Annotated in this window: 49 protein-coding genes (2 of these 49 cut by a window edge); 14 read left to right on the top strand and 35 right to left on the bottom strand. The window is 53.3% G+C overall.

Going from position 1 to position 57,671, the window contains the following annotated elements; all coding sequences use genetic code 11:
* Both FHI25_RS01770 and FHI25_RS01765 read left to right on the top strand, forming a co-directional pair.
* Nucleotides 1-2,476: the 3' portion of an amino acid adenylation domain-containing protein gene (locus FHI25_RS01770; RefSeq protein ID WP_210514465.1), read on the top strand. 134 nt of this gene lie to the left of the window's left edge; the window shows 2,476 of its 2,610 coding nt (coding positions 135-2,610); the start codon falls outside the window, past its left edge; the stop codon is at nucleotides 2,474-2,476.
* Nucleotides 2,477-2,489: 13 nt separating this feature from the next.
* On the top strand, nucleotides 2,490-3,800 hold the full coding sequence (locus FHI25_RS01765; RefSeq protein ID WP_210514462.1) for a SidA/IucD/PvdA family monooxygenase: 1,311 nt from the start codon (nucleotides 2,490-2,492) through the stop codon (nucleotides 3,798-3,800).
* Nucleotides 3,801-3,862: 62 nt separating this feature from the next.
* Here the strand turns inward: FHI25_RS01765 and FHI25_RS01760 are convergent, their stop codons facing one another.
* From FHI25_RS01760 to FHI25_RS01725, 8 genes are all read right to left on the bottom strand, one after another.
* Nucleotides 3,863-4,426 carry a sigma-70 family RNA polymerase sigma factor gene (locus tag FHI25_RS01760; RefSeq protein ID WP_210514459.1) on the bottom strand — a complete coding sequence of 188 codons (564 nt, stop codon included), beginning with the start codon at nucleotides 4,424-4,426 and terminating at the stop codon, nucleotides 3,863-3,865.
* Nucleotides 4,427-4,654: 228 nt separating this feature from the next.
* A complete protein-coding gene (fhuF, locus tag FHI25_RS01755; protein WP_210514456.1) occupies nucleotides 4,655-5,440 on the bottom strand; it encodes a siderophore-iron reductase FhuF in 786 nt (261 codons plus the stop codon).
* Nucleotides 5,437-7,446 (bottom strand): Fe(3+)-hydroxamate ABC transporter permease FhuB, encoded by a 2,010-nt coding sequence (gene fhuB, locus FHI25_RS01750; RefSeq protein WP_197145705.1) that lies wholly within the window; start codon nucleotides 7,444-7,446, stop codon nucleotides 5,437-5,439. The genes fhuF and fhuB overlap by 4 nt, the downstream gene beginning before the upstream one ends.
* Entirely contained in the window at nucleotides 7,443-8,384 is a 942-nt protein-coding gene (locus tag FHI25_RS01745; protein ID WP_210514453.1) for an ABC transporter substrate-binding protein, read from the bottom strand. Before FHI25_RS01745 ends, fhuB begins: the two co-directional genes overlap by 4 nt.
* 14 nt (nucleotides 8,385-8,398) lie before the next feature.
* Nucleotides 8,399-9,130 carry an ABC transporter ATP-binding protein gene (locus FHI25_RS01740; protein WP_349237946.1) on the bottom strand — a complete coding sequence of 244 codons (732 nt, stop codon included), beginning with the start codon at nucleotides 9,128-9,130 and terminating at the stop codon, nucleotides 8,399-8,401.
* A 162-nt stretch (nucleotides 9,131-9,292) separates the two neighbouring features.
* A complete protein-coding gene (locus FHI25_RS01735) occupies nucleotides 9,293-11,752 on the bottom strand; it encodes a TonB-dependent siderophore receptor (protein ID WP_210514446.1) in 2,460 nt (819 codons plus the stop codon).
* A gap of 178 nt (nucleotides 11,753-11,930) precedes the next feature.
* Nucleotides 11,931-12,962: a FecR domain-containing protein gene (locus FHI25_RS20790; RefSeq protein WP_210514442.1), complete on the bottom strand. Its 1,032-nt coding sequence runs from the start codon at nucleotides 12,960-12,962 to the stop codon at nucleotides 11,931-11,933.
* A gap of 78 nt (nucleotides 12,963-13,040) precedes the next feature.
* Nucleotides 13,041-13,613, bottom strand: a complete 573-nt coding sequence (locus FHI25_RS01725; RefSeq protein WP_246878858.1) for an RNA polymerase sigma factor — start codon at nucleotides 13,611-13,613, stop codon at nucleotides 13,041-13,043.
* A gap of 171 nt (nucleotides 13,614-13,784) precedes the next feature.
* Here FHI25_RS01725 and FHI25_RS01720 point away from each other — a divergent pair, with 171 nt between their 5' ends.
* Entirely contained in the window at nucleotides 13,785-14,531 is a 747-nt protein-coding gene (locus tag FHI25_RS01720; protein ID WP_210514436.1) for a hypothetical protein, read from the top strand.
* 216 nt (nucleotides 14,532-14,747) lie between these two features.
* Here the strand turns inward: FHI25_RS01720 and FHI25_RS01715 are convergent, their stop codons facing one another.
* Nucleotides 14,748-15,398, bottom strand: a complete 651-nt coding sequence (locus tag FHI25_RS01715; protein WP_210514434.1) for a GntR family transcriptional regulator — start codon at nucleotides 15,396-15,398, stop codon at nucleotides 14,748-14,750.
* Between the two features lie 121 nt (nucleotides 15,399-15,519).
* Here FHI25_RS01715 and tcuA point away from each other — a divergent pair, with 121 nt between their 5' ends.
* Together tcuA and tcuB are read left to right on the top strand one after the other, a co-directional pair.
* The gene (gene tcuA, locus FHI25_RS01710; RefSeq protein ID WP_210514432.1) at nucleotides 15,520-16,908 is read left to right on the top strand and encodes an FAD-dependent tricarballylate dehydrogenase TcuA; all 1,389 of its coding nucleotides are present in this window, start codon (nucleotides 15,520-15,522) and stop codon (nucleotides 16,906-16,908) included.
* Nucleotides 16,892-18,022, top strand: a complete 1,131-nt coding sequence (tcuB, locus tag FHI25_RS01705) for a tricarballylate utilization 4Fe-4S protein TcuB (protein WP_210514430.1) — start codon at nucleotides 16,892-16,894, stop codon at nucleotides 18,020-18,022. Before tcuA ends, tcuB begins: the two co-directional genes overlap by 17 nt.
* A gap of 77 nt (nucleotides 18,023-18,099) precedes the next feature.
* Here tcuB and FHI25_RS01700 read toward each other — a convergent pair whose 3' ends face one another.
* Together FHI25_RS01700 and FHI25_RS01695 are read right to left on the bottom strand one after the other, a co-directional pair.
* The gene (locus FHI25_RS01700; RefSeq protein WP_210514428.1) at nucleotides 18,100-19,509 is read right to left on the bottom strand and encodes a sensor histidine kinase; all 1,410 of its coding nucleotides are present in this window, start codon (nucleotides 19,507-19,509) and stop codon (nucleotides 18,100-18,102) included.
* Nucleotides 19,506-20,357: a response regulator transcription factor gene (locus FHI25_RS01695; protein WP_232308386.1), complete on the bottom strand. Its 852-nt coding sequence runs from the start codon at nucleotides 20,355-20,357 to the stop codon at nucleotides 19,506-19,508. The genes FHI25_RS01700 and FHI25_RS01695 overlap by 4 nt, the downstream gene beginning before the upstream one ends.
* Before the next feature lie 53 nt (nucleotides 20,358-20,410).
* Here FHI25_RS01695 and FHI25_RS01690 point away from each other — a divergent pair, with 53 nt between their 5' ends.
* The 4 genes from FHI25_RS01690 to FHI25_RS01675 all read left to right on the top strand — a co-directional run bounded on the left by FHI25_RS01690 (nucleotide 20,411) and on the right by FHI25_RS01675 (nucleotide 25,793).
* Nucleotides 20,411-21,511, top strand: coding sequence for a tripartite tricarboxylate transporter substrate-binding protein (locus FHI25_RS01690; RefSeq protein ID WP_063088751.1), 1,101 nt, complete (start codon nucleotides 20,411-20,413; stop codon nucleotides 21,509-21,511).
* Between the two features lie 123 nt (nucleotides 21,512-21,634).
* The gene (locus FHI25_RS01685) at nucleotides 21,635-23,614 is read left to right on the top strand and encodes a tripartite tricarboxylate transporter permease (protein ID WP_210514426.1); all 1,980 of its coding nucleotides are present in this window, start codon (nucleotides 21,635-21,637) and stop codon (nucleotides 23,612-23,614) included.
* 5 nt (nucleotides 23,615-23,619) lie between these two features.
* Nucleotides 23,620-24,738, top strand: coding sequence for a 4-oxalomesaconate tautomerase (locus tag FHI25_RS01680; protein ID WP_246878857.1), 1,119 nt, complete (start codon nucleotides 23,620-23,622; stop codon nucleotides 24,736-24,738).
* Nucleotides 24,738-25,793 (top strand): isocitrate/isopropylmalate family dehydrogenase, encoded by a 1,056-nt coding sequence (locus tag FHI25_RS01675; RefSeq protein ID WP_210514424.1) that lies wholly within the window; start codon nucleotides 24,738-24,740, stop codon nucleotides 25,791-25,793. Before FHI25_RS01680 ends, FHI25_RS01675 begins: the two co-directional genes overlap by 1 nt.
* A 350-nt stretch (nucleotides 25,794-26,143) precedes the next feature.
* On the opposite strand, the gene FHI25_RS01670 is transcribed toward FHI25_RS01675, so the two are convergent.
* The 9 genes from FHI25_RS01670 to FHI25_RS01630 form a co-directional block, all read right to left on the bottom strand.
* Nucleotides 26,144-26,662, bottom strand: a complete 519-nt coding sequence (locus FHI25_RS01670) for a DUF2478 domain-containing protein (protein ID WP_210514422.1) — start codon at nucleotides 26,660-26,662, stop codon at nucleotides 26,144-26,146.
* 45 nt (nucleotides 26,663-26,707) lie between these two features.
* A complete protein-coding gene (locus FHI25_RS01665; protein WP_210514420.1) occupies nucleotides 26,708-27,331 on the bottom strand; it encodes a carbonic anhydrase in 624 nt (207 codons plus the stop codon).
* Between the two features lie 46 nt (nucleotides 27,332-27,377).
* Entirely contained in the window at nucleotides 27,378-28,196 is an 819-nt protein-coding gene (locus FHI25_RS01660; protein ID WP_210514418.1) for a peptidylprolyl isomerase, read from the bottom strand.
* A gap of 57 nt (nucleotides 28,197-28,253) precedes the next feature.
* Nucleotides 28,254-28,949, bottom strand: a complete 696-nt coding sequence (narI, locus tag FHI25_RS01655; RefSeq protein ID WP_210514416.1) for a respiratory nitrate reductase subunit gamma — start codon at nucleotides 28,947-28,949, stop codon at nucleotides 28,254-28,256.
* 11 nt (nucleotides 28,950-28,960) lie between these two features.
* A complete protein-coding gene (gene narJ / locus FHI25_RS01650) occupies nucleotides 28,961-29,665 on the bottom strand; it encodes a nitrate reductase molybdenum cofactor assembly chaperone (protein ID WP_064779675.1) in 705 nt (234 codons plus the stop codon).
* Nucleotides 29,665-31,188 (bottom strand): nitrate reductase subunit beta, encoded by a 1,524-nt coding sequence (gene narH / locus FHI25_RS01645; RefSeq protein WP_210514414.1) that lies wholly within the window; start codon nucleotides 31,186-31,188, stop codon nucleotides 29,665-29,667. The genes narJ and narH overlap by 1 nt, the downstream gene beginning before the upstream one ends.
* Entirely contained in the window at nucleotides 31,185-34,925 is a 3,741-nt protein-coding gene (locus tag FHI25_RS01640; RefSeq protein WP_210514412.1) for a nitrate reductase subunit alpha, read from the bottom strand. Before FHI25_RS01640 ends, narH begins: the two co-directional genes overlap by 4 nt.
* A gap of 68 nt (nucleotides 34,926-34,993) precedes the next feature.
* A complete protein-coding gene (locus FHI25_RS01635; RefSeq protein WP_246878856.1) occupies nucleotides 34,994-36,388 on the bottom strand; it encodes a NarK family nitrate/nitrite MFS transporter in 1,395 nt (464 codons plus the stop codon).
* A 61-nt stretch (nucleotides 36,389-36,449) separates the two neighbouring features.
* Nucleotides 36,450-37,814 (bottom strand): nitrate/nitrite transporter, encoded by a 1,365-nt coding sequence (locus FHI25_RS01630; RefSeq protein WP_063088761.1) that lies wholly within the window; start codon nucleotides 37,812-37,814, stop codon nucleotides 36,450-36,452.
* Between the two features lie 257 nt (nucleotides 37,815-38,071).
* Here FHI25_RS01630 and FHI25_RS01625 point away from each other — a divergent pair, with 257 nt between their 5' ends.
* Both FHI25_RS01625 and FHI25_RS01620 read left to right on the top strand, forming a co-directional pair.
* Nucleotides 38,072-38,770, top strand: coding sequence for a helix-turn-helix domain-containing protein (locus tag FHI25_RS01625; protein WP_120224407.1), 699 nt, complete (start codon nucleotides 38,072-38,074; stop codon nucleotides 38,768-38,770).
* Nucleotides 38,771-38,781: 11 nt separating this feature from the next.
* A complete protein-coding gene (locus FHI25_RS01620) occupies nucleotides 38,782-39,087 on the top strand; it encodes a carboxymuconolactone decarboxylase family protein (RefSeq protein WP_210514408.1) in 306 nt (101 codons plus the stop codon).
* Between the two features lie 191 nt (nucleotides 39,088-39,278).
* Here the strand turns inward: FHI25_RS01620 and FHI25_RS01615 are convergent, their stop codons facing one another.
* From FHI25_RS01615 to FHI25_RS01605, 3 genes are read right to left on the bottom strand one after another with little or no spacing between them, the layout of a single operon-like run.
* Nucleotides 39,279-40,196 carry a U32 family peptidase gene (locus tag FHI25_RS01615; protein WP_210514406.1) on the bottom strand — a complete coding sequence of 306 codons (918 nt, stop codon included), beginning with the start codon at nucleotides 40,194-40,196 and terminating at the stop codon, nucleotides 39,279-39,281.
* Complete coding sequence (locus FHI25_RS01610) at nucleotides 40,193-41,170, bottom strand: peptidase U32 family protein (RefSeq protein ID WP_210514404.1); 978 nt, start codon at nucleotides 41,168-41,170, stop codon at nucleotides 40,193-40,195. Before FHI25_RS01610 ends, FHI25_RS01615 begins: the two co-directional genes overlap by 4 nt.
* A 24-nt stretch (nucleotides 41,171-41,194) precedes the next feature.
* Nucleotides 41,195-41,905 (bottom strand): SCP2 sterol-binding domain-containing protein, encoded by a 711-nt coding sequence (locus FHI25_RS01605; protein WP_210514402.1) that lies wholly within the window; start codon nucleotides 41,903-41,905, stop codon nucleotides 41,195-41,197.
* Between the two features lie 225 nt (nucleotides 41,906-42,130).
* Between FHI25_RS01605 and FHI25_RS01600 the strand changes: the two genes are divergently transcribed.
* The 3 genes from FHI25_RS01600 to FHI25_RS01590 all read left to right on the top strand — a co-directional run bounded on the left by FHI25_RS01600 (nucleotide 42,131) and on the right by FHI25_RS01590 (nucleotide 44,486).
* Nucleotides 42,131-42,871: a DUF542 domain-containing protein gene (locus FHI25_RS01600; protein WP_210514399.1), complete on the top strand. Its 741-nt coding sequence runs from the start codon at nucleotides 42,131-42,133 to the stop codon at nucleotides 42,869-42,871.
* Nucleotides 42,872-43,075: 204 nt separating this feature from the next.
* A complete protein-coding gene (locus FHI25_RS01595; protein ID WP_210514397.1) occupies nucleotides 43,076-43,813 on the top strand; it encodes a Crp/Fnr family transcriptional regulator in 738 nt (245 codons plus the stop codon).
* Entirely contained in the window at nucleotides 43,791-44,486 is a 696-nt protein-coding gene (locus FHI25_RS01590; protein ID WP_210514395.1) for a Crp/Fnr family transcriptional regulator, read from the top strand. The genes FHI25_RS01595 and FHI25_RS01590 overlap by 23 nt, the downstream gene beginning before the upstream one ends.
* A 54-nt stretch (nucleotides 44,487-44,540) precedes the next feature.
* On the opposite strand, the gene FHI25_RS01585 is transcribed toward FHI25_RS01590, so the two are convergent.
* The 12 genes from FHI25_RS01585 to FHI25_RS01530 form a co-directional block, all read right to left on the bottom strand.
* Nucleotides 44,541-45,350, bottom strand: a complete 810-nt coding sequence (locus FHI25_RS01585) for an FAD:protein FMN transferase (protein ID WP_282597574.1) — start codon at nucleotides 45,348-45,350, stop codon at nucleotides 44,541-44,543.
* Between the two features lie 125 nt (nucleotides 45,351-45,475).
* Nucleotides 45,476-46,069 (bottom strand): nitrous oxide reductase accessory protein NosL, encoded by a 594-nt coding sequence (locus tag FHI25_RS01580; RefSeq protein WP_210514391.1) that lies wholly within the window; start codon nucleotides 46,067-46,069, stop codon nucleotides 45,476-45,478.
* Nucleotides 46,066-46,887, bottom strand: coding sequence for an ABC transporter permease subunit (locus tag FHI25_RS01575; protein ID WP_210514389.1), 822 nt, complete (start codon nucleotides 46,885-46,887; stop codon nucleotides 46,066-46,068). Before FHI25_RS01575 ends, FHI25_RS01580 begins: the two co-directional genes overlap by 4 nt.
* Nucleotides 46,884-47,774 (bottom strand): ABC transporter ATP-binding protein, encoded by an 891-nt coding sequence (locus FHI25_RS01570; RefSeq protein WP_210514387.1) that lies wholly within the window; start codon nucleotides 47,772-47,774, stop codon nucleotides 46,884-46,886. The genes FHI25_RS01575 and FHI25_RS01570 overlap by 4 nt, the downstream gene beginning before the upstream one ends.
* Nucleotides 47,746-49,083 carry a nitrous oxide reductase family maturation protein NosD gene (locus tag FHI25_RS01565; RefSeq protein WP_210514385.1) on the bottom strand — a complete coding sequence of 446 codons (1,338 nt, stop codon included), beginning with the start codon at nucleotides 49,081-49,083 and terminating at the stop codon, nucleotides 47,746-47,748. Before FHI25_RS01565 ends, FHI25_RS01570 begins: the two co-directional genes overlap by 29 nt.
* A gap of 6 nt (nucleotides 49,084-49,089) precedes the next feature.
* On the bottom strand, nucleotides 49,090-51,039 hold the full coding sequence (gene nosZ / locus FHI25_RS01560) for a TAT-dependent nitrous-oxide reductase (protein WP_246878854.1): 1,950 nt from the start codon (nucleotides 51,037-51,039) through the stop codon (nucleotides 49,090-49,092).
* The gene (locus FHI25_RS01555) at nucleotides 51,036-53,243 is read right to left on the bottom strand and encodes a NosR/NirI family protein (RefSeq protein ID WP_210514383.1); all 2,208 of its coding nucleotides are present in this window, start codon (nucleotides 53,241-53,243) and stop codon (nucleotides 51,036-51,038) included. The genes nosZ and FHI25_RS01555 overlap by 4 nt, the downstream gene beginning before the upstream one ends.
* A 64-nt stretch (nucleotides 53,244-53,307) precedes the next feature.
* Entirely contained in the window at nucleotides 53,308-53,688 is a 381-nt protein-coding gene (locus FHI25_RS01550) for a hypothetical protein (RefSeq protein WP_210514381.1), read from the bottom strand.
* A 426-nt stretch (nucleotides 53,689-54,114) separates the two neighbouring features.
* Nucleotides 54,115-55,566 carry a xylulokinase gene (gene xylB, locus FHI25_RS01545; protein ID WP_210514379.1) on the bottom strand — a complete coding sequence of 484 codons (1,452 nt, stop codon included), beginning with the start codon at nucleotides 55,564-55,566 and terminating at the stop codon, nucleotides 54,115-54,117.
* Nucleotides 55,567-55,633: 67 nt separating this feature from the next.
* The gene (locus FHI25_RS01540; protein WP_210514377.1) at nucleotides 55,634-56,323 is read right to left on the bottom strand and encodes an HAD family phosphatase; all 690 of its coding nucleotides are present in this window, start codon (nucleotides 56,321-56,323) and stop codon (nucleotides 55,634-55,636) included.
* Between the two features lie 9 nt (nucleotides 56,324-56,332).
* Nucleotides 56,333-57,394 (bottom strand): sn-glycerol-3-phosphate ABC transporter ATP-binding protein UgpC, encoded by a 1,062-nt coding sequence (gene ugpC / locus FHI25_RS01535; protein WP_210514374.1) that lies wholly within the window; start codon nucleotides 57,392-57,394, stop codon nucleotides 56,333-56,335.
* A gap of 11 nt (nucleotides 57,395-57,405) precedes the next feature.
* Nucleotides 57,406-57,671, bottom strand: partial view of an NAD(P)-dependent alcohol dehydrogenase gene (locus FHI25_RS01530; protein WP_210514372.1) — the 3' end only. 787 nt of this gene lie beyond the right edge of the window; the window shows 266 of its 1,053 coding nt (coding positions 788-1,053); its start codon lies beyond the right edge, outside the window; its stop codon occupies nucleotides 57,406-57,408.

Raw genomic sequence — 57,671 nt, 5'->3', positions numbered from 1 at the left:
GATTGCCAATGGGGTCGAGCGTGGTGACGTTGTTGTTGTTGCGCTTCCGAAATCTGCGATGGCGATTGCAGCCATTCTTGGTGTCTGGAAAGCTGGTGGGGCTTTTGTTCCCGTGGACCCGCAGCACCCCGAGACCAGAAATCAGCACGTATTGACTGATTGTTATGCACGTTACGCTGTTACCACCGGCAGGGATTTGACGGTTCTTGGTCAGCAGGAGCTTGAGGTTGTTCTTGTCGATGAGCTCGACACGTCGGAAGCCGACTTCCTCGCCGTCGCCCCGCTTGCCGATCAGCTTGCCTATATTATCTACACGTCCGGTTCGACTGGTAAACCTAAAGGGGTCATGGTGGATCAAGGCCCGTTGATTGACCATTTGAATGCTACCGGGCCAATCTATCTGATGGATGAAGATTCGCGAGAATTACCGTTTCTTCCATTTTCATCTGATGGTGGTCATGAACGCTGGATCGTGCCGTTGATGGCAGGTGGCAGTATTTTATTGCCTGACCAATTACTCTGGACGCCGGAAGACACAGTTAACGCCATTCGCAAACATGGCGTGACCCATGCTTCATTTCCGACCAGCTATGTACATGAGTTGGCAGGGTGGCTTCGCGAGAAGGGCCAGACTCTTGATCTGATACTTTGTTCCTTTGGCGGTGAGGCAATGCCAAAGGAAACTTTCAACCGGATCGCGCGGGCCATCAATTCTCGTTATCTGATCAACGGTTATGGTCCGACGGAAACCGTGATGACACCCATGTTGTGGCGTGTCGCTCAGGACCGGCTTTGTGAGACCGTTACAGCCCCGATCGGAAGACCGGTCGGAGATCGTTGGGCCTATATCCTTGATGCGGATGGCAACGCGGTCGCACCCGGCGAAATCGGTGAGATACATCTTGGCGGCTATTGTGTTGCCCGTGGATATAACAACTTGCCTGAAAAGACCGCCGATCTGTTCATTCACGATAATTTTGCGCTGAATGATCATGCACGAATGTATCGCACCGGTGATTTGGGCCGATTCCTTCCGGATGGCATGATCCAGTTTGCTGGACGGGTCGATGATCAGGTTAAAATTCGTGGGCACCGTATCGAGCCGGCAGAAATTGAAACAGTTTTGCGTGGGTTTGATGATGTTGCCAACTGTGTCGTCGTCGCAGCTGAAGTTGCCTCACGGTTGGAACTGATTGCCTATGTCGTACCGCGTTCCGGAGCATCGGTTGATACCCGTTCAGTTCGTGTGCGGTTGCAGGACCTGCTGCCAAGCGCAATGGTGCCTAGCTACATCATTGAAATGACGATGTTGCCACTTAATGCCAATCACAAGGTCGATAAATCACAGTTGCCGCTACCGCGTCGCGAGGGGGCCATAATCAAGCCAGCTAATGACGACGAGGCCGCTCTGTTGATCATTTGGAAATCCGCACTGGGTCTCGATGAAGTCGGAGTGACCGATAATTTCTTCGAGATCGGCGGGAATTCGATAACAGCCCTGCGTGTACTGGCAAAAGTTCGCGATCAGTTTCCTGAACGCAATGCGGAAATTACGGATCTTTTCAACTTTCCGACCATCCGAAGCTTGTTGTTGGCGCTGTCTGAACCCGAATGCAAGCCGGGGGCGGATATCGTGCATTTGCAGCAAGGCAAGCCCGATCAGCCTGTGCTTTATTGCTTTCCGGGGCTGCTTGTCAGCACGCGCGAATATATGAAGCTGGTGAAAAGTCTGGGCGAGGATCAATCCGCCGTGGGCTTCATGTGCCACTCGCTTACAGAAAATCAGGAACTTGATGTTTCGGTCACCGATATCAGTTCGCGATATGCAGAGCTGGTTTATCGGGAAGCGAAGGGACGTACCTGCGCCTTTCTGGGCTGGTCCTGGGGTGGTTTGCTTGCATACGAAGCTGCGCGAATGCTGGGGAATGACATCGATTTGCGAGTTGTCGGAATGGTTGATGTCTGTGACATGGACGACGATTTTGATCTGAACGCACGGCCAAAATTCCAGCCGGGGCAGTGGGCCGAGATTGAAGCACGCATTCGGGTCTGGCTGCAGAAAACCAAGATGCGTGAAGAATGGGAACGCCTTTTGGCGCTGATGGATGACCTTGCTTATGCGCAGTTTGTCCATTTTGTGGGAAAAAGCGAATTCGGGCTGCCCACAGACGGGCCGGGGATCGGTACGCGCGAACATACGTTCTGGGTGCTAATCGACAATGCCCTTGTTTTCCGCCGTCATGAACTTCTGCCCTATGACGTGCCGATTGCTTCATGGCTTGCAGGCGATACGGTCAGTCGAAAACTTGATCTGATTGATTGGCAGTCACTTTCACGCCTTGCCGAGGCCCCTGAGCATATTCCAGGAACGGATCATTTGACGATCATCGGTGATCCGGCATTCCACACGCGGTTTGGCAAACGTTTGACGAACGCTTTCGAACAACCAGCCGATATGAAATTTTCAAGCAAATAGAAGGACTTGAACGATGGATAAATTGGATCTTGTCGGGATTGGAATTGGTCCTTTCAATCTTAGTCTTGCTGCGCAGCTGGACGGGGTTGCTGATGTGTTTTCAATCTTTCTTGAGCAACGTTCTGAATTTGCCTGGCATCCGGACATGATGCTGCCCGGTGTTGAGCTTCAGACTTCGTTTCTGAAAGATTTGGTGACCCTAACCAATCCGACGAGCAAATGGTCTTTCCTGTCTTACATGGTTGGCCAGAAACGCATGCTTGATTTCATGAACGCGGATTTTGCCGCGGTGCCAAGACGGGAATTCGCCGCTTATCTGAAATGGGTTGCAGACCATTTGGAAGGCTTGGCATTTGACAATGTGGTGCGCGAAGTCGCATTCGATGGTCAAGACTTTAAGGTTCGTACGGATCATACAAGTTATGTCACGAGCAATCTTGCCATTGGTGTCGGCAAGCCTGCATTTATTCCCGCCTGGGCGCGCCAGTTGCCCAAGCATAAATGCTTTCACACAAGCCAAGCGAAGTCGAATTTGCCAAAGCTGCGCGGCAAGAGAATTGCCGTTATTGGCGGGGGACAGAGTGGTGCTGAACTTGTTGAGTATCTGCTTGGTGGAAACGTCAAAGGTGTTGAAGAAGTTCTCTGGTTATCGCGTCGCGACAATTTCGAACCCCTTGATGATACTCCATTTGTGAATGAGTATTTCACGCCCGGATATGCAGATGTCTTCGCAGGTCTGCCGGATGCCTATAAACAGGATTTGATGTCTCGACAAAAGCTTGCCAGTGATGGTGCATCGCTTTCAACGCTCAAGTCGATTTATCAGCTGCTATACCGGCAGCGTTACCTGCAGGAGGGCCATGTTGCCGGTCGGCTCCTGCCGCAACGTGAAGTCTTTCAGGTTCAGCAAGATGGTGAAACAATGAGGATTGCTGCCAGAAACGGGCTTAATCAGGATGTCGAGTTCTTCGATGCGGATGCGCTGATTCTGGCAACCGGTTATGAAACGACATTGCCGGAATTCATGGCGCCACTGCGTTCACTTCTTGAAGTGGGGGCATCAGGTGCCTACCGCTTGGATGCGGAATTCCGTGCCCAATGGGATGGACCATCTGACCGAAACATCTTTGTTCAAAATGCCGGCAGGATCGATTTGGGGATCTTTGAGCCTCAACTAAGCCTGATGGCTTGGCGAAGTGCTAAGATTGTAAATGCTCTGACAGGCAAGAATGTCTTCAATCTTGATCAAAATCCACCGATTGTTGACTGGGTTGCCGGTACTGGGGACCGGGCAGGTAGTGCTGTCGTGCAGGCCTGGGGCTAGGGACGGCAAACTGAAATCTGCAGCCTGTTCGACTTAGTGAACAGGCTGCAGAACCGGAAGCCTTATGCTGGACGGGTCAGTTCTACATTATGGAGTGCCTGACGGCATCGCTGATCGGCCTGATGGATGTATGCGCAAACAGATGCTTTGGAGACACCGATATCCTTTGCAATGACGTTTTGCGCGAACCCGTCCACGCGATGCCGGTAAAAAGCGGTGCGCACGTGTGGTGGCAGCTCTTTTAATGCGTTCTCAATGACCCGAAGGGCCTGGCAACCACTGAGACGTGCTTCGGGGCAGTCTGCGTTTCCAGCAGGACAAAGATCAGTTGGATCGCTGTCCGCGAAAAGAGTGCGTTCGAACGTAATTTGGCGGACCTTGTCGATTGCCATGTTTCTAGCAATGCGCGTTATGAAGGCACTTGGTGTGGTGACTTCTGTGTCTATTTGTGCAGTGAGCAGTTTGGCATAGGTATCCTGAACAATGTCATCCGCCAGATGGGGACATTTTACGATAGACTGGGCAACGCGTCGCAATTTCCCCTCTTGGCTTTTGGCGATAGTTAGCAAAGCTTGTCGCTGAAATTGGTCTTTTGGAAGTGGGGCAGTTTGGCTTGCTTGGTGCATTTCCGAATGTCTCCGTTAGTTTGCTCATTAGTGAAAATAATAGTCACTTGCAAATTTGGGACGCAGTTTGCACTCTCCACGGGGTCGATCATCTTTTGTCACTCGGACGGATCTGATGGCAAATCAGATCCGTCCGTTGTTCATAAGACGGGATTTTCAATGAGCTTCAGTAAGGAATTCTGCAGAGCGGATTTCATGTCGCAGGAAAGCAGACTACCTGCGAGAAATCTAAAGTTTCGCCAGCGGGCAGCTTGGACAAGTGTCGACGGACGTCAGTAAATAGCGAAGGCAGCAGACACGTCTTGACGGGGTGCCATCGTCGGATTGTTTGGTGCTGTAGGGGTTCGCCATCGGGTTTCGATTGCCATCTGGACGCTTGACGTCGTTGATCAGTGGTGCAAGCGATACCCTGGTGTTTTTCAGGACATGTTTCTCAACGTAAGCAACGACAACGCCAATATTGGACCAAAACACCTTTGGCGAAACTTTTGACGATGCAGCCAGTGAAGCAACCATCGGTTCGAGATGTCCGTCAATCAGGCATTCCAGATGAGCCCAAGGATCAGGCGGGATCGATTTTTCTTTCAACTCATGCACCTGCCGGTCATGAATCTCGAACCCGGCCGGACATTGATTATCGTCCGTTGTCAGACTGATAAAGTTGGGCTGAAACGTAAGGACTGCTTCGCCTGCTGCGGCCAAAACCAGCACAGGGGATAACAGAACTCCGAAATACCATTGTGACCACATCGAGATGGCGGCACGCCGATCATCTTGCGGATATTTTGCCTGGCAATAGTGATCAAGAAGTGGTGCCAAACAATCAGGATCGTGGAGCGCAAAGCAATCAATTCCGCCACTGTGCGTCGTCAGGATCTGATGCCGGTCACCAAGCCCTTGATAGGGTCCTTGAAAGAGATCGGTTTTGATCTCAGACAGTGATCGGGTGGTAGGGGAATTGCCGATGGCGGGAGAAGCGTTCTTTTCAGAGCCGTTTTGAAGGGCATTCATCATGAGGCACCCCGCCCGACGCGCATAAGCAGCCAGACCATGATAGGCCCGGCAATGATAGCGGCCATCAGTCCGGCCGGAATTTCCCAAGGAAAGAATAACATTCTCCCAAGCCAGTCAGCGGCAACCATTAAAGCAGCTCCGATCAGCGCGGCCCCGACCGTATGCGGTAATGCATGTCGCAATCCGGCCAGTTTTGCCAGATGCGGTGAAATCAGACCGGCGAAGCTTAGTGGGCCAACCAACAAAGTAGCTGCCGCTGTCAGGATAGAAGCAAACATCAGCATAACCCCGCGCGAGATCGACAGATCGACACCGAGCGACTTGGTTGTCACAGGCCCCAGCGGAAACAGATTAAGCCAACGGGCAAATGCTGGAAGAATGGGTAAGGCGCTCACAGCAATGATTGCCAGAACACTCGCGCGGTCGAAGCCAAGGCCGTATGTTGATCCCGAACTCCAGGCCAACAAGCGTGTTGCGCGGGGATCACCACCGGCCATCAGAAATGCGATGAAGCCATCAAACAAAGCACCAATCGCAATACCGGCAATCAAAATCCGTTCCGGCGCGTATCCCGATTTTCGGGTAAGCGCAAAGATCGCCCCCAGGGTAATGAATGCACCAATTGCTGCACCAGAAATCTGCAACCAAGCCGTTGGTGCATCGATCAGGAAGACAATCGCAATCATACCGATTGCAGCACCTGCACTGACACCCAGACTTTCGGGACTTGCCATCGGGTTTGCCGTCATGCGTTGCAATATGGTGCCTGCAATTGCCAGCATGGTTCCAGCAGCCATTGCACCGAGAATACGCGGACCGCGCCACGGCCAGACGGTATTCAGTGCATTACCCAATTGAAGTTGCCAGTCACCGTGAATATCTCGACCGACCAAAATCGCCCCTATGATCACCAGAAGCACACCAGCCAGAACGCGCAAGTGATTTCTAATGTTGCGCTGATCAGGTTCTGGGGCGGGCGACGTGTTTTGCGATGGTTGAGAATTGCTGCGCAGTTGCCGGATCATAATGATTAAAAGCGGTCCACCGAGAATCCCGGTCAGCGCGCCAGCAGGCACTAATGTCCCAATATATCCCGATAAAACCTGAACACCTTGATCCGCAGCACACAATAGTACGGCGCCGAAAACAGCAGACATCAGAAGTTTTGATCGCAACCGTCTGAAGCCCAGCATTCGCGTAATGGCTGGTCCAGCCAGTCCGACAAACCCGATAATACCTACCGCTGCAACAATGGTTGCCGTAAGCCAACAGCCGATCAAAAGGCAAAGTAGTCGCATTCGTGCTGGCGATGCGCCAAGGACGGTCGCCTGATGATCGCTGAGATTAAGCATTTCAAGCGGTCGAGCCAAGGCGACAGCCAGTGCCGCACCCATGCATACTTTCGCTGCCAATGGTTCAAGGATATACCAACCGTCTTGGGTAAGGTCGCCGCTTCCCCAGATAAACAGGCTTTTTAGCCATTCATGGTGAATTATTGCCAAGGCAGTTGTTACTGCCCCACAATAGAGCGCGATTATCATACCTGTCAGGATGACGATCAGTGGCGAGAAGCCACTGCGGCGCGCCAAGGCAAATACCAGAAAACCGACAACAAGTGCACCCAACAGTGCAATCGTTTCCTGACCGATGGCAAGCGCACCCGGCACATAGAGCGTCACCAGTGTCAGCGCCAGTTTAGCGCCGCCTGCAAGGCCAAGTGTGGACGGCGATGCCAACGGGTTTTTTAACGTGTGTTGAAACAAAGCACCGGCAACGGCAAGACCCGCACCAGCGACAAGTGCAATCAAAAACCTTGGTATCCAGCCCTGGGTGAGCAACAACGACCGCGTGTCCGATCCAGCCGCAAGGTCGAATATTGCCGCCGGGGACAGGCTACCGGCCTCAATGTCCAGAGACAGCAGGCTTAGCAAAACGGCAAGGATGCAAAGCGAAACGGGAACCGCATGGAATTGGATCGCATGTCTGCGCATGGCTTGACTTGTCATGACGCGAATTCCCCATGAGCAGCACCTTGCGATGTCAGGGCATTGGCAAGCAGATCAGAAAAGCGACCGGCGGCAAAAAGCCCGCCAAATGTTGCTACTGGTGGCATCGTGATCAGCCCAAATCGTTTGATGGACGGTAGTTCCGAAAGGATCGGGCTATGTACAATTGCGCGGTCGACATTGTCTGGAACGGGTTTGATCGCGATGAGGGCTGCGTTTGAGTATTGCGCGATCTGATCGATCGTCACGGTCGCAAACCCCCAATGATTGGTGGGGCCTGTCCAGGCGTTTTTGACGGGAAGGAGATCAATCACATCCTGCATCAGACTGTTTTGCCCATAGACCCGCATGTGGCGCGGCGAGAGCATGCTGGTGACAAGTACCGAACTGGCCTGCGATGAAGTAAGTTCGCGAGAGGCTTGATCTATGCGGCTTAGGGTGTCCGAGATCAGTATCTCGGCAGTGCCCCGATGCCCGGTAACTTCGGCAATCTTTTGTGCCGCGGCCATCGCATTCAGGAAGGGCGTCTTGCTACTGCTATAAATGTCGATTTTTTCAATCGGGGCCAGGTCGGAAAGGCGGGAATACTGGTTTGCATAGAAACTGCTGGTCAGTATCAGATCGGGATCAAGTTGCGCCAATCTTTCCAGACTTGGTTGAAAACGTGCGCCAAGATTGATGACCTGTTCAGGAACTTTTGGTTCCTGAACCCAGGCGCGGTATCCTGGCACATCCGCCATGGCAAGCGGAACGATCCCCATCGCAAGTGCTGTTTCAGCAAGTGCGCCATCTGCGATGACGACACGCTTGGGAACATCAGCCTTAGCGGAGCGTGTAAAGCTTTCTGGCAGCACAGGTGTGAGTGTTGCAATGGCAGATAGACCAGCAAGACCCTTAAGAAAATGTCGTCTGGAACATGTCTGATGTTGTTGATGCATTGAATCGCCCCCAATCACACATTGGCAAGGGCAAAAGGATGCCCATTGGTGGGGTGAGGCTGCACCAGCATATCCATGCCAAAAATATCGCGAAGCATGTCTGACTGCATGATGGTCGCCGGTGGCGCATCCGCGATCAGTTTGCCGCCCTTAAGCGCGACAATATGATCGGCAAAGCGCGCGGCCAGATTGATGTCATGCAAGACGGCAACAATGCATAGACCGTCCTGTTTGCAGAGCTGTTCGAGTAAAAGCAGGATTTCGTATTGATGTGATAGATCCAGCGCAGAAATCGGCTCATCAAGCAATAGGCAGGAGGCTTGTTGCGCAAGTGTAACTGCGATCCAGGCTCTTTGGCGTTCACCACCTGAAAGCGTACTGACTGCGCGTTTGCGAAGGGCTTCGAGGCCCGTCAAAAGGATCGCACGTTCAATCGATTGTTTGTCGCGCTCGCGCAGGCGACCAAATGGCCCGTGCCATGGATAACGACCAAGCGCAATCAGTTCTTCGACGGTATAGTCCGCCCCGTGCCCCGGGTCCTGTGCGAGATAGGCAACGTTTTTGGCAAACTCACGTGCACTAAACCGCCCAACGTCATTCCCGCCAAGTGTGACAGCTCCACTTGTTGGCTTGTTCAGTCCGGCCAGCATTTTAAGCGCAGTGGATTTCCCAGACCCATTATGGCCGACAATTGCTGTCAGGCAGCCAGCGCGGAAAGTAACGGATATGTTGTCAAGGAGTGTCACGCCTCTAGCCGTTTCAAAGCGGGCTTTTTGCATTCCAAGGACAGCAGGACGATCAGATAAATCCATGGCCATAATTCGCTCTCGATAAACGCAGAAAATCCGCGATGAACGCGGATTGCGAGAATGGGGCCGGGGCGCAACCGTGCGCCCCGGATTAATCGATTACCAGTCGTATTTCAGAGTTGCAGCTATGGTCTGTCCTTCAATCTGGTAGCAGTAACCGTTGTTACAGATAGCGGCATCGTTGTCGGCAAGGTTAGTGCCATTAATCGCAAGGGTCAGACCATCCAGCTTGTTACTAAGTGCTGCGAAGTCATAGCGGATCGCAGCATCAAGCACCGTATAGGGCTTGTTCTTGCTCGTATTGGTGTAATTGGCATAGCTTGAGTCGGTGTAGCGAACACCAACGCCAAATCCCCATCCATCAAGAGGGCCTTGATTGAAGTTGTAGTTTGCCCAAGAGGATGCAGCCTTTTCCGGTGTCACAAGTGGGGTATTACCGCGATAGGAACCTTTGACGATTTTGGCATTGTTGTAGGCAAGGTTGCCAACCAGGCTAAGATTTTCAGTTACATTGGCACTGCCTTCAATCTCAAGTCCGCGCGATTCAACTTTGCCAATTGAGTCATAATACGAACCGATAGAGCCACTGTAGCCAGCATAGCGTGCAACGTTGTCCTCGGTCAGGCGATAGGCGGAAACCGTGAAGAAGCCATCAAACCCGACCGGTTCGAACTTGATACCGGCTTCATACTGCTCACCCTCGGTCGGGTTGAGCATTTTGCCTTCAGAGTCCTGACTAGTGCTAGGCAAGAAGGATGTGCCCCAACTGACATAAGGCGAGATGCCATTGTCAAAGGCATAAAGGGCGCTGACGTTAAAGGTCGTTGCGGTGTTGTAGTCGGTTGACCCCGTATTGGTTAGTCGGCTGATACGTTTGCGTTCTGCATAATCAAAGCGCACACCGCCATTAAGATGCCAGTTGCCAAGTTCAATCTGGTCCTGAACATAGATACCGGACTGATTGTAGGTTACGTCATCAAATGTTGTGTAAGCCGGTGTCGTGCCCGAAATCGACCGATTTGGGTCATTGAGATAGAAGATGTAATCACTGAGTACACCGCTTGAGCCAAAACGGTAATCCGACTTTGAATACATCAGATCAAGACCGGTCATTACTTCGTGTTTGGCGTCAGCGGTCTCGAAAGTCGTGATGACTTGGTTGTCGACCTGCGCGCTCCAGAGGGTTTCCTCAACAGCTTGTGCTGCGCGGTGATATTCCGTGTTTGAGTTCTTCCAGCCGCCGCCGGTCACGCCGCCAGTCAGGTACCGCGCTTCAAGATCGAAATATCCAAACCGCGCCTTCTGGGCCAAGGTAACAGGCAGGTTGCTTAGATCATGGGTCAGATCATAGCCGACCTGAAACTGATCCTGTTTCTGATAGTCGTAATCCGCGTCGCTGGTGCGGTAATCAAGGATTTCGCCATTCAGGTTCAGAAGGGTTGCCGAGGCATCCGTTTCGTCATGCTGGAACAAGGTATAGATAGTCAGATCTGTATCTGCATTGGGTTGCCAACGAATTGTTGGCGCGAACATTTGCCGATCATCCTGAATTTCGTTGCTGGTTTCGCCAAAGCGGGCCATGCCAACAATGCGTGATGCCCAGGTCCCGTTTTCTGTCAGGCCAAGATTGTAATCAAACCCGCCTTCGTATGAGTCCGTGTTGGTGAAACGGCCATAGACATTGTTCTTTGCACCAAGGTGAGGGCGTTTGGTAACGCTGTTGAGTAAGCCGCCCGGTGTTGATTGCCCGTAAAGTGCCGCTGTGGGGCCCTTTACGATTTCAAGCTGTTCAAGGCCGTAGGGTTCGGTGCGAAACGTTGCATAGACGCCTGTCATCTGGCGTAAGCCATCTCGGTAGTCGCCGTAGATATGTACCGGATAGCCACGAACATAAACCTGATCAAAGCGCGGATCATATCCGTAATTGTTGGTTGCTACCCCTGCGGTATAAGCAACTGCATCTTCGATGCTCGCAACGGCGCGGTCCTCGATTTCCTGGCCAGATACGACGGAAATACTTTTGGCCGTTTCAATCAGAGCTTTGCTGGTTTTTGTACCAGCACTGCTTCGCGTAGCGACATAGCCATGAGCGAGGTCATCTGAGTCCTGGGCGTTTGCCTCGACATAGAGCGGGTCAATGACGGTTGCTCCACTGCTGTCTGATGTTTCCAGCTTGGTGAGAGAAACCGTGTTCTTGCCGGTAAAGCGATAGCTGACGCCACTGCCGGAAAGCAGGATACTCAATGCCTCAGCAGGGGAATGCGTGCCGTTAAGGGCAGTGCTTTGCAATCCGGCAACCCGATCGACATCATAAAAGAGTTGCAGATTTGTTTGATTGGCAAAGTTCAAAAGCGCCTGGTTAAGGTCCTGTGCCGGGATGGAAAAATCGATTGCGGATGCTGTGTCACTTTGCGTTTCTGTATTTTGCTGCGCGGTTGCAGGCGCCGATACCCCAGCAACAACAATGCCCGCGGCCAATGCGACCAAGCTGACACTATGTGCCAGACGATGACCAAACCCGTTTACCAATCCAGCTTTGCCGGTTTTTATTACCTGCATTACGCAGACCCCCATTCTCGAAAGTTTTTCTCAAAACGCAAATGATTGTCATTTGCTTGTGTTGGGTGAGACGGGATTTACGTTCAGACTCAGTAAGATAAATTTCAGTTTTTTTGATTTTTGTGTCGATAAGGACCGGAAGTCGAAGAAATCCGGGCTTTTCAGATTGCTGCTATGCTTAGTAAATAACGGTCATTAGGGGGGGTATTGAGATATTTTGGACACCAAGTTCCCGTGAAATCAGTTCAAGTCCAGCCTGAGGATCCGTCATGTCAAAGACACCACTGACAAGCTTGCGTGCCGCAGTCTCGTTCGCAATCATGATTTTGCCGCGCTGATACCGTGAGAATTCCGAGACAACTTCGCGCAGAGTAACGCGATCAAATATCAGCTTGCCTTTTTGCCAACCAAGCGCCCTGTCTGGATTGATTATTGAAACTGGGCTAATCGAATGGCGGTTATAACGAACGGCCTGATTTTCCGCCAAAATCGCTATTTGTTCTGATGTTGCCGAGTTTGGTTTGACTTCAACCTGATGTTCCAGCACGGCCACATTGGTGTGGTCATCAAAGCTGTTAACGATAAACCGCGTGCCCAAAGCCTGCACTTGGCCATGCGGCGAGGTGACGGTGAAAACACGCTTGTCCGCATGTTCCATCGGAACCGCCTGAAAGTCTGCAAGTCCGCTAATCAATGCGATGTTTCGGGTTTGATCGGTAAACTGAACCGCTATTGCACTATCGGGTCCCAGGGTGACGATGCTACCATCCTCAAGTGTAATGGCCCGAACTTCCCCAACAACAGTATGGTAATCAGCACTTAGGAAAACGGTCGGGTCACCAACCATAACGCGGGTTGAAACAATCGCTAGCAGAAAGCTTGCGGCAAGTGCGACGTAGCCCCAGCGATGTGTCTTTGCCGACGGGGCTTTGGCTGGCGGTTTTGCCGGATGCTTAAGCTCAACAACCTCTGATGAAGGACTCTCGGTTGTGCGATCTGTAGATTTGATCGCATCATCCATGACAGCAAGCGCGTTATTGGCCTCTATGAAAGCTTGCTGGTTTTCCGGTGCTGCATCCAGCCAAACATTGAGCTCTTCATGCTCAAATGTGCTGAGGTCGCCATTGACCATTTTCGCAACCCAATTGGACGCGGTCAGATCAGTGTTTTTCTGTGTTTCTCGCATTTGGCTCACGTTACCAACCTGCACTTGCCGACAACCCGGACAAAGCGTCCTTATCTGTTGGACGATAAAACTGCAAGAAATGCGTAAAAACTTTGTGCAATTTCATGACCGGCTTTCCCGCATGCGCTTCATCACATGGGCAATTGCGCGCGCGACATGTTTCTGAACAGAACTGTCAGAAATACCGAGTTGTTCGGCCGCTTCGCGATAGGTCAGCCCTTCAACGCGCACAAGAATAAAGATTTTGCGCGTTTTGTCAGGCAGCTCATCAAGCGCGCGACGTACATATTCAAGTTCAGATTGCCCCCCAACGATCTGTTCTGGCGAGGGTGAATTATTTGGAATGACATCAAGGGGAATGTCATTGGCGCCTGCGATCGGGTTTCGCTTTTGCGCCCGGACATGATCAATCGCAAGATTATGGGCAACGCGGTACAGGTAGGAACGGACATGGGTGACTTTGTTTGCCTTATCGGGGCTGGCATGTTCCGACACACGCAAAAATGTCTCCTGTGTCAGATCCATTGCAGTATCCGCATCACGCAAAAGACGCGTCAGATAAATCTGCAATTCCCTTTGGTGAGACTGGAAGAGTTTTTTGAGGTCAGTTATTGCCAAGTCACATACCTGACTAAGGTGATGGGTTTTTAAGGAGTTATCAAAAATAATACTCATTCGCAATTAATTAGTTGTGCTGGGCGTATGAAGTTTGCATCCTGCACCTGTGTGCAGAGAATGTGTGTGGTTCCCTGAATAAAGCTTGGGAAAGCAACCGTTTGCGTCGAGCCCTACAGAAGCAGTCTGAAAAGTATGAGGTTAATCACTATGTTTCCGGAAAGCTGCGTCGTGAAAAAATTGGCATTAACCCGGAATGGATCTTTCGGAAGCTTTGGTGCCACCGACATTTTGAAATCGACCATTGCGATAATATACAGGCAACGCCTTGGTCAGGAGGAAATCGAAAGTCTGGCGAACAGATATCTGCACACACAGGAACAGCAAATACGGCTGGCCTTCGAGTTTCCTCAACGACGCGACAGTTTCACGATAGGACGATTGGCTGCGAAGCTTGCTTTGGAATGTCATCTGGACGATGTGTCACCAAATGATGTCGCCATAGGCAGTGGTGTCTTTCACCAGCCTATTATTATCGGCGCATCTGTCAGATGTTGTGAACTTGGTGTTTCGATTTCTCATTCGGACGAGATTTGTGTTGCCGTTATTTACCATAAAGGCCACCCGATCGGCGTTGATGTTGAAAAACTAGCTGAGGCCGATGTTGTGCCCGTGTTGAGTGATGTTAACGCGCGTTTAAGGCACCAGTTCTTCAAACTGTCTCTGAATGAGTATGAGGCTGCATCCATACTTTGGGTCGGACGGGAAAGCTTGGGAAAGGTACTAACAACGGGTATGACTGTGCCGCTAAAACTGTATGAGCCGACGTCAGTATCGGAAGTGGAGGCAGGGTTCAAATTGAGCTACAAGACCTTCACGCAATACCAGACCCAAGTTATGGCAATTAACAAAGCATGGTTGGCGATGACGTTGCCGGCACAGACAAAAATTGATTTCGGTTGGCTGCGGGGCACTTAGTCATTGGCGTAAGCCTAATATCTCTTCCCGAAGCGCGAAAAGGCTCTAGGGTGGAGAAAAATGTCAAATTCTATGGCATGCGACAGTAGTGTCTACAGAATGTAATCACTGCTCCGTAGCTCTCAATAATCCCGCTCAAAGTCAGTCCGAAGTAGTAACTCGTCTGAATTGTAATAATTCGGGTGTATGCGACCATTTCACGCTTAGCTGCACGCCTTATTCGCGTAGCAGCTTGATTCTTAACCTCTGTGCGCTTCGGATGTGATGTCGCGCATCGGCATCTGCCTGATCGGCGTTGCCGGATCGGATGCTGTCGATGATGTTCTTGTGTTCCTGATAGGCGCTTTGCGGTCTGTCCGTATATTGCAGCGTCGTGCCGCCAAGCAGTGCCATCGAGTTCGATAAAGAATTCAGTGCATCAATCAGAAAACGATTGTTCGCCGTTCTATAGAGCGCGTGGTGGAACAGTCGGTTGGCTTCTGCGACTTTTACCGGGTCATCACCATTTTTCAGCATCAGTTCATTGAGGTCTTCAAGCTCGGCAATTTCGAGCTCCGATGCGTGGCGCGCGGCATAGCGGGCGGCTGTTCCTTCCAGAACTTCGCGGATTTCATACAGTTCAATCACTTCGCGATGATCCAGTTCCCGGATCACCGCACCGTGCCTTGGCAGGTGGATAAGCAATCCATCGCTTTCTAGGCGCCGGATGGCATCGCGGACCGGGGTGCGGCTAATCCCAAACCTTTCAGCAACCTCCACCTCGCGGATTCGGGTTCCCGGCTTAAGCTCGCCGTGCTGAATCGCTGCCAAAAGCTTCTGATAGGCAACTTCGCTGCGAGGCTGCTGATCGGCGGAATCTGGGCTCATTGAGCGGCACCTGCTTTGTTCTGTCTGGTTTTAACTTGACACACGCCTTGTGAAATCACAAGTCTTGCAGACAATTGTATACAAGAGTATCCAAAAACATACAAAGAGAGGTGCGGGTGCTGTGAAAACCAGATTTGATCATTACGATGTTCTTGTCGCGGGCGGTGGGCAGGCCGGGCTTATTGCAGCAATCGTCGCAGCGGAAAAAGGGGCGCGTGTTTGTTTGCTTGAAGGTGCGCCTCGGACTCATCGTGGCGGGAATACCCGCCATACACGTAATTTGCGCCCGATGCATATTGGTCCCTTGTCAGTCCTGAGCGGCACCTATGACGAGGCCGAATATTGGGATGATCTGATGCGCGTGACGAAGGGCAAGACAAACGAAACCCTGGCGCGTATGACTTTGCGAAATTCGACAGAGGCGGTTGCCTGGCTTGAACAGCGCGGCGTACAGTTTCAGCCGCCATTGGGTGGAACTCTGCATCTAGGACGAACCAACGCCTTCTTTATGGGGGGCGGCAAGCAGCTGTTGAATGCGCTTTATCGCCATGCCGAGAAGCTTGGCGTTGAAGTCCACTACGATGCGATGGTCTCGTCCGTCGATATTGCAGACGGAGAATTCAAAAGCCTTCAGGTTGGCGAGCATACGATATCGGCCAAGGCCTTTGTGGCCGCTGCTGGCGGGTTTGAAGCAAACATTGAATGGCTGAAGGAAGCATGGGGTGACATCGCCGAAAACTTCCTGATCCGTGGGACACCTTATAACCGGGGTGACTTGCTGCGTATTCTGCTGGACGCCGGCGCCCAACAGATCGGTGAGCCCAATCAATGCCATGCAGTTGCAATTGACGGACGCGCGCCAAAGTTCGATGGCGGGATTTGTACGCGGGTTGACTGCGTGTCGCTTGGCATTGTGGTCAACAAGAATGCCGAACGATTTTACGATGAAGGCGAAGATTTCTGGCCAAAGCGCTATGCAATCTGGGGGCGTCTTGTTGCCGATCAGCCTGATCAGGTCGCCCACGTCATCATTGACCAGAAAGCACGCGGTGCCTTCATGCCGCCGGTCTTCCCACCCGTTGTTGCCAATACAATCGGTGAATTGGCCGAAAAAATTGGTCTAGACCCGGCAACACTTGAGAAAACCGTCAACGACTATAACGCATCGGTTCAACCGGGACAGTTCGATCATACCGAGCTTGACGGCGTGCATACCAACGGGCTTGCGGTGAACAAAACCAACTGGGCGCGCACACTCGATCATCCCCCCTACAGTGCCTATTCGCTGCGACCTGGCATCACGTTCACCTATCTCGGTGTGGAAGTCAGTGAAAAGGCGCAGATGCAGATGGCGAACGGAACCGAAAGCTCGAACATCTTTGCGGCCGGGGAAATCATGGCCGGCAACGTATTAGGCCAAGGATATCTTGCCGGGATTGGCATGACGATTGGCAATGTATTTGGACGAATTGCAGGAAGCGAGGCTGCCGATTATGCGCTCAACCGATAAAACAACCGAAGCCGCCCGCGTGATGACCATCTGCAATGCCTGCCGCTATTGCGAGGGGCATTGCGCTGTTTTCCAGGCGATGGAGCTGCGGTTGGAATTCAATTCGGACACGCTCGATTATCTGGCAAATCTTTGCCACAACTGCGGGGCTTGTTACCACAATTGCCAATATGCGCCGCCGCACGAATTTCAGCTGAACGTGCCGGCGGCAATGGCCGAGCTCCGTCAGGAAAACTATGGGGTTTATGCATGGCCGGGCTTTATGGGCCGGCTGTTTGCCAATAATGGCCTTTGGGTCAGTCTTCTGTCCGTCATCGTTATCACACTGTTTTTCGGGGCGTCCGCCATTTTGACAGGGGCCGACTTCTTTGCTGCACATGAGAATGCATTTTATGGCGTCATCTCGCACAATGTTTTGGCGACCCTGTTTGGTATCGTTGGTGGCTTTGTCTTGCTTGCACTGGTGGGATCGGTTGTGAAGTTCTGGCGGACAATGAATTTGCCAAGTCCGCTGATGCTTGATTATCCGCGCGTCATGCAGGGCATAAAGGATGCACTTTCCCTCAAATACCTTGATGGCGGGAATGGTCAGGGCTGTTCCTATCCCGGAGAGACGCCATCAATGGCCAGACGTTGGTTCCATCAAATGACCTTCTGGGGCTTTATGTTGTGCTTTGCTGCGACATCAAGCGCCACGATATTGCATTACGGCTTCGATCTTCCCGCACCCTATGGATACTTAAGCCTGCCAAAGCTGTTTGGCATCCTTGGCGGGATCGGTCTTATTGTAGGACCTGCCGGGCTTTTGATGCTTAAGGCCAAGGCCGATGCTGCCCCGAAAGGCAAAACCAATAAAGGTATGGATGTCAGTTTCCTGGTTTTGCTGTTTTTGACCAGTTTCACGGGACTTTGCCTGATGGTTGTGCGTGATACGCACTATGTCGGGATGATGCTGAGCCTTCATCTGGGCGTTGTGATGACCCTGTTTCTGTCGATGCCCTATGGCAAGTTTATCCACGGGTTCTACCGATTGATTGCGCTGATTGTCTTTGCAGTAGAGAAAAACGATCACAAACAGGTGGTCGGTGTCTGCCAGAGCAAGAAGACTATCTGAATTTCATGACGTTAAAGGCTGGCACATCATGTGCCAGCCGATTGCCAAATCGGTCGGCGAATCGCGGCAAATAACGCCTAGAGCGGGAATTCGATCCGGACCTTCAGGCCTTTGCCGTCTTTACCGTCTTCGAGTGTCAAGCGTGCCCGATGTGCGTCTGCAACTTCCCTGACAATAGCGAGACCAAGACCGCAGCCTTGTCCGTTTTGCTCATCAAGTCTTACGAAACGCTCCAGAACTGCTTTGCGATCCTCTTTCGGTATCCCCGGGCCATTGTCTTCGACCTCGAGAACCGGACCGACAGCAACGCCACCCCCAATCAGCCGAACCGTGACTATCGTGCCGGGCGTGCCATAAACAATGGCATTATCGATCAGGTTGCTCAGCATTTCCTGAAGTAAAACCTCGTTGCCGGTTTCTATTTGGCAGTTCATGCCTTCGCTTTGATCGTCGAAGCCAAGATCAATATCGTGGCGGATTGCCTGACGGACCATGCCAGATGTTACCGAGGCAGCAAGTGCGAGCAGATCGGTTTTCTCATAGCGAACAGCCTTTCGTCCTTCGGGGGATACCCGTGCAAGATTGAGAAGCTGGCTGGCCAATCTTGCCGTTTGTCGGGTTTGGTCAACGATACGTTCAAGTGCCTGCCGGTCTTCCGGGGTGCTTGCATTGCGCAAGGCCCATTCGGCTTCGGCCTGCACCGTCGCAAGAGGGGTGCGTAGCTGGTGCGATGCGTCGGCAATGAAACGTTGATTGGCCGTGATGGAGCTTTCGAGACGTGCCAGAAGCGCGTTGAGAGACTTGACGACCTCGGTGACTTCCTTGGGCATGGCATGGCGGATCGGGCGCAAATCATCCGTTGATCTGCGCCGGATTGCCTGTTGCAGTCTTCTGAGTGGCGCAAGCCCGCGTGAAACACCGATCCACGCGAAAACGCCGCCGAGAAACATCAAAACCAGAAAGTCTGTGGTCGACCCCAGCAGCTCGTCATAAATCAGATTGTCGCGTTCGCGACGGGTCTGGCTGACATCAATGGTCACCCAGCCGTAGATGTTCGAGGATGGATTGGCGACCAGGTACTTCATGGTGACCGCGCGCACGTCTTCGTTACGGTAATGGGCATTGTAGAAATGGGGAACACCGGGTTCCAGCGTTACGCCCTCAGGCAGGCGTGGGAGGCCGAAATCACCTGTCACAAACGCCCCGTCTGGGCCCTGAACGCGGTAATAGGTGTTTTCGCGGGTGAATTGTTCAAGCAACAATTCAATATCGCGCGACAACAGATCCCCGCCTGAATTGATCGCATGTTCGGAAATGGTCACCGCCAGCGCGACCAGAAGGCGATCCTGTATGCGGTTGGCCATTTCACTGACGGTCAGGTAGTTCTTTGCCAACAGCCCGAAGGTCAGCAAGAAACCCGGCAGCAAAAGCCAGCGCAGAAGCCTTGCGCGTAAAGAAGTGGATATGGCTGTGGCGTTTTCGTTCATTCGTCAATCATGTAACCAAGTCCGCGAATGGTGCGGACTTCGACATCACCTGAAGCAATTTTTTTACGTAGGCGGCTGATGTAAAGCTCGATTGATTTTACGCTGGCTTCATCATCAAAACCGAAAAGATGCAGGGCGATTTTTTCCTTGCTGATCACCTGACTGATATTTAGCAGCAGAATTTCAAGCACCCCGCGTTCGCGCGGTGTCAGCGAGACAGGCTGGCCATCAATCGTCACGGATCTGTCGACCGAATTGAAGGACAGTTTTCCAACCGTGATATAGGGATTGCGCTTGCCAATATTGCGTCGCAGAAGAGCCCGGGCTCTGGCTTCGAGTTCTGATAATTCGAAAGGTTTGACCATATAATCGTCGGCCCCGGCATCCAGACCGGCAACACGTTCATCGAGATTACCACGCGCGGTCAGGATCATAACCGGCAAATTGATCTGGCGTGCTCGCACGGTTTTTAGAATTTCAATTCCGTCCAGTCCCGGCAGTGATAAATCGAGAATCAGAAGATCGAACGTCTCTTGCAGAACAAGGTTGAGCGCGTCCTCGCCGTCATGAACCATATCGACAGCATGATCGGTCTGCCGAAGAGCAGCAGCGATTTTATCGGCCAGAACAAGGTTGTCTTCTACGATCAGAATGCGCATTTCCCTTAAATAACATCGAAAACAGCTGCGAAAATTAAAAATTTGACCATCGACAGCTAACTGACAGCTTTTTCGTTTAGATTTTCCTTCAGGGGCAAGCGGCACTCCCGGCAACGACCGGAAAAAAACAATAACAGCCGAAAGCCTGAATGGGAGGAAATCGACAATTGATGGCGCGATCTGCGTCACCCGTTTCTTTCCTTCCATTCGAGATAAAACAACCGTTATGGAGGGAACGCCCAATGTCATGGGGAAAGAACTTTAATCTGTCATTCAAGTCCGCGTGCGCGGCTGCGGCAATTGCCTTTGGCTTTGCCGGTACAGCAACCGCACAGGATGCAAATTTCGAGGGAGACCGCGTCGAACTGATCATTCCGTTTGGCGAAGGTGGTGGGACTGATACCTGGGGCCGTTTCTGGGCACCATATTTCAGTGTCTTCCTTCCAGGAAGCCCGACTGTTGTCGTCAAGAACATTCCGGGTGGCGGCTCTACCTCTGGTGCCAATCAGTTTCAGGCCCGCGCCGAGCCCGATGGATTGACCGCAATCGGTACTTCCGGCTCTACCCAGTTTCCGTACCTTCTGCGTGACAAGCGCGTACAATATGAAATGCGTGACTGGCGTGTTGTTCTTGCATCGCCGACCGGCGGTGTTGTTTACGTGAATTCAGATCTTGGCCTCAAGTCGGCCGACGACATGAAAGCACTGGAAAACGTCAAGTTGCGTTATGGCAGCCAGGGGGCGACATCCCTTGATCTCGTTCCGTTGCTTGCCTTTGAACTGCTGGGACTTGATGTTGATGCGGTCTTTGGCATGAAGGGCCGCGGGGCCGGTCGTCTTGCCTTTGAGCGCGGCGAGGTCAATATCGATTACCAGACGTCTTCGGCTTTCATTAATAACGTCCGGCCGCTTGTTGATATCGGAAGTGCTGTTCCGTTGTTCTCATGGGGGGCACTGGATGACGATGGCAACATCGTACGCGATCCGTCATTCCCTGATCTGCCGAGCTTCCCGGAAGCATATGAGAAAATGAAGGGTGAAAAGCCTTCAGGCCCGGCATGGGAAGCGTACAAAGCATTCTTCATTGCCGGTTTCCCTGCGCAGAAGATGGTCTTTTTGCCAAAAGACACACCTGAAGAAATCGTCCAGGCGTATCGTGACGCGGCACAGCTTGCCACCGAAGATGAGAGCTTTGTGGCTGATCGACAGGCAACCCTTGGCGAGTACAAACAGATCGTTGGCGAGCCTGCAGAACGCATTTTCCGCACGGCTGTAAACGTTCCTGAAGATGCTCGTGAGTGGGTCCAAAAATGGCTGACCGAGAAGTATTCGGTGCAGTTCTAATTAAAATCTGAAGTCTCCCGTATCCTGATCGGGGTGGCCTAGTCCACCCCGCTTTTTTCACCCTTCGACTGTCTGGTCGTTTTAAGGGAACGGGCGAACTTTGTCTTTTGACGGAGTTTCCAAATGCTTGATGCAATGATGACCGCGCTGGCTCATTTCGCGCAACCAACCCATCTGATCTATCTTTTGCTAGGTGTTGGAATGGGCATGGTTGTTGGTATTTTGCCCGGTTTGGGTGGAATTGTCGGGCTGTCTCTTCTGTTGCCCTTCATCTATGGCATGGATCAAATCTCGGCCCTTGCCATGCTGATCGGTCTTGTCGCGGTTATCCCAACCTCGGACACCTTCACTTCGGTCCTTATGGGGATACCGGGATCAAGTGCATCACAGGCAACCGTTCTTGATGGATTTCCATTGGCGAAAAAGGGCCATGGTGCCCGGGCGCTGGGCGCTGCATTTTCGGCATCATTGGTCGGTGGTCTGGTTGGGGCCGTTATCCTTACCGGCTTCGTTGTGATTGCACGGCCTCTTATTCTGGCATTTGGCTCGGCCGAGCTGTTCATGCTGGCTGTTCTTGGTTTGTCGATGGTTGGCGTTCTTGCCGGTCAGAGCCTGCCAAAGGGCGTTATTGCTGCGGGCCTTGGTTTGTTGTTGGGCGCACTTGGCGCGGCACCCGCGACCGGCGAACTCCGCATGAGTTTTGACTCCGTTTATTTGATGGATGGCCTGCCGCTTGTCATCGTCGGTCTGGGCATGTTCGCGTTTCCTGAAATCATCGATCTTTGCCGGCAAAATCGATCTATTTCAGACAAGGGCACGCTTGGCCTGGGATGGCGGGACGGTGTTCGCGATATGATACGTCACAAATGGCTTTGCCTGCGTTGCGCCGGTCTTGGCAGTATCGTTGGCGCTTTGCCCGGTCTTGGCGGAAGTGTCGTCGACTGGATTGCCTATGGTCATGTCGTCCAGACTGCAAAAGACAAATCCCAGTTTGGCAAGGGCGACATTCGAGGTGTTCTGGCGCCGGAAAGTGCCAATAATGCCAAGGAAGGCGGTGGGCTTGTCCCGACCTTGCTGTTTGGTATTCCCGGTTCGGGCAGCATGGCTGTTTTCCTTGGCGGGATGGTGCTGATTGGTCTTGAAGCCGGCCCTGCAATGGTCGGGCGTGACCTTGATATCACCTACACGATTATCTGGTCGCTTGCGATTGCCAACGTGGTTGGTGCCGGTGGCGCGTTGCTGATTTCACCGTTTGTATCCCGTCTGACGACCATCAAATACGGCTATCTTGCACCGTTCATGATTACAGTGATCTGCTTTGCCGCGTTTCAGGCAACGCGTTCGCTGTCAGACATGATTGCGTTGTTGGTGCTTGGTGTTCTTGGTGTGCTGATGAAGCGCTTTGGCTGGCCGCGTCCGGCATTTTTGATCGGCTTTGTCCTTGCTTCCAATACCGAGACTTACCTTTATCAGGCGTTGCAATTCTACAATTGGGAATTTTTGACACGCCCTGGTGTGCTGATTATCGCAGCCCTGACCATCATTTCGGTTCTGATGGGCATGCGCAAACACCCGGCAAACCCGGTTGAAGAAGAAGAAAGCAACCATTCGCATAATCCGAAACGCTGGCCGCAAATCATGTTTGCTGGCGGACTTTTTGCCTTCTTTGCTTTTGGCATTTGGGATGCAACCCAGCATTCCTTCCTTGGCAGCGTCTTTACCGGTGCTGTGTCGGTTGTGATGTTGATCGCGTCGGCCATCCTGATTTGGCAGCTGGTGTCATCACCCGCCTCACATGCCGCCAATTTCGACCATGAATATGATCTTGATCATCAGGATGTGAAACCAACCGCCGGTCTTTGGCACTACGTGCTGTGGGTTGCAGGCTTGGTGGTCGGAACGGCGGTGTTTGGGTTCCTGATTGCAATTACCGGCTTCTTTATTGCCTTCCTCCGGATCAAGGCCAACGCGTCCTGGCTTTTGACACTGCTTTTGACCGGGTTGGCGGTTATCGGGCTTTGCATTCTTGCATGGTCGCTGGTTCTCGATTTCCCGGCAGGGATGCTTCAGGACCTGATTGAACTTCCCTGGCCGCTGGGGTGATCGACATGAAAAATACCATGATTGTGAATGACCAACATGCCGTTCCCTGTGTGATCATGCGTGGCGGCACTTCCAAGGGGCCGATCTTTTTGGCCAGTGATTTGCCCGAAGATGTCGCAATGCGCGATCGCCTTTTGCTTGCGGCAATGGGGTCGCCCGACAAACGTCAGATTGACGGTATTGGCGGTGCCGATACGTTAACCAGCAAATCGTGCATTGTTGCGCCATCCAGCCGACCGGACGCCGATGTCGAGTTCCTGTTCGCGCAGGTCGCCATTGACAAGGCCGAGGTTGATGTCAATCCGAATTGCGGAAACATGACTGCCGCCGTTGCACCATTCGCGATCGAGGCTGGTTTGGTGCCGGTTACGGGGGATCAAACCTTGGTGCGGATTTACAACCAAAATGTCGGTGCATTGGTGGACGTGCTGGTTGCCACGCCGGGCGGTAAGGTGACCTATAGCGGTGATGCTGCGATTGATGGCGTACCTGGTACTGCGTCGCCCTTGATATTGCGGTTCAAGGATATCATGGGCAGCAAAACCGGACGGCTTTTGCCGACCGGCAAACCGATCAACTATATCGACGGGCTTGAAGTGACTTGTATTGATGTCGCGGTGCCAATGGTGATGTTTCGGGCCCGTGATCTTGGGATTAAGGGGAACGAAACCAAGGCACAGCTTGACGGCAATGCGGAACTGATTGCCCAGATGGAAGCCGTGCGTCGCAAGGCATCGGAATTGATGGGACTGGGCGACTGTACTGGTAAGGTCGTCCCCAAAATGGCTATTTTGTCGGAACCGACAAAAGGCGGTGACATTACATCACGTTACTTTGTGCCGCATAATTGCCATGCAACCCATGCGGTGACCGGGGCGATATGTGTTGCCAGTTGCGCGTCACTTTCGGGAAGCATCGTTGATGGTATGATTGAGCTTAAGGCTCAGCCGCAGCAATGGATCCAGATCGAACATCCAAGTGGCGTGATTGCCGTGGAACTCACCATCGAAGGGTCTGGGCCAAATCTTTCAGTGATATCGGGTGGTGTGATCCGCACAGCGCGCCGGTTGTTTGAAGGCAGGGTACTTGTCCCTGAAAATATTCTGACGGAGGTTGCGGGTTGATGGATGTTGTATTGATGCCGGGCGATGGGATCGGGCCGGAAATTACGTCTGTCACGCGCAAAGTGCTGGAGGCATTGGACCGTTCGTTTTCCCTGGGACTTGAATTTAGCAACGAAGACGTCGGATTTACGTCGCTTGAAAAGCATGGCGCCACCATTACGCCAGAACTGATCGAACGTGTGCGGAAAGCCGGTTTGGCTATTCTCGGACCGGTTGATACTGCGCATTACCCACCGGCGGATCAGGGCGGGATCAACCCATCGGCGGCACTGCGCATCAATCTGGATTTGTATGCCAATGTAAGGCCTTCAAAGGTGTTTGAGGGCCTTCCGTCGGCTGTTGCGAACATGGATTTGGTGATTGTGCGTGAAAACACAGAAGGTTTTTATGCAGATCGCACAATGTATGCCGGAACTGGCGAGGTGATGCCGACGCCTGATCTTGCGCTTGCCACGCGCAAGGTAACACGTCAGGGCAGTTACCGTGTTGCCGCCTATGCGGCGCGACTTGCCGCGAAACGCCGGGGGCACTTGACCATCGTGCATAAAGCCAACGTTTTGAAGTTGAGCGACGGTCTTTTCCTGTACGAAGCAGAAAAAGCAGCCGCAAAGCAAGGCGGGCTTGAGGTTCGTGAAGAACATGTTGATGCCATGGCGTCACTTCTGGTCAGAACCCCTGACGCGTTTGATGTGATTGTCACCACCAATATGTTCGGCGATATCCTTTCAAACGAGGCGGCCGAGCTTGCAGGCGGGCTTGGTCTTTCCGGATCACTTAATGTTGGCGATGAAAATGCGATTGCGCAGGCGTCGCATGGTTCCGCGCCGGATATTGCAGGCAAGAATATCGCCAACCCCGTATCGCTTTTGCTGTCGACTGCATTGCTTCTGGAGTGGAAGGGAGTAAAAGCCGGACGCAACGATTTGCAGCAGGCTGCCAACTGTCTCGATCTGGTAATCGCTGAAATGTTCAAAAATCCGAACACGCGAACAACTGACCTTGGCGGGACACTGTCTTGCAGTGATTTTGGCTCGATCTTGGTCGAAAAGCTTTAGGGAGCTCGTTTCGACAAGATAATTGCCGTTATATATGTGTGATGATGGACGGACAATTTGCGGTAGCTTTTAGCCCATAGTGCTTACACCCCTCCGTTGGAGCAGTATTCAAGCCAATCAGAAAAATGTCAGCTTTTCTGTCAATTCTGCAGCTTTTTGTCAGCTTTTGTGACAATCGATGACAACTTATCTGACAATCGGAAATGCTAAGGCATTGATTTCGCGAGAGGTCGGATGTCACCTTTTGTGGCACCTGACAATTTTTTCTGAAAAATTTATGCGGCCTGAGCCCAACGCATATATGCGTCGGTGCAGCTATTTGATTGTCATAGTTTGGGTTAATGAGCGTGCTAGGCTGGCTGGACCAACGCACAATTCTCCTCAAGCCAATCAAAAAGATCGTTTTCTTTTGGAGGCAAGGCGATTTCCAGACCTCCGGCAAATTCCTTGAATGCTTCGAGGTTTAGCTGGTTCAGGCCGACCAATACTGTGATGTCCTTTACCAAAGCATCGGCAATGACATCCCTAAAACCGCGCCCTTCGGCTTCGTGCTTGCCGAATTTGTTGATAACGAGAACATCGGCACCTTTTTGAAGCTCCTGGGTGACGAAGCCAACAGCATCTTCCAGTGCGCTTGTATCGAGGCGGCAGCCGCGTGAATGTTTGCCCAGTGCCTGAGAAATGCGAATAACCGGACCATCCGGCAGTACCTTGACATCCATATCGCACGGATCGTCCATTTCCCGTTCTGAATTGATCTGGACTGTTCCGCAAACGCGCAAGCCCTTGTCCAAGAGGCGCCGGGCAACGCGCGACAAAAGCAAGTCTGTGTCGCCTCTACCCGCTGCCATCGTGTATGCGATTTTCATCTTGGTATTCCTTGTTTCGTTTCGTCGGGGAATAGCTCACCTGAGTCAGGAAGCCTGTTCCTCGGAATTGGGAAAATCCGATCGACGGATCGTGCATCCAAGGTCACGCAGAAGGCCGTCTTTCAGGCTATAAATCAGGCCATGAATTTTGATTTCTGCGCCAGCGCGCCAGGCACGCCGCATGATCGGGGTTTCGGCCACCCGGCTGACACCCTCAATCACATTGAGCTCCGCGAGCCTGTCACGCCGCACCTCGATGTCACTGTGCTGGTCAAGTGCACGGGCATGATAGCGGGCTTGACGACGGATTGGTTCAAGCCAGTGATCGGCCAAGCCATGGGGAAGGTCCTCCGTCGCTGCTCTCACACCGCCACAACCGTAGTGACCGCAAACGATAATCTCGCGGACCTTCAGGGTTTCAACGGCAAACTCCAGCGCAGACAGAAGGTTCAGGTCTGATGAATGCACCACGTTTGCAACGTTGCGGTGAACAAAAACTTCTCCGGGATCAAGCCCGGCAACAACGTTGGCCGGTACCCGGCTGTCTGAACATCCGATCCAGAAAAACTCTGGCGCCTGGTGGCTTGCCAGTCTGGAAAAATATCCAGGTTCTTCGTCTTGCCTCGATCGCGACCAGAGCCTGTTTCGTTCCAAAAGGTTTTCAAGCATGGAAACCTCACACCGGTTGTGGGTTATATGCGCTAAAACCGCGCGCCTAATTGGGTTTCGTATTGTTGGTCCCGCGTCCAAGGTCGGCTCCGGTGATGGAGGAGGACGCAATAAGGCCGTCGACAAACGCCTTTGCCTTGCGGGCCCATTGGGCTTTTTCCATCGCTTCGGAGATTTTTGGTTTCACGGTCTCGAACGGCAGTGGATGCCCCTCTGCCAGTGCGTCTAGCCGGAGGACGTGATAGCCATATCTGCTCAGTACAGGCTCGGGCGCGATTTCGCCCTCAGAAAGCTGGCGAAGAGAGGCTTCAAATTCCGGCACCGTGTCGCCGGGGCTCAACTGACCAAGCGATCCGCCTGCTGAACGCGATCCACAGTCGCTTTGCGTGCGTGCAATATTTTCAAACGATTGCCCACCTTTGCGAAGTTCGCTGAGGATATCGTTTGCCCGTCTGAGGGCCAGTTCTCTTTCCACGGCGTCATTCGGATCGCATTTGCACAGAATGTGGGACACTTCCCACAACGGCATCGAGCGAAACCGTTCAGGATCCTTTTGCCATTCGGCACGAATGGCGTCTTCGCTTGGGGGAATGATATCGATTTCTGCTTCAAGCAATGCGCGGATCATGGCCTCTTCGTTGGTTTCAATCCGGTTTGGTGAAACTTCCTGCGGGACTGCTTCAATACCGTTTTTGCGCGCTTCCTGAAGCAACAGGGTACGGATGACCAGTGCATTTGCCGCGTTACGCAAAGCGTCGGCAAAATTGTCCTTTGACGCTGTGTGGTTTTGCAATTCCGCAGCAACCGCTGTTTGCGGAATGGTTTCGCCATTGATGACGAGATCGGGAAACATTTGCGTATTCATAGCGCTTTGTCCTTTGTTTGCAGGAAGTCGTCGGCGCATGAATGCGCCGACTGTCCATTATCGATGTGACAAAGGTCTGGTGCGGCGTGACCGGACAATCTGATACCCCGGACGCAAGAAATACCGCACTGGAACTGACAGCATGTGCACAAGGCGCGTGAACGGGAACACCAGGAAAATCGTCAGGCCCAGAACCAGATGCAGTTTGAATATCCAGGCCACATCGGTAATGTGGCTTGCCGCATCAGACTGGAAGGTGAAAATTCCCTGAGCCCAAGCCATGAACTTGGTCATTTCATACCCGTCGAGATGTTCAAGCGACACAAAGATGGTGCCGATCCCAAGAACAAGCTGTGCCAGCAACAGGGCCAGAATGCCTATATCGGCAAAGCTTGACGTTTTGCGGATACGCGGATCGGTCATCCGGCGATGGAACAGCATCAGGCCGCCAATCAGGGCCATGACACCGGCAATGCCACCGGCCACAACTGCCAGGGTCTGTTTGGCACCATGAGTGATCCCAAGGGCATCAAAAATCCAGATTGGCGTCAAAAGTCCGACCAGATGGCCAAAGAAAATGACCAGAACACCGACATGGAACAGAACGGAGCCCAGCATCAATTGCCTGCGACGGAGAAGCTGACTTGATGATGTTTTCCAGGTAAAGGGATCACGTTCATATCGGGCGATAGAGCCGATAATCAGGACCGATAGCGCGATATAGGGATAGATCCCGAAAAGGAAGTTATGCATTTGGGCCTCCTTTACTCTGCTGCTGCCGGCGGTACCGGTCCAGCGGGTTGATCAATACGCGACAGAATGTCACGCACCTGCGGACAACCGGCATTCGGGTCCGGCCCGAACGTGACCTCGCTTTCCTCCCAGACTTCGTCGAGGGCCTCGAGGTCATTGGGGTCGTCTTCGGGTTGTTCAAGGAGTTCGGCAACGGCATTGGCGTCAGCCGTGACATTGGCCAGTTGCTGCAAGGCGGAAAACACCGCCTGATAGGGGCTTTCGCGATTTTCAAGACGGGCGCGGATTGCCTCAAAGATGTGTGCTGCGTCAGCCAATGTGTCCTGCACCTCTGCACGCGGCCGGGTCGACAGGAATTCCAGCAGCACAGGAAGATGGTCTGGAAGCTCCGTTGTTGCCGGTTCAAAGCCGCCAGCCCGATATGTTTCAAGCAGGCTGACCATGGCACCACCACGGTCGCGGCTTTCGCCGTGAACATGCTCGAACAGGTTAAGTGACAGGCTGCGCGAACGATCAAACAGCATGACGAAACGTTCCTGAAGATCGTAGATGTCATCGTTTGACATGGCCTCGACCAGCGGTCGCAGATCGCGACGCGCCGCCGCTGTCAGGCGGGTGTCCGATGCCAGAACACCACCGATTTCAGGCATGGCTTCTTGCAGTTCTGTTGTCGGATAGCTCAGCAGAAGCGAGAACGATTTGAGTGTGCGGTCCATCAGCGTACCTCCTCTGGCATTTTCAGAGGCTTCTTGCTGCCACCAAACAGGGACCCCTGACTGATGCCCGAAGAACAACCGTTGCAGTTGGTGAACCCTTCGCCGCCACGCAGGTCATAGGCTTCCTCGACCTGTTCGCGATGGGTGGTCGGGATGACGAACCGGTCTTCGTAATCGGCAAGCGCCATGATTTTGTACATGTCCTCGATGGTTGCACCATCAAGACCGACGCGCTTGGCGACTGTCTCATCAATGACACCATCGACGGTTTTCGACCGCATATAGGCCCGCATGGCCAACATCCGTTCGAGAGCATGTGCCACTGGCTCCTCGTCGCCAGCTGTCAGCATATTGGCAAGGTATTTCAAAGGAATGCGAAGGTTGCGGACATCGGGCATTGCCCCGTCCATGCCGATTGCACCGGCTTCGGCAGCATTCTGGATCGGGGAAAGCGGCGGGATATACCAAACCATCGGAAGGGTGCGGTATTCCGGATGCAGCGGGAAGGCAACTTTCCACTCCATCGCCATTTTCCAGATCGGGCTGTCCTGGGCGGCCTTGATCCAGTCTTCCGGAATACCGTCGGCACGGGCCGCCGCGATAACTTCCGGATCTTTCGGATCAAGGAACACACCAAGCTGGGCATCATAAAGATCGGTGGTTTCTTCGGCATTGGCCGCGGCTTCGATCTTGTCAGCATCATAAAGCATGACACCGATATAGCGGATACGCCCGACACAGGTTTCCGAACAGACCGTCGGATTACCTGATTCAATGCGCGGATAGCACAGCGTACATTTTTCCGATTTGCCCGTTGACCAGTTGTAATAAACCTTCTTGTACGGGCAGCCCGATACGCACATGCGCCATCCCCGGCATTTTTCCTGATCGATCAGGACAATGCCGTCTTCTTCACGTTTATAAATCGCCCCAGATGGGCAACTTGCGGCACATGCCGGGTTCAGGCAGTGTTCGCACAGACGCGGCAAATACATCATGAATGTATTTTCGTATTCGCCGTAAATATCTTTCTGGATGCCTTCGAAGTTGTAGTCTTCCGAGCGTTTCGAAAACTCACCGCCAAGAATTTCTTCCCAGTTCGGGCCTTTTTCGATTTTTTCCATCCGTTCGCCAGAAATGCGCGAACGCGGACGGGCCGTTGGAAAGGCTTTCACTTCCGGGGCAGATTTCAGGTGATCGTAATCGAAATCGAACGGTTCGTAATAGTCGTCGATTTCCGGCAGATCCGGGTTGGCAAAGATGTTTGCCAGGATCCGCCATTTCGATCCCTGTTTGGGCTGCAGCTTGCCCGACTTGGTGCGTTCCCAACCACCATTCCAGCGGTTCTGGTTTTCCCAGTCGGTCGGATAGCCGGTGCCAGGTTTGGTTTCGACGTTGTTGAACCAAGCGTATTCAACACCATCACGGCTGGTCCAGACGTTTTTGCAAGTTACCGAACAGGTATGGCACCCAATGCATTTGTCGAGGTTCAGCACCATGCCGATTTGTGCGCGGACTCTCATTTCCCGACCTCCTTGTCGTTTGCTTCATCGTCGAGCCAGTCGACCTTCTGCATTTTGCGGACAATGACGAACTCATCACGGTTGGCACCCACGGTTCCGTAGTAGTTGAAACCGTATGATTGCTGGGCATAGCCCCCAATCATGTGTGTGGGTTTAAGTGTCGTGCGGGTGACAGAGTTATGAATGCCGCCGCGTTTGCCGGTCTTTTCGGAGCCGGGCGTATTCACGATCTTTTCCTGCGCATGGTACATGAAGGTCGTACCATCCTTGATGCGCTGGGAAACGACTGCGCGGGCGGTCAGGGCACCGTTGGTGTTGTAAAGTTCCACCCAGTCATTATCGACGATCCCGGCGCGTTTTGCGTCGTTTTCGCTGATCCAGATCACCGGACCACCACGGTTAAGTGTCAGCATCAACAGGTTGTCGCTATAGGTCGAATGGATGCCCCATTTCTGGTGCGGTGTGATGAAGTTCAGCACCACATGCGGCATACCGTCGCGGGCTTCGTCGTTGATTTCCTCGGTAATGGTTTTGAGGTCAACCGGCGGACGATAGGAAACAAACCCTTCGCCAAAGGCCCGCATCCACAGGTGATCCTGATAAAGTTGCTGACGCCCTGTCAGGGTTCGCCATGGGATCAGTTCGTGAACGTTGGTATAGCCCGCGTTGTAACAGACATGCTCGGACTCAAGGCCCGACCAGGTCGGCGAAGAAATGATCTTGCGCGGCTGGGCGGCAATATCGCGGAAGCGGATTTTTTCATCTTCCTTGGGAAGGGCGAGATGGGTGTGTTCCCGTCCTGTGATCTTGCCAAGTGCATCCCAGGCCTTGACCGCAACCTCACCATTGGTTTCAGGTGCGAGCATCAGAACCACTTCAGTGGCATCGATATCGGTATCGATCTTCGCACAGCCCTTGGCAGATCCTTCCTGCCACACACCGTTCAAATCACGAAGATGCTGAACCTCGACCTCGGTCTTCCAGTTGATCCCCTTGCCGCCATTGCCCAGTTTGTCGAGCAACGGGCCAAGTGCGGTAAAGCGATCATGGATTGCGGTGTAATCGCGCTCGACGGCGATATAGTTTGGCGCAGTCTTGCCGGGAATAAGTTCGCATTCACCCTTCTTCCAGTCTCTGACCTGATCCTGGGCGAGTTCACCCGGGGTGTCATGAAGGATCGGCAGAGCGACAATGTCGGTTTCCTTGCCAAGATATCCCGGAACGATTTCCTGGAATTTCTTGGCAATGGCCTTGAAGATTTCCCAATCAGACTTGCTTTCATAGGCCGGGTTAACAGCCGCCTGAAGCGGGTGGATGAACGGGTGCATGTCTGACGTGTTCAGATCGTTCTTTTCATACCAGCTTGCGGTTGGCAGAACGACATCGGAATAGACTGCGGTGGTGCTCATCCGGAAATCAATGCAGACCAGAAGATCAAGTTTTCCACGTGGGCCTTCTTCATGCCATTTGGCTTCCTTGGGCAGTTGATGGCCTTCTTCGCCCAAATCCTTGCCCATGACACCATGATCGGTACCAAGAAGGTGTTTGAGGAAATATTCGTGACCCTTGCCGGAAGACCCCAACAAGTTGGAACGCCAGACAAACAGGTTGCGTGGCCAGTTCTTGGGATCATCCGGGTCTTCACACGACATTTCCAGGTCGCCAGATGTCAGTTTTTCGGCGACATATGCCGGAATTTCCTTGCCGGCTTCTTTGGCTGCCTTTGCAACATCCAGTGGATTGGTCTTGAGCTGTGGGGCTGATGGCAACCAGCCCATCCGTTCGGCACGGATATTGTAGTCGATCATTGAAACGTCCCAGTCGCCATCCGGGGCGGTCGGAGACAGGATTTCTTTGGCCGTAAGGGTCTCATAACGCCACTGATCGGTATGGGCATACCAGGCACTGGTGGAATTCATGTGCCGAGGCGGACGTCCCCAATCAAGAGCAAACGCCAGCGGTTGCCAGCCAGTTTGCGGACGGAGTTTTTCCTGCCCGACATAATGGGCCCAACCGCCACCCGATTGGCCAACACAGCCGCACATGACCAGCATGTTGATGACACCACGGTAGTTCATGTCCATGTGGTACCAGTGGTTCATCGCAGCGCCGATAATGACCATTGATTTGCCTTTGGTCTTTTCGGCATTTCCGGCAAATTCCCGGGCGACATGAATGATCTTGTCGGCTGGAACACCCGTAATCTTTTCCGCCCATGCCGGGGTTCCGGGCATGCCGTCGGCATAGTCACTGGTGACCCAGTCACCACCCAGCCCGCGATCAAGACCATAGTTGGCACAGAACAGGTCAAATACGGTCGCGACCATGACCTCGCCATCGGCGGTCTTGATGCGTTTGACCGGAATGTTGCGGTTCAGGACATTGGGATGCTGGGCATCGGTTGCGAAATGCTCCGACGTGTCGCCGCCGAAATACGGGAAGTCGACACCGACAATCTCATCATGATCTTCTTCAAGAATCAGCGACGTCTTGAGATTGGTATCTGCACCGGCGGCTCTTTCTTCCAGGTTCCATTCACCAGCTTCACCCCAGCGATAGCCAATCGACCCGTTCGGAGCAACAAGGCTGCCGGAGTTGTCGTCAATCGCAACGGTTTTCCAGTCTGGATTGTTGTCCTCGCCCAGCTTGTCACTCAGGTCAGAGGCACGCAGGAACCGGCCCGGAATAAGCGAGCCATTCTTTTCATCGAGTTTTACCAGCATCGGGAAGTCCGAATATTTACGGCAATACTCTTCGAAATATTCGGTCTGACGGTCGAGATGGAATTCCCGCAGGATCACATGGCCAAACGCCAATGCCAATGCGGCATCCGTACCCTGTTTAACATTGAGCCAGACATCGCCGAACTTTGCAGCTTCGGAATAATCCGGGCAAATAACCGCTGATTTGGTTCCGCGATACCGGGCCTCGGTATAGAAATGCGCATCCGGTGTTCTGGTTTGCGGTACGTTCGATCCCCAAAGGATGAGATATCCGGCATTGTACCAGTCTGCGGATTCCGGAACGTCGGTCTGTTCGCCCCAGGTCATCGGCGATGCCGGTGGCAAATCGCAATACCAGTCATAGAATGACATGCACACACCGCCCAGAAGGCTGAGATAGCGTGAACCCGCTGCATAACTGATCATCGACATCGCCGGAATGGGCGAGAAACCAAACACACGGTCAGGACCATATGTTTTTGCCGTAAAGGCGTTTGCAGCCGCAACCAGTTCGGTTGCCTCATCCCAGGTCGCACGAACAAACCCGCCTTTGCCGCGACTTGCAACATAACTTTCCCGAAGAACGGGATCGTTTTGAATGGCTGTCCATGCCTCGATCGGGTTCATTGTGGAACGCATCCGGCGCCAAAGCTTCAAAAGCTTGCCACGGATCAGCGGGTTTTTGACGCGGTTGGCAGAATAGAGATACCAGCTATAGCTTGCCCCGCGTGCACAGCCGCGCGGTTCATGGTTTGGCAGTCCGGCACGGGTGCGCGGGTAATCGGTCTGCTGGGTTTCCCAGGTGACGATCCCGGATTTCACATAGATTTTCCAACTGCAAGAACCGGTACAGTTCACACCGTGTGTCGAACGAACGATTTTGTCGTGGCGCCAGCGGTTGCGATAGGTATCTTCCCAGTCGCGATTTTCGCGGGTGACCTGACCGTGGTCGTTTGAGAACCTCTCCAATTCCTTGTTCTGGAAGAAGTTCAGTCTGTCTAACAGGTGACTCATGGCGTTTCTCCTGAAGGCTGCGGACCCTGCCCAAACCGGTTAGGTCGGGCAGGGGCAATTTTGGGTGATCAGCACGAAACCGGTGCGTTCTTGCGGCTGTAGTAGAACCAGGTGATCGAAAGGCAGACCGCATAGAAGACGGCAAAGCACCAAAGCGCACCTGCGGGACCACCGGTCAGCGCGATGGAGGTGCCATAGGCTTTGGGAATGAAGAATGCGCCGTAGGCTGCAATCGCACTGGTAAAGGCTATGATCGCGGAACTTTCGAGTTCCGACTGTTTGAGCTGGGTGGCCTGATCGGCATCGGGCATCAGGCGCGGGATTTCCTGACGCATGATCGACGGGATCATCTGGAAGGTTGATGCGTTACCGACACCGGTCAGGAAGAACAGAGCCATAAAGCAGGCAAAGAAGCCCCAGAAATGGCCGCTCGTTCCGCCAAGCGGCAGGAATTGAAGGACGCCGACAACGGCAATAATCATGCCGATAAAGGTCCAGAACGTTACCCGACCGCCACCAAGCTTGTCAGAAATCCATCCTGTACCTGCACGGCTCAGCGCACCAACCAGCGGGCCAAGAAATGCATATTGCAAGGCATCGACTTCCGGGAACTGGGTTTTCATCAGCAACGGGAAGCCAGCGGAATACCCGATAAAACTGCCAAATGTGCCGGTATAGAGGATGCACATGATCCAGTTGTGTTTGCGGCTAAAGATGATCGATTGTTTTTTGAAGCTGGCTTTGGCATCCGCGATGCTGTTCATGCCAAACCAGGCAGCAATGGTCGAAACCACGATGAACGGCACCCAGATAAAACCCGCATTCTGCAAGAAGATTTCGCCGCCACCTGCAACGCTTTGGGCGGCACCCCCCAAGGTGCCGAACACACCGGCCGTGATCACAAGCGGGACCACAAACTGCATGACCGAAACACCAAGGTTGCCAAGTCCGGCATTCAGGGCCAGGGCGTTGCCCTTTGTTCTTTTCGGATAGAAATAGGCGATGTTTGCCATCGAGGAGGCAAAGTTGCCGCCCCCGAACCCGCACAACAGTGCAAGAATAAGGAACCAACTGTAGGACGTATTGGGATCCTGTACGGCAAAACCGATCCCAAGGGCTGGCAGCAACAGGGATGCTGTGCTCAGCGTTGTCCAGACGCGGCCACCAAAGATTGGCACCATAAAGCTATAGAAAATACGAAGCGTTGCCCCCGACAAACCGGGCAGTGCGGCCAGCCAGAAAAGTTGGCCGGTGGAGTAGGTGAAGCCAATGCCCGGTAGCTTTGCAACAACAACCGACCAAACCATCCAGACCGAAAACGCCAACAAAAGGCAGGGAATGGAGATCCAGAGATTGCGGGTGGCGATTGCACTGCCTTTGCTTGACCAGAACTCTGTATCTTCTGGCCGCCAATCGGTCAGGACAGCGCCTTTTTGACCATTGTCTGCGTGCGTGATTTCCAAGGGAACCTCCCGATGAAACTGTTGGAGAGGCAGAGCGCAATCTGCGCTCTGCCGGTTTGTCTTACTGAGCAGGTTTGGTGGTAACGCCCGATGGTTTGCCAGTGGCAGGTGCCGGTTTCTCCAGCGGTTTGTCGGGCACATCTGAAAGGTATTTTTCGTCTGCCAGTGCCGGATGACGCGAACGTTCCATTCGGCGGATCACGACATGCATCCAGATCGTGGACACCGCGACCAGCACGAACAGCAGCATGAATGGCGCGGTCCAGACATTGGTCAGATCAAGAAGCACTCCGAAGGCGATTGGCAGGAAGAAACCGCCAAGGCCACCGATCATGCCAACCAGACCACCAACCGATCCGACGTGATGTGGATAGTAAACCGGGATGTGTTTGTAGACGGCGGCTTTGCCGAGGCTCATGACGAAGCCGAGAACGACTGTCAGGGCGACAAACATGCCAACTGAAACACCGAAATCAAACTCGATGGGTCCGTTGATGCCCGAAACCAGATAGGTCGTCTGCGGGTAACTCATGATGAACAGAACGACCAGGGAGACGATGAAGGTCAGATACATGACCGCACGTGCACCCCATTTGTCCGACATCCAGCCCCCCAGTGCCCGAAAGACCGAGCCGGGGAGAGAATAAAGTCCGGCAAAGACGCCCGCCGTGGTTAGTTCCAGCCCATATGCGCCGACATAGTAGCGCGGTAAAAAGCTTGCCAGCGCGACAAAGGCACCAAAGACAAAGAAGTAATAGGTGGCAAAACGCCAGACCTGCATGTTCTTAAGGGGCTCAAGCTGTGAGCTGGCCGATACCGGGCCTTCGCCAGATTCCTTGCGCGCTTGCTGGACCGGGTCGGTTTTTGCCAGCAAGAAAAACAGTACGGCTGTGATGACAAGGACGACGGCGTAAACGCGGGCCGTCCCCTCCCAACCAAGGGCGACGACCAGAAATGGGGCGGCAAAGTTCGTTACGGCTGCGCCAACGTTACCGGCGCCAAAAATCCCCAGCGCAGTGCCCTGACGTTCCTTTTCGAACCAGCGCGACGTATAGGCGACACCAACGATAAAAGACCCACCAGCAAGGCCAAGACCAAGGGCGGCAACAAGAAAGATTTCATAGCTGTGGACGGACGTCAGGAGCCAGACACAGACGGCTGTAATCAGCATCTGCAGTGGGAACATAACCCGACCGCCAAATTGCTCTGTCCATACGCCAAGGAAGATGCGGCTGACCGAGCCGGTTAGAACCGGTGTCGCGACCAACAGCCCGAATTGTGTATCACTCAGGCCGAGTTCCTGTTTGATCTTCACCCCGATAATGGAAAAGATTGTCCAAACCGCAAAGCATACCGTGAAGGCGAAAGTACTCAGTCCCAGAGCACGGTATTGGTCTGTTTGTGAAACCCCTTTTAACGTATGCATGGCAATTCCCCTCGAGCATCTGTCGTTACATTGGAGCGTGTCCGAATGGCCTGATCATTGTTTGAGGGGACCCTCGTCAGGGTTGATCTAAATCAGAAAACGTGGAACGCTTCGGTGAAATAAACAGCCACGCCAAGTATGTGGTCCGGCGGTTTGCCGAACCTCAATACACAGAGAGAGCAAGAGCAAATGCCCGCTTGATAAATATCAAGTAAGCAGCAGGCATGTTTCTGCGCAGGGTTATAAGTGAGGAAAAAATGTCCGATTCGACCTTCCCGGAGGTACGCAGTCTGGATCTCTTCGCTGATATGAGCGACGAGAACTATGCCAAGCTCATGCGAGGCGCTTATTTGCAAACATTTCCACCACATGTTGACCTGATCGGTGAAGGTGAAGGTGCCGATTTCCTTCATGTTTTGGTCTCAGGCGCGGTGGATCTGTTTTCCAGTTGGAATAACCGGGAAACAAGCGTCATGATCGTCAAGCCGGTTTCAACTTTCATTCTTGCAGCCACCATTCGCGATGCCCGCTATTTGATGTCGGCCAGAACAATGGAGAAAAGCCGGATTGTCATGATCCCCAGTCAGGATGTCCGGGCGATTTTTGACCTTGATGCAGGCTTTGCACGTGCGGTTGTCGTCGAATTGGCCGCCTGTTACCGTTCAGTCATCAAGACCACTAAAAACCTGAAGTTGCGCACAGCTCTCGAACGTCTGGCGAACTATTTGCTGTCCCGACACCGGGCCTATGGTGCCCCGGCGAGTTTCGATCTTGATCTGGAGAAACGGCAACTCGCGTCGGTTTTAGGGATGACGCCCGAAAATCTCAGCCGCGCGTTCAAGGCACTTCAGGCATATGGGGTCGCGGTTAATGGAGAAAAAATAGAGATAACTAACCCCGCCCTTCTTCAGAAATTTGCCAAGCCGACATCTCTGATTGACGATGATCAAACGTAAGGAGAGAGCCTATGGTTAAATCTATGCCCGGTGCTGCCGGAAAACTGGCGGACCAGTATCCCGATATCTGGAAGGCTTATGCTGAACTTGGTAAGGCCGCTGCAGAGGCAGGACCTTTGACGGACCGGGAACGCCGCCTTGTAAAACTTGCGCTTGCAATCGGTATTGGTTCGGAAGGAGCGGTACATTCACACACCCGGCGTGCCAAGGCCGAAGGTATTGCACAGGAAGATCTGTTGCAGATTGCGATGTTGTCTATCGGACCTGTCGGTTTGCCGCGTGCGGTCGCCGCGAAAACCTGGATTGAGGACATCTAGTGCCCTTCCCGACATGGTTCCATTCGGGCGCTTCCAGTTGATCATTGTCAAGGGTGGACACCATCGCAGTGTTATGCTGACTGGTGTTCACAATGTAATGTCATGCTAACTCCCCGAATTGTGAATGTATTGAAGGGCTGCGATCCGTAAGATTGCAGCCCTTTCTTTAATGGTGGGTTCTGGCGTGGTTCTTATTCTGCCTGCGGAGCGCGCGTCTGACGAAACTCGGCGCCCGGGGCTTCGTGCAAGAAGCCGTTGGCAAAGTCCATCGGGAAACGCATTTCCCTCAGGCGGTGCCTGAGTTCTTCCGGATCGGTTTTACGCGCGAGAACCTGACGATAGAGATCCGAAACCCTGGTCATGTCCAGACTATGTGGCGACAGGCGGAACGCTGTCACACCGGCGTTTTGCATCTGTGCGATATTGTCCGCCATTTCAACATAGTGGCTGGACAGGGTTTGCAACCCGTTGACCGCCAGAAACGGCGTATCGTCGAGTGTTTCGACATCCATGCCATCAAGGTGGTCCCCGCAAACGTACCGACACCCATCCTTGTGCAGGCCCTGCGCCCGTGCTGAATAGCAGCGGGCCGAAATGGCCAAAGGCATTCGGCCAAATACCTGTACCTCAATCTCGGCCGCGGTATGCGCGCCACATAATGCTGCGATCGAGGACATCGGTAGTTCCCATGGCAGGGCGATCCGTTTAGCGCCTTTTTCGGCAAAGTAGGACAGCGTCCCTTCATTATAGGTATTGATGTAGGGACCAATCATGTGCGGCTGACCTGCGAGCAGGCGCACAACCGAAATATCGTTGGCCTCAATCATAATGTCGGGCATCTGCGCGATGTCGCGTATTTGATTAACTTCGCGCTCATTCATCACCAGTGCGAGTGTAGAGAGAACAACTTCCTTGCCGCTGCGCTGAAGTCGTTCGATAACGTCAGGCAGGTGCTTGTCAAAGAAGGGCATCCGTTTTGCGCAGACAACTTCGCCAACATGGACGGTATCGACGTCGGTTTCATCTGCAATGCGGTTGTAGAAATCCTTTTTGCGGTCCTCGTCCCAGTGAAAAAGAACCGGGCCCATAACAAGTCGCGATCTTTTCATTGCCAGCTTCTCCGGTATGCACCTGTGGTATCGCTTTGACCTTCACTCAGCGTGCTGAGTTTTGATCGCGCGTTGAGTTGTCCCTCGGCGATCTTGTCCAGTGATGTGCGAAAAGCGCCAACGACCTGCGAAATATACGCCTTCCCGCGTTGCCGCCCTTCGATCTTGAGCGCGGAAACGCCTGCATCTGCCAGTTCCGGCAGCATGGCGGTGACATCAAGGCTGGTGGGTTCTTCAAACAGATAGCCGGATTTGTCCATGGCACGAAACCGGCCCTTGCACAGCGTCGGATAGCCGACCTTTTCATCGCTGTCATAGATGTTGATGGTGAAGTTCCCCAGTCGGGAAACTGTCGTGTCGCCGCGTTCTTCATAGTGAACATGTGCTGCCGGTGAACAGACGCCGTTCATATTCGGACTTTCGCCCGTCGCGTATGAAGACAGTGAACAACGACCTTCGGCCATGACGCACATCCCGCCGAATGCGAATACTTCTGTTTCAACCTGTATGCGCTGATTTAGGGTGCGTATCTCATCAAGCGACAAAACTCGGGGCAGCACAACGCGTCGTACACCGAATTCCTGATGATAAAATCGAATGGCTTCTTCGTTCGAGGCCGATGCCTGTACGGATAAATGCAAACGTGCGTCAGGATGATGATCGCGCGCGTATCGCAGCAAACCGATATCAGCAAGGATGATAGCATCGACACCAATTGCCACGGCATCATCAACTGCCTTATGCCAGATTTCTTCCGCCCCGGCCTGCGGATAGGTATTGCAGGCAAGATAGACATGAACCCCGTGCTTGTGCGCATGTTTGACGGCATCGCGCAATTCAGGACGTGAAAAGTTCAATCCCGGAAAGTTTCGGGCATTCGTTGCGTCCCGAAAACCGCAATATACAACATCAGCACCCGCCGCGACGGCGGCATGCAGGCTGGCAGGTGTTCCTGCAGGACAAACGAGTTCCATATTGAACCTGTGAATAGTTGTGGATCAGGGATTGACGGGCAGCGCGAAATCATCCTTGGCCGCACCAGATGGTTTGGGGCGCGTATGGCGGTTTCGCCTTTGTATTGTTTTCTCGATCTCAGCCAGTGTGACCGCTTGCGCGGATGTGCGTTTTTCCACGCCGAGCAAACGTTTGGCGGTGGGGGACGTCAATGCATCTGCCGTCCGGTTCATGTCGTGCTGAAGTTGTCGATAAATCTTTTCGGCAAGGCCAAGTGCTGCCCTGGCTGCTGGGCCCATCACGCCAAAGCTTTCAGCCACAGCGGATCGCAGATCAATGGTCTCTCCATCCAGGGCATTGCGAAGTGCGACAACAAGTTCGGTGCGTCCCTCGATCCGCAATGTGCGCGAAAAGAACAGTGCGTCACCATCTGATGTCCCCTGAAGAAGCTCCAGCAGTGCGGGTAACGGTCCTGATATCTGTGCTGCGACAGTTTCTTCTTCGCTATGTCTTGCGGGGCGGAGTTCGGGATGATTGGCATCTATTTTTAAATAGAATTGTAGATCCAGGTCAGTCGGAGAAATCAGCAACGCGAATGCTTCTTGCTCGGCCACCCGTTCAAATACCGGTCTGTAGCGATGATGCATCGTCGCCATCGCGTGGCGGCATATGCGCTCGACCAAAAGGGTTGGCGCATTGCGTATGAACGGGTTTGCCAGCAAAAATGGCGTAAAGGATGGATAGCTTTCTGTCACAGCATACTCCGCGTTTTATAGGGCGAAGTATCACTGGCCCGGGCGGGTTGGCGTTTGATGTTTGTCAAATCACCGTGAGATTGGAATTACGCTTAGTTGTAACAGCCCGACAGGATGTTACTTTGACGTGATAATCAAACAGAACCGACCGCAACATTTTTTGGCATAAATCCATTTGACCATCGTCAATCTGCCAAATTGTCGCTGGTTTAAACTCCCTTTTGTTTGCTGGATGCCGATCTTAGGGAGGACACCTTTATGCAAGATGCGTTGAACACGGCAACACTGGACGTCAAGCCCGCCGAACTGCTTGATCAGAGTCTGGGGGGCTTGATTTCATGTTTCCCCGGCGCAACGCTGGTTTTTCGCCGTCATCACATCGGGTTTTGTTGTCATCCTGACCAGACACTTCAAGAAGCTGCAAAGCGCAAGGAACTTGATCCCCGCGTGATTGCCGGGGAACTCTGCAAGCTTCCCAAGGGACCTTTGACCTTGCCCGATGTGGGGGATGTCGATGCGTTTATCGATTTCATCCTTACGCGCTATCATGATGTTCACCGCGATGAGTTGATCGAACTGATTGCGCTGTCTCGCGAAATTGAAATTGTGCATGGTGACCATCCGGACGCGCCCGTAGGGCTGGCAGATGCATTGATGGGAATGGCAGAGCAACTTGATATGCACATGACGAAAGAGGAAAATGTTCTTTTCCCGGCGATGCGTGAAATGAGCAGGAATACCTCGATTACGTCGGCACTTGCCATGCCCATCCATTGCATGCGCGAAGAGCATGACGATCACGGTCAAGCTATCCACAAACTGCAGAAATTGACAAACAATTGCACCTTGCCTGACGGGGTATGTGGTTCGTGGCGCAGGTTGTACAGCGCGATCGGTAAGCTGATCGAAGATCTTGTTGCACATATGTATTTGGAAAATTCGATCCTGTTCCCGCGTTTCGAATAGTCTGTAGCAAAATGTGACGGCGATGTCGTCGCGTGTTTTCTGTGACAAAGCCCTGCTGACTGGCGGGGCTTTTTTGCTGGACGGTGCATTTTGTTTTATGGGCCTGACGGACTTGTTTGACATGGAACAATCCACCCCGGCCGGTTGAATGTTAGATTTGTTCCAATGCTTAACTACAACCGCGTTTTCCATGGAAACTTCACAATGAGAGATATTGATCGAATCTCGGGTGTTCTCCAGTCTGAGCGCTATTTCAAAAACTGGCCGAAAGACGACATTCTGGAACTGGCGTCATTGTGTACGTGGGTTCGCTATGATCCAGATACGGTAATCATCCAAGCCGGAGACCCAGCATCAGCCCTTTTTCTGATTGTGAATGGGCATGTTGAGTTGTCCTACACGGACGGGGAGGGCAAGGACGGTGTTATTGATTTGCTGGGTGACGGACAGCTTGTAGGTGAGTGTGCGCTCGCACCTGAAGCCTGTTACGCCGTTTCAATCAGAACGCTGGACGCGACGACCGCCATCCGGATTGACGGAGCTGCCTTTGCCGATTTTCTCTCGGCGCACTTTGATCGGGCACTAACCATGATGTCGGTCGTAACCGAAAGACTATGTCAAATGTTGCGCCAGACCGAAGAACTCAAATGCCGGTCAGCGGCCCAACGTTTGGGGATATATTTGCTTGCAGATGCCGTTCCTGTCGGAGATGTGCATGAAACGCCGCTTACCATGGAAAAGTCTGCGTTGGCTCGCAAGATTGGCATGACAAGCGAGACATTTTCCCGGGCGCTTAAAAAGTTGTCGGAACATGGCGTTTCCCAACACTCCAACGGGTACATCATCCGTATTGCAGATACCGAGATGCTGGCCGAGTGGTGTGGTTTATCAAGCAGTGAAACTAGGGAGGAACAGTCTGATGGTTTCAAGGTCGCTGTCTAGCGCAGATCACGATGTAATCTTTCAGGTGCCGCTGTTGGCGGCACTTGGGGAAGAACGGCTAAAGACACTGCTGGGAACATGCAAGGTCGAAAGCCATATCCGGGGGGGACATCTTTTTCGGGCCGGTGATGTGGCCGAATATTTCTACATTCTTTTGTCCGGTCATTTGCGGCTTGTGAAAACCTCCTCGCAGGGGGATGAAACAGTGATGCATTTCCTGACCGAGGCCGGTTCCTTTGCGGAGGCAGTTTCCTTTGCGGGCCGGTCCTATCCCGTCGAATGTCAGGTCGTCGAGAATTGTGAAATCGTGGCCATTCCGCGCACGGCCTATCTTGGCATCCTCAAAAGCGCGCCTGACGTTGTCGGAGATGTACTGGCAAGCCTGTTGCGGTGGGAACGGTTCTTCCTTGAGGAAATCTATAAACTGCGTCATACGCGTCCGATCCAACGAATTGCTGCGTTTCTGATCGATTTTGAAGACCGAAATGGCGCGGCCATCGACGGCACAAGTGGCAAGAACTTTCCCGATAAGCGCCAGATTGCCAGCCGGATCGGCATTACACCAGAAACGTTTTCCCGGTCCTTGCGCAAACTTGAAGCATCTGGCGCCATATCGGCGGGGCCGAAACTGCAGATACTTGATCGTGACGTACTTCTGGAACTGGCCCACTAGGTCAGCGGCGTTCCAAACGTTTGCCAGAAATGTCATCAAGTATGGGAGGCAAAGCTAAACCAGTTTTGCGCTTGGGAACTGTGCGAGCAATTTGTCTGCTTCGCTTTTATTCATAAGGCAAATTGCCGTGCTGAGCCCATCTGCCACAGCTGCCTTTGTTGCTGTCACACTAACCGCCGTTGGGCGTGCTTGTGCGGGACGGCCGGTGCGAGGATCAAGAATGTGACCAACAAGGCCCGCCTGATCAAAGAAGGTGCCGTTCGGCAGTGATGTTGCCACGGCGTTGTCGCGCAACATTACCCTTTCTTTTCGAATTTCTGATCCGGTATTGATTGAAACAGGCCAGTCTTTACCTTCAGGGTGGCCGCCCAGAGCCGCGAATTCGCCGGTATTGATCAGGACGTTGTTCAGTCCGTCATCTCGGAGCAACTTGGCGATACGGTCTGCAACGTAGCCCTGGGCAATTCCATTCAGGGTCATTGCCATGTCTTGTTTTTTGAAGCTGACCTGGCTCTGATTGATAACAACCTTGTCCCAGCCTGTTCTTGAAAGCGTTTTACGGATCAATGCATTCTCGGGCGCCCGGCCTTCTGAATAGCTTTGCGCATAGACTTGCCAAAGCGACTGAACCGTTGGATCAAAAAGCCCGCCACTTGCCCGGTTTATGGTCCCACACAGTCCGAGGCATTCCAAAAGTTCGAAAGGCGGAGTGTTAACCACACCATCGCGATTCAATTGTGCAAGCGTGGAATTTTCCCGATAGAGACTGAAGATATTTTCCAGTCGTTCAAGTTCGCGGGTTGCACGCAAAAGGATATCGTCAGCGTTGGGGTGCGACAGGCTGATCGATGCAGCAGCCCCCATTGCAACGCCCTTCCATGTGCGGACCGGATGCTGTGCCTTTAATGCAAACGGTGCAGCCGAGAATGCGCCAGCGGCGGCAAATATGGTCAGAAACCGGCGTCGTGAAAAGTCGGACATGGCGGACCTCATTCTTTGCGAAGTTTTTCAAGACGCGCACGATAATCGTCGTCATCTGGCATGATCGCCGTTTCGTGTGTTTCGGCGGATGGTGTGACGGGCGCACTGTTTAGAACCAGCACGTCATCAATGTCTTCAAGGCGCATTATCTGGCCGCCATGGCGACTGACGAAATTCTTGGCGTCGTCCTGATCGGAGAAGGGAACAAGTTCCGGTGCCCCCATACCCCCGGTCTTGGCAGAAGCGACGACATAATGCGCGCTGGTTGCCGGTATCCAGTTTTCTCGTCCGACATTTTCCCAGTCATGGGCCCTGGACATGTCGGTGACGTAAATCGCACGGATTTTATAGTTTTGTTCGGGCATGCGTTCATAAGCAATGCCATCGCGAACCTGGCTGAAAAACAGGGGGTAGGGCAAACCTTCAAGATGAATTTGTGCCTTCGGGCCTGCATGCTCAAGAATGTTCATCTGGCAGAAATGTCCTACAGCTTCTTCGGTCATGGCGACCGGTGGCGGCATGGTATCTTTCGTCTGCTGCTGACATCCGGCAAGAATAAGCAGGCCGATTGTGACTGGAGATAGCGCAAGTCGGGAAATCATGATGTCACCCTCCTGAAAATCTGCCAGGCGAGGACCGTGGCAATCACCGGCCAGATCAGCATGGATATCAGGGCATGAACAGCGGGGATGCTATTGGCAGCTCCCGTCAGGCCGGCTGCAGCAGCGGTCGCATCCGAAACGGCAAGGTTGTAGATCCGAAAGGCATCTGCCGGATTGCCGATTAACAACCACGGAAAATAATGCGTTGTGAAGGTTCCGCCATCATCGGCGACGATGGCCGCCAAGAGGCCAAGATCATACAAAACGATCAGAACCAGCCAGAGCCCGATCACCAATCCTGCTGCTGCGCCGGGTCTGCGTGCGAATGCCGATATGCCATAACCGATCCCAAGGAAAGTTGCGCCAAGAAGAAGCGATGACCAGAACAGGCGAAACAGTGCAGGGATACCAACAAGTGCATTGGGGTCCGATGCAATCGCAGCGACGGCGGCAATTCCGTAGCCGGCCAAGACGGCGATACTCAGGATCGCCAGATGGGCGATGAATTTCCCAAGGACCAGTTCCCCGCGGGCGACGGGATAGGTCAGAACAAGGGACAAGGTGCCGCGTTCGATTTCGCCTGCGATTGCGTCAAATGACATCAACAGTGCAACCAACGGCACAAGATACACCGCAAGGGATGTCAGGCTTGCGACGGTGACGGACAGTTTATCCACACCAACTGCGCCGGTCGGGGCACTGCCCGCAGCAGATAATACAAGCGAAAACAACACCATCATCGCGACAGAAATCGCCACCCAGCGGTTACGAAGCGCAATGATAAATTCGCTATGGGCTGTTGCCAGAACCTTGTTCATGCGTTCCCCCGTTTGCTGAAATGGCTATAGATATCTTCCAGACTTGGCGGAATGACATCGACATCATCGACCAATGGCCCCAGTGCCGAGATATCGCCAAGACGTGCGAGCTTTTCCTGGGAACTGCACACAAGATCGACCATCACGCCGTTGCTGCGTTCCCCGGAGAGCTTTTGGGCGACCTCGTCCGCCTTGCCGCGTTGGGCGGATACCTGAAGGCGGATAGGCAGCGATGCCTGTTGACGCAAGTTTGCCAAGGTATCGTTTGCGACCATTATGCCTGACGACAGAATGACGATCCGATCAGTTCTGGCCTCAACCTCGGTAAGGGCATGAGAAGACAGAAGAATTGCTGTGCCTTGTGCTGCCAGTTCATCAAGAATGACATAGAACTCGCGCCGTGATACCGGGTCGAGACCGCTTGTTGGTTCATCAAGGATCAGGAGTTTCGGTTCACCAATAAGCGCCTGGGCCATGCCGACACGTTGGCGCATTCCCTTGGAATAGGTGCCAAGGCGGCGGTTTGCTGCTGCCCCCAATCCAACGCGTTCAAGAAGCGATGCAGCCTTTCGGGGATCTTCGCCGCGAAGTCGAAGATAATATCGAAGCTGTTCTTGTCCGGTCAGCGACGGATGAAAGGACGCGTTTTCGGCAAGATAGGCTGTTTGCATGCGGGCCCGGTAACTTCCGGGTGCAAGACCATGGACAGAAACCGTTCCCCCGTCGGCAGTGACAAGGCCGAGAATGATCTTCATCAGTGTCGACTTTCCAGCACCATTATGGCCGAGCAAGGCAACGCGTTCACCTGCGGCAACATCAAAGCCAACCGCATCAAGAACGGTATGATCATCATAGCGTTTAGTGACTTGCGAGAGGGTCAGACACATTTTCAGTCCTTTCACGCAGCCAGACAGGATTGGCGCGAGCAGCCATTTCAAGGGAGACGATTTCTTCGGGAACCGGAATTTCGATCGGTTTCATGAGCGGGAAGCTGTCGACGACCCCGCCCGGCAAGGTTGCGGGGAAGTGTGCCTGGCTCCAGCGGATCAATTGAACGGCGGGGGAGCCCAAAAGCATTCCGGCTGCGGGTTGGGACCATAAAATATGATCGACAAGATCGTTTGGCCGGAACCGGCTGTCTGCAATGCCGTTGCCATCAAGATCGAATACCGGATGATCGGACCAGAAATTTCCCCGGCCATCGAAACTCCATTCGACGTCACGGGTCCCGACATACTTGACCTGAGTTTTGTTAGCGATAAAGGCATTGCCTGTCAGGGCATTGCTTTCGGAGCCAGCGGTGAAATGTATGCCGGTCTGGCAGCCCTCGAACCGGTTGTCGCCGATCAGATTGTGATGCGCGTTATAGATAAACAGGCATTTCCCGCCTGCGCCGCGTACCAGATTCCCGACCAGATCAGACTTGTTGGTGTAGTTCAGCATCAAGCCCTGGTCGCGATCCGCAAGAGACAGATTATCGCGCACCGTAATGCGGTTCGAATACATCAGGGCAAAACCAAGGTGATTGCCAATCGACACATTGCCCGAGATTTCTGAATCATGGGCATACATGTAATGCACCGCAAATCGCAGATCGCGCATCAGATTGCCTCGGAAGACGCCGCGATTGGAGGTGTTCACGAAAATGCCGTCGCGCCCGAACTGGATCTCGTTGTTTTCGACCAGTGTTCCCGGCGCGTTCCAGACATATATGCCGTTGCCACGTGAATTCAGTCTGTGATCGCGGCGCCCGATAATGACATTGTCGCGCACCGTGGCATTTTTGGCGCCGTGAATATCAACCCCATAGAGGTTTCCGAGGATGCGGTTATCCTCGACCAGAATACGTGCGGCTGTCCGATGGAGCTGGATGCCGGAATCAATTGTTTCATGTGCTGAACCCGAACCCGCGATCTCAAGCCCACGGATGGTGATATCTGTTCCGGTTACAGAAATGACGCTTCCGGTCTTGTTTCCATAAATTTTTGCTTTGCCCTGACCATCAATGGTGACGGGCCTATCGAGTTCTATGGGACCTTGATGGGGCCCAGGATCAAGCAGCAGCACATCGCCGGGGGCAGCCCCGGCGATGGCAGAGATCAGCGCCCCGTCAGTTGACGGCACAGATTGCGTTGCCGCAAGAACCTGCAGCGGCAAGACAGCCATGGCCAAGATCATCATGACGGGGCGCAACATCACAGGTTAACTCCGCGGTTCAACGAACATACGGCCACGCATTTCCATGTGCAGGGCATGACAGAACCACTGGCAATAGTACCAGTAGACACCCGGTTTGGAGGCGACAAAGGTTGCCGATGCAGTTGCTTGTGGGCCGACCTCGAATGCAACGCCATGGTCCCCCATGGTGAAACCGTGTGTCAGGTCATCGATGTCGTCCATGTTGGTGATGATGACGGTTACTTCATCGCCTTCCTTGACCTTGAAGGACTCAAGGCTGAAGGTCGGCGCTGAAGAACTCATATAGACACGGACCTTGTTGCCATCGCGGACAACGGTTTCGGTCCAGTCGTCAATGTCGACGCCATCTGCCTCGGCTTGTTCGCGGGTTTTGGCCCACATCGGATCCTGACGATTCCAGACACTGGCCGGGGTGACCACCGAACGGTGAACAATGATCGAATCATGGGGTTCGGCAAATGTCGGACCATCATGCATAAGAACCAGATCATCGCCCTGCATCGAGAACAGCTGTTCGTTTTCTGGCTTAAGCGGGCCGACATTCAGGAAGCGGTCTTTGGAGAACTTGTTCATTGAAATGAACCATTTCCCGTCAGCTTCCAGAGTTTCCCCCATCGAGGTGGAGTTGTGGCCCGGCTGGTAATGGACATCGACCTTTTTGATGATCGGATCGACATTTTCACCAGCGTAGGCACGCACGGCTTTTTCAATGTTCCATTTGACCACCTGACTGTCGAGGAACAGGGTGGTCAGGGCATTGCCCTTGCCGTCAAATGCGGTATGTAGCGGACCAAGACCCAGTTCCGGTTCGGCAACAACGGCGGAACGCGGTTCTGCACCGTCGTAGAACACAGCATCAAGCTTGGTGACATCAATCACCGAAACGGTCGGGGACAGTTTGCCCGCGATGCAAAGGTGTTTTTTGTCCGGAGCCATGTTACAGCCATGCGGGCTGTTGGGGACTGGAATATATCGGGTGTAGTTTTTGTTTTTGCCTTTGCGTCCGTCGATAACCTTAACGCCATTCAGCTCGATGTAATCGCCTGCTGCGATGCCTTTTTCGATTTCCTTGATGTTAAAGACAACAACGTGATCAAGCTCGGACGCGGTCATTTCCGCAAGGTTCATCCCCATTTCCGAGTTATAGCTGGTTGAAAAGGCATATTTGCCGTCATAGTCGGCGTCGGTATTATCAAGGTTGCCCGATACCATGACCTGCCATGCGACCTGCATCTCGTCTGCGTCGATTGCAGTGTAGAAGTTCACATATTGCGACGGATCATCAAGTACCTTGCCGTCATTGACCATCGGCGTCTCGTCCTCGCCATTGGCAAAGACATAGTTGGTACGCGGCCATTTTTGCGGACGCAGGCCGTGAATGGCCTTTGCGTTCGGGATTTCCAGGACCTTGTCAGCCTTCATGACATCGCAACGCACACGCGCCACACGCGTATTCGCCTTGTCATTCATGAACAGGAAACGGCCGTCATACTTGCCTTCGGTGAAGGACATATGGACGTGGTGCAAGTCGCCGTTATCATGGATCTTCTTGCCGTTGGCAGCGAGAAATTCCTTGGTTTTGGGCAACATGTTCTCGGTAAGAACATTCAGGCTTTCATTGGTCTGCCCCCAACCCGTTGCCGAGCAACGGTTGAAAACAGGAACGCGCATAAGTTCACGCATGGACGGGATACCCAGAATGCGCATTTCGCCCGTCTGGCCCGACGACCAGAAACCGTAATACTCATCAAGCTGACCGGGGGCGAGGCTTGCCTCTGCGCCGGTTGAAGCCTGGGCGCTGCCAATCGAAAGGGCTGTTGCAGCACCGGTTGCGCCACCGACTGCTGCCAAGCGTGCAGCACCTGCCGCGCCGGCAAAGGCAGCACCGCCAGCGGCAACGCCAAATAGATCACGTCGGCTGATTCCGGGTTTGGATGTTTTGTCAGACATCATGACTTCTCCTTGAGATTTTGCTTGGTCGTCCGGGTCCGGTTAAGCGCTTTTTGTGCGCCTTCCGTGCTTGCCAAGAGGCTTTCCTGCCGCTTGAGTTTCTTGATCACGACCGGACAGATTTTTTCGCTTTGATACAGCACCTGACAGTGAAGGCAGTTGTGACACTCGTTGGGGTTGATTTCTCCTGTGGGGTGGATGGCTTGAACCATGCATTCATGCGCGCAGCTCTGGCAGGGGCTGCCGCATTCCTTGTAGCGTTTGAGCCAGTCAAACATGCGCATACGCGCCGGGATCGCGAGGGCTGCGCCCAATGGGCACAGATACCGGCAATAGAACCGTTCGACGAAAAGCCCGGCGCCAAGAAGGACAAGGGCGTAAAGAACAAACGGCCATGCCCGATCAAATTTGAGGATGATGGCGGTCTTGAAGGGTTCGACCTCGGCCAGTTTCTCCGCCTGATCAATGGAGGCCAGCATGGTGCCAAACAGGCCAAGGAAGATGATGTATTTCACCGCCCAGAGCCGTTCATGCAGCCCCCACGGAAGCGTCCATTGCGGGACATGGAAGAATTTGGCAATCCGGTTGGTCAGTTCCTGAAGCGCGCCAAACGGGCACAACCAGCCGCAATAGGCACCACGCCCCCAGAAGATCAGCGCCGCCGCAACCGAGAACCACAGGATAAAGGTCAGTGGATCAAGCAGGAACGCTTCCCAGGTGAAGCCCGTCACAAGCGAGTTGGTCAGCGCCATAAGATTGACAACGGAAAGCTGCGCGTTGGCGTACCAGCCAAGGAACACCAGCGTGACCGTCAGGAACGAAATTCGGAACCAGAAGGTGAATTTTGCAGAACGTGTCAGGAAGCCCTGGAAGAAAAACGCGGCGGTCAGAACAAGTAACATGATGCTGAGCACAACAATTTCGACAGTTTTGTCGCGCCAGATCCGTTGCCAAAGGGCGGTTTTGGCAGCCTGTTCGTCAGTTGCGAAGCTGGGTCCGCTCGATTTGTCTGCTTCCCGCGCCGGTAGGGCTACTTTAGTGAGGTAGTTGGCTGGCGGCTGCCAGCCGATGTCAAAGGTGGTATAGAGACGCTCAATCGCGCCGACATCGCGATGGACAAGAAGTTCCAAGCGCCAGGGTTGCGCTGGATCAAAGTTGCTGTCTGCCGGGATCTTGAACAGATCCATCTCTTTGAATTCCGGTGCCCCGTCGGCCATGATGTCGCCGACACGGCGATGGTTCCGGTCGCGGAAACGTACCGACATATCGCCCTGGATGAGCTGGATACGATCGAACAATCCGCCGCGGACATATCCCGAACCCTTGAACGAATACTGTCCCCGCGCGGTCACAAGAACAGCTTCTTCTCCGTCCTTGAGCCATGATTTCAGATTGTTGTAGCCACGCTCGCCAAGTGTTGCCTTGCCAATGGCCGGGATGCTGACAAGCGAGACATACATATCGATGAAGGTTTCGTCGGCGGGGGCTTCAATTGGCCGCTCAAGCGCTCTTGGATCGTCCATCGCGGCGAAAGCGTCATTCACCTGACCGACATCAAGTGACATGCGACGAATTGTCCCGTCACCAACCAGTTTGAACCAGTCTTCCGGGGCGGTCGCATCTGATCTGATTTTGAATTGTGCTGCATTGGATTGCTCGGGGGCACTCAATCCACCCAGTTCGAGCATGCGCGCAACCTTGATGCCCGAGCGCAGGATCGAGTCATCGATGACCATAATGGTCACCGTTGCACCGGAAATAATATTCAGCTCGTGGTCTGCATCTTTTGTTGCCGCAACCAGGTCAAAGCCGACATATCCCTCGGTGAGTGACGCGATCCGCTCTTCTGGAATGCCAATCAGGACGATCGGTTCGGAATGCTTGACCAGTTTGACACCGATGATCCGGGCCTTTGAGTCAACAGCGACCATGACGTGGATCGGTTTGCCGGAATAGCCGGTGGTGCCAACAAAATCAGAGGTAATAAAAGCCCAGCCGATCTGCTCACCGTTCTTGAGAACCGGTGCGACAGGCACGTCTTTTTGAACCGGACCATAACCATCAGCGCCCTCGACCAGGGACGGCGCGGGAACTTTTTCAATGAACTGCGCCAGAACAGGTTTGTTTTGCGCGTTTGCCCGGGAAACCCACAGCACTGAAGAAAGAAGACAAACAACAGCAATGACGAGAAGACACTGCAGGAGCATCAATGCTCTGGGTGCCGTGTATTTGGTCTGAAGATGACGTGGGGCAAATGGGATGTTCATGAATTCAAACCTTTTGCGGAGGCGCGCGTGCCGTCGCCGGTGCAGTCCGTGTTGCGCCGGCGTGGTCAAATGACATGGGGAAGATCGTCAGAACGACTTTGCGGTCATGTTCGGGCACGCCAATAGGGTCTGGAAGCTGGAATGCAGATCCGCTCAGGCAGTTCATGCAATTTGGGTAATCGCATTCGACAGGTGCGGGTGCTTTGTTGCCGTTCCGGTCGATCAATATTGTCACGGGAGTCTGGTCTGTGCTGCAGATCGTGATTTGAACAAGGTCAGAAGCTGCAGTTTGCTTCGTCACCTGAGCAATAGCCTGAACAACACCGGTTCCGGTCAGGGAAAGTGCGATCAGAAACAACAGAAATGTGCGAAGCATTTTTTCCATAATGCTTCTCATATTCCATCGCAGATTCCTGATTATTGACAGTGGTCAAGTGACTAGGAGCTTGAGCTTCAATTGATTGCACTGAGACAGTTAACGTTGACGTTGACCAAGTTTATTGGGGGGACGATATCCGAAGAACTGTGCAAGGAAGAAATCATGTTCAACCCTCAAACTGTAAACGTGTCCGGTAAACGAAGCGCGTCAGTTTTCCGTTGGCAATTGATTGCGCCATAAGTCGGATGTCACCTTTTGTGATACCTGACAGGGGCAGTGCTTACAGAACGTACTCATTGCTCCATCGCTCTATATATTCCCGCAAAAATCAGTCTGATCTAGCAACTGCCCGAATTATCATAACTCGTGGGTATGGAGCGATAGTTGGTACTTGTGCTCGATTTATCAATTCGCAATCAATGTTGATGCAGTCTACTGCGAGGCCTTGATTGCCGTATAGGCGGCCCGGAATTTTCCGTAGGCGTCTTCGAATGCGTTGCGATGAGGGTGACTGGGTTCGATCATTTCACGTACTTCTGGAATGGTCATGATGGTGTCTGGTGCCATGCCCGTAGCAGCAGTCATGCCAAGGCGTGCAGCACCGAGGGCAGCGCCAAACTCGCCGCTTTTGGGAAGCGACAATGGGACGCCAAGGATGGTTGCAATCAGCTCAATCCAGTAGCGGGATGCCGAACCGCCGCCAATAGCAATCAGTTGATCGAATTTGGCATTGGTGGCTACAAGCGCCTCGAAACTGTCACGCAGGCCAAAGGCAACGCCTTCGAGGACTGCACGTGTCAGGTCTGAACGGCCGGTTTCTGTACTAAGGCCGGTGAAGCTGCCGCGGATTTCAGCATCATTGTGCGGGGTGCGTTCACCCGATAGATAAGGCAGATAACGCACCGAACCCGGTTTTTGGAGGTTTTTACCCAGCTCAGAGGTCAATTCAATTGGGGTTTGACCCGTGATTCGGGCAAGCCAGTTAAGGCTATCTGTCGCGGAAAGCATGACCCCCATCTGATACCAGCGCCCCGGAATGGTATGGCAGAATGTATGCAACGCCGTTTCGGGTGCCGGGTGATAACCAGCCCGAGATGCAAGTAACACACCCGAAGTGCCAAGAGAGACAAAACCTTGCCCTTCATCCTGTGCGCCGATACCGCAGGCAGCAGCAGCATTGTCACCAGCCCCACCTGCAATCGATACCGGTTCAGTCAGCCCCCAGGCATCAAGAAGGGCGGGGCGCAAGCGACCGGCTTCTTCTGTGCCCTCGACAAGGCGTGGCATCTGGTCGCGGCGCATGTTCCCGGCATCAAGCAGGGTATCGGACCAGATCCGCTTGCCGACATCAAGCCATGATGTGCCGGCACTATCAGACATGTCCGCGACATAGTCGCCGGTCAAATAGAAATTGAGGTAAGCCGCAGGCAGCAGCACCTTGGCGGTTTTGGCATATATTTCCGGTTCATGTTCGCGCACCCATTCGAGTTTGGGGGCGGTGAAGCCCGGGAAGACGATGTTGCCGGAAATGGCACGTACCTGATCCTTGGCATCCAGACGGGCGGCTTCGGTGTGGGACCGCGTATCGTTCCACAGGATGCATGGGCGAAGTGGGCGACCGGCGTCATCCAAAAGCGTTGCACCATGCATATGGCCTGCAACGCCGATGCCGCGCAGGGCCGAAAATTGTGGGTAGTTGTCGCGAAGCTCTGCGATGGCTTCTTCCAGGGCGGCAATCCAGTCTGCCGGGTTCTGTTCCGACCAACCTGGATGCGGATGTGCCGCGTGATAGGCGCGTTCCGCAGCTCCGATCGGTTGGCTGTCTTCATCGATCAGCAGTAAACGGACGCCAGAGGTTCCAAGGTCAATACCAAGAAAGGTCATTCCATAGCCTTTATCGCTGAAATCGAAGCCGGTAACACGGTGTTAGTGGTGACGTCATAGCATTAGTTTACTTAAGGCTGCGTAGAATTTCGTCGCCAATTTCCTGAAGGCTTTCAAAGATCTCCAAAGCCCCGGCATTAAGAAGCACCTGACTTTGATCTGCGCGGATGTCATGCAAGTGTGTGCCGCCGACAAAGCCCAATGCAGTCATCCCCGCCGCCCGCGCCCCTTTTACGCCGTGTGGGGAATCTTCAATCACCACACAGTTTTCGGGCGGGACAGAGATACCTTCGGCCGCCAGCAGGAACAGGTCAGGGGCCGGCTTGCCATTGGTGACCTGATCGGCGCTGAACGCCGTCCCGGCGAAATGCACATCAAACCCCGAGATATCAAGTGTTGCCCCCATTCGACGCAGCGAGCTTCCAGTTGCCAGGGCGGTTTTCACACCGGCATCGGTCAAGCTTCGCAACAGGTTTTCGGCATCGGGGATTTGGCGCAGTCGGGTTTTGTATTCTCCCAGCAGCCGGTCTTCGACCCGTTGGGTGAAATCATCCGGGCAGGCTTTGCCAAGCCGTTCAGAAACGTGCTTGCAGATATCCTGGATCGAGACACCGAGAAACCGTTCGCGTACGTAATTGATGGTGACGTCATTAATGCCAAGACAGTTCATCTCGGCCGCGATGACTTCCAGCGACAGTGGTTCGCTGTCGACCAGACAACCATCAAGGTCAAAAATAACCGCAGAAGGTAGGTCCATGTTTGGCCCCTAGATCCGTTGTTCGGTATCGCGATCGAACAGATGCACATTGGCCGGATCAATCACATAATAAAGCTCAGAACCCGGACGGGCCGTGATGCGCTGTTTGACAAGCGCATCAATCAGATCACCATTGGATTTGGCGACAACCTGGGTTTCCGAGCCGGTTGGTTCGACGACCACAACCTTCATCGCAATACCGGCATCCCCGATATCGATATGTTCAGGACGGATGCCGTAAGTAACGCCCTGACCAATTTCGGCGGTTGTTTCGGGGATCGGCAGGATCAAGCCGTTATCAGACTCAAAATGCTTCTTGCCATCGGTCACGCCAATTTTCCCATGCACAAAGTTCATTGAGGGCGACCCGATGAAACCGGCGACAAACACGTTGGTCGGATAGTCATAAAGATCAAGCGGCGTTCCGATCTGCTCAACCCGGCCGTCGCGCATCACGACAATCTTGTCAGCCATGGTCATGGCTTCGATCTGATCGTGGGTGACATAGACAATCGTGGTGCCAAGGCGCTGATGGAGTTCCTTGATCTCCACACGCATGGTTACGCGCAGTTTGGCATCAAGGTTTGAAAGCGGCTCGTCAAACAGGAAAACCTGCGGGTCACGGACAATGGCGCGCCCCATGGCAACACGTTGGCGCTGACCACCGGAAAGCTGTTTGGGATAACGGTCCAGCAGATGCGCAAGGTCAAGAATTTCTGCGGCATTTGTCACCTTTTCCTTGATCTCGCTTTCCGGCTTTTTGGCCATCTTGAGCGGGAAACCGATATTCTCATATACCGTTTTGTGGGGATAAAGGGCATAGCTTTGGAAGACCATCGCGATATCTCGTTCCTTGGGAAGCACGTCATTGACGATGCGCCCGCCAATCGAAATGGTTCCGTCGGTGATTTCTTCAAGCCCGGCCAGCATGCGCAGCAGGGTTGATTTGCCACAGCCCGACGGGCCGACCAAAACAACAAATTCGCCATCCTTGATGTCTACATCCACCCCATGCATGACCTGAACATTGGCGTAGCGTTTGATTACGTTTTCTATTTTTACATCGGCCATAAGGCTTCTCCCTATTGCGGCAATTCGATCTGCAGCTTGACTTCCGCCGGTGGGGCGGAGGCTGCGATGTCGAATGCGCGCACGCTGTCTTCGAAGGCGAATGTTCTGGTGATAAGCGGTTTGACGTCGATCGCGCCCGAGCTCAGCATGGCAACGCAGCGCGGAAAGACGTGGGCATAACGGAAAATGTTTTCGACCCGGGCTTCGCGGATCATTGCCGCACCGGCGTCATAACTGATCGGGTCTGGCTGGCCACCGATCATGACAACGCACCCAC

Origin of the sequence: Thalassospira sp. ER-Se-21-Dark (assembly GCF_017922435.1) — a bacterium.
GTDB lineage: Bacteria > Pseudomonadota > Alphaproteobacteria > Rhodospirillales > Thalassospiraceae > Thalassospira.
Note: the sequence above shows the minus strand (reverse complement) of the source record. Positions and strands in the feature narration are given on the sequence as shown.

What these genes read in the sequence shown, in the direction of transcription:
- FHI25_RS01765 (WP_210514462.1), top strand. Translation starts at nt 2,490, where the DNA reads ATGGATAAATTGGATCTTGTCGGGATTGGAATTGGTCCTTTCAATCTT.
- FHI25_RS01760 (WP_210514459.1), bottom strand. Translation starts at nt 4,426, where the DNA reads ATGCACCAAGCAAGCCAAACTGCCCCACTTCCAAAAGACCAATTTCAG.
- fhuF (WP_210514456.1), bottom strand. Translation starts at nt 5,440, where the DNA reads ATGATGAATGCCCTTCAAAACGGCTCTGAAAAGAACGCTTCTCCCGCC.
- fhuB (WP_197145705.1), bottom strand. Translation starts at nt 7,446, where the DNA reads ATGACAAGTCAAGCCATGCGCAGACATGCGATCCAATTCCATGCGGTT.
- FHI25_RS01745 (WP_210514453.1), bottom strand. Translation starts at nt 8,384, where the DNA reads ATGCATCAACAACATCAGACATGTTCCAGACGACATTTTCTTAAGGGT.
- FHI25_RS01735 (WP_210514446.1), bottom strand. Translation starts at nt 11,752, where the DNA reads ATGCAGGTAATAAAAACCGGCAAAGCTGGATTGGTAAACGGGTTTGGT.
- FHI25_RS01725 (WP_246878858.1), bottom strand. Translation starts at nt 13,613, where the DNA reads ATGAGTATTATTTTTGATAACTCCTTAAAAACCCATCACCTTAGTCAG.
- FHI25_RS01715 (WP_210514434.1), bottom strand. Translation starts at nt 15,398, where the DNA reads ATGAGCCCAGATTCCGCCGATCAGCAGCCTCGCAGCGAAGTTGCCTAT.
- tcuB (WP_210514430.1), top strand. Translation starts at nt 16,892, where the DNA reads ATGCGCTCAACCGATAAAACAACCGAAGCCGCCCGCGTGATGACCATC.
- FHI25_RS01700 (WP_210514428.1), bottom strand. Translation starts at nt 19,509, where the DNA reads ATGAACGAAAACGCCACAGCCATATCCACTTCTTTACGCGCAAGGCTT.
- FHI25_RS01690 (WP_063088751.1), top strand. Translation starts at nt 20,411, where the DNA reads ATGTCATGGGGAAAGAACTTTAATCTGTCATTCAAGTCCGCGTGCGCG.
- FHI25_RS01685 (WP_210514426.1), top strand. Translation starts at nt 21,635, where the DNA reads ATGCTTGATGCAATGATGACCGCGCTGGCTCATTTCGCGCAACCAACC.
- FHI25_RS01680 (WP_246878857.1), top strand. Translation starts at nt 23,620, where the DNA reads ATGAAAAATACCATGATTGTGAATGACCAACATGCCGTTCCCTGTGTG.
- FHI25_RS01675 (WP_210514424.1), top strand. Translation starts at nt 24,738, where the DNA reads ATGGATGTTGTATTGATGCCGGGCGATGGGATCGGGCCGGAAATTACG.
- FHI25_RS01670 (WP_210514422.1), bottom strand. Translation starts at nt 26,662, where the DNA reads ATGAAAATCGCATACACGATGGCAGCGGGTAGAGGCGACACAGACTTG.
- FHI25_RS01665 (WP_210514420.1), bottom strand. Translation starts at nt 27,331, where the DNA reads ATGCTTGAAAACCTTTTGGAACGAAACAGGCTCTGGTCGCGATCGAGG.
- FHI25_RS01660 (WP_210514418.1), bottom strand. Translation starts at nt 28,196, where the DNA reads ATGAATACGCAAATGTTTCCCGATCTCGTCATCAATGGCGAAACCATT.
- narI (WP_210514416.1), bottom strand. Translation starts at nt 28,949, where the DNA reads ATGCATAACTTCCTTTTCGGGATCTATCCCTATATCGCGCTATCGGTC.
- narJ (WP_064779675.1), bottom strand. Translation starts at nt 29,665, where the DNA reads ATGGACCGCACACTCAAATCGTTCTCGCTTCTGCTGAGCTATCCGACA.
- narH (WP_210514414.1), bottom strand. Translation starts at nt 31,188, where the DNA reads ATGAGAGTCCGCGCACAAATCGGCATGGTGCTGAACCTCGACAAATGC.
- FHI25_RS01640 (WP_210514412.1), bottom strand. Translation starts at nt 34,925, where the DNA reads ATGAGTCACCTGTTAGACAGACTGAACTTCTTCCAGAACAAGGAATTG.
- FHI25_RS01630 (WP_063088761.1), bottom strand. Translation starts at nt 37,814, where the DNA reads ATGCATACGTTAAAAGGGGTTTCACAAACAGACCAATACCGTGCTCTG.
- FHI25_RS01625 (WP_120224407.1), top strand. Translation starts at nt 38,072, where the DNA reads ATGTCCGATTCGACCTTCCCGGAGGTACGCAGTCTGGATCTCTTCGCT.
- FHI25_RS01620 (WP_210514408.1), top strand. Translation starts at nt 38,782, where the DNA reads ATGGTTAAATCTATGCCCGGTGCTGCCGGAAAACTGGCGGACCAGTAT.
- FHI25_RS01615 (WP_210514406.1), bottom strand. Translation starts at nt 40,196, where the DNA reads ATGAAAAGATCGCGACTTGTTATGGGCCCGGTTCTTTTTCACTGGGAC.
- FHI25_RS01610 (WP_210514404.1), bottom strand. Translation starts at nt 41,170, where the DNA reads ATGGAACTCGTTTGTCCTGCAGGAACACCTGCCAGCCTGCATGCCGCC.
- FHI25_RS01595 (WP_210514397.1), top strand. Translation starts at nt 43,076, where the DNA reads ATGAGAGATATTGATCGAATCTCGGGTGTTCTCCAGTCTGAGCGCTAT.
- FHI25_RS01590 (WP_210514395.1), top strand. Translation starts at nt 43,791, where the DNA reads ATGGTTTCAAGGTCGCTGTCTAGCGCAGATCACGATGTAATCTTTCAG.
- FHI25_RS01585 (WP_282597574.1), bottom strand. Translation starts at nt 45,350, where the DNA reads ATGGGGGCTGCTGCATCGATCAGCCTGTCGCACCCCAACGCTGACGAT.
- FHI25_RS01580 (WP_210514391.1), bottom strand. Translation starts at nt 46,069, where the DNA reads ATGATTTCCCGACTTGCGCTATCTCCAGTCACAATCGGCCTGCTTATT.
- FHI25_RS01575 (WP_210514389.1), bottom strand. Translation starts at nt 46,887, where the DNA reads ATGAACAAGGTTCTGGCAACAGCCCATAGCGAATTTATCATTGCGCTT.
- FHI25_RS01570 (WP_210514387.1), bottom strand. Translation starts at nt 47,774, where the DNA reads ATGTGTCTGACCCTCTCGCAAGTCACTAAACGCTATGATGATCATACC.
- FHI25_RS01565 (WP_210514385.1), bottom strand. Translation starts at nt 49,083, where the DNA reads ATGTTGCGCCCCGTCATGATGATCTTGGCCATGGCTGTCTTGCCGCTG.
- nosZ (WP_246878854.1), bottom strand. Translation starts at nt 51,039, where the DNA reads ATGATGTCTGACAAAACATCCAAACCCGGAATCAGCCGACGTGATCTA.
- FHI25_RS01555 (WP_210514383.1), bottom strand. Translation starts at nt 53,243, where the DNA reads ATGCTCCTGCAGTGTCTTCTCGTCATTGCTGTTGTTTGTCTTCTTTCT.
- FHI25_RS01550 (WP_210514381.1), bottom strand. Translation starts at nt 53,688, where the DNA reads ATGGAAAAAATGCTTCGCACATTTCTGTTGTTTCTGATCGCACTTTCC.
- xylB (WP_210514379.1), bottom strand. Translation starts at nt 55,566, where the DNA reads ATGACCTTTCTTGGTATTGACCTTGGAACCTCTGGCGTCCGTTTACTG.
- FHI25_RS01540 (WP_210514377.1), bottom strand. Translation starts at nt 56,323, where the DNA reads ATGGACCTACCTTCTGCGGTTATTTTTGACCTTGATGGTTGTCTGGTC.
- ugpC (WP_210514374.1), bottom strand. Translation starts at nt 57,394, where the DNA reads ATGGCCGATGTAAAAATAGAAAACGTAATCAAACGCTACGCCAATGTT.